The sequence below is a fragment of the Arthrobacter sp. FB24 genome, assembly GCF_000196235.1.
In the GTDB taxonomy this organism is placed as follows: domain Bacteria; phylum Actinomycetota; class Actinomycetes; order Actinomycetales; family Micrococcaceae; genus Arthrobacter.
The window spans coordinates 55608-112648 of record NC_008537.1; the positions used below are offsets into that span (position 1 = coordinate 55608).

General features: G+C 65.7%; 56 protein-coding genes (2 of these 56 cut by a window edge). 35 read left to right on the top strand and 21 right to left on the bottom strand.

Going from position 1 to position 57041, the window contains the following annotated elements; translation table 11 throughout:
* Positions 1 to 409: the 3' portion of a hypothetical protein gene (locus ARTH_RS21445; protein ID WP_156810871.1), read on the top strand. 407 nt of this gene lie to the left of the window's left edge; only the last 409 of its 816 coding nucleotides appear in the window; its start codon lies beyond the left edge, outside the window; it ends in the stop codon at positions 407 to 409.
* A 203-nt stretch (positions 410 to 612) separates the two neighbouring features.
* Here the strand turns inward: ARTH_RS21445 and ARTH_RS24005 are convergent, their stop codons facing one another.
* From ARTH_RS24005 to ARTH_RS21460, 4 genes are all read right to left on the bottom strand, one after another.
* Entirely contained in the window at positions 613 to 777 is a 165-nt protein-coding gene (locus tag ARTH_RS24005) for a hypothetical protein (protein WP_156810872.1), read from the bottom strand.
* A gap of 318 nt (positions 778 to 1095) precedes the next feature.
* Positions 1096 to 1398 carry a DUF4193 domain-containing protein gene (locus tag ARTH_RS21450; protein WP_011689613.1) on the bottom strand — a complete coding sequence of 101 codons (303 nt, stop codon included), beginning with the start codon at positions 1396 to 1398 and terminating at the stop codon, positions 1096 to 1098.
* Between the two features lie 207 nt (positions 1399 to 1605).
* Complete coding sequence (locus ARTH_RS21455) at positions 1606 to 2637, bottom strand: PDDEXK nuclease domain-containing protein (RefSeq protein ID WP_011689614.1); 1032 nt, start codon at positions 2635 to 2637, stop codon at positions 1606 to 1608.
* 286 nt (positions 2638 to 2923) lie between these two features.
* Positions 2924 to 3772 carry an SURF1 family cytochrome oxidase biogenesis protein gene (locus ARTH_RS21460; RefSeq protein ID WP_043431363.1) on the bottom strand — a complete coding sequence of 283 codons (849 nt, stop codon included), beginning with the start codon at positions 3770 to 3772 and terminating at the stop codon, positions 2924 to 2926.
* 314 nt (positions 3773 to 4086) lie between these two features.
* Between ARTH_RS21460 and ARTH_RS21465 the strand changes: the two genes are divergently transcribed.
* The 3 genes from ARTH_RS21465 (at position 4087) to ARTH_RS21475 (ending at position 7048) form a co-directional block, all read left to right on the top strand.
* Positions 4087 to 4311, top strand: coding sequence for a DUF3188 domain-containing protein (locus ARTH_RS21465; protein WP_043431366.1), 225 nt, complete (start codon positions 4087 to 4089; stop codon positions 4309 to 4311).
* Positions 4312 to 4751: 440 nt separating this feature from the next.
* Positions 4752 to 6401 carry a dolichyl-phosphate-mannose--protein mannosyltransferase gene (locus ARTH_RS21470; RefSeq protein WP_232223682.1) on the top strand — a complete coding sequence of 550 codons (1650 nt, stop codon included), beginning with the start codon at positions 4752 to 4754 and terminating at the stop codon, positions 6399 to 6401.
* A gap of 182 nt (positions 6402 to 6583) precedes the next feature.
* The gene (locus ARTH_RS21475) at positions 6584 to 7048 is read left to right on the top strand and encodes a hypothetical protein (protein ID WP_232223683.1); all 465 of its coding nucleotides are present in this window, start codon (positions 6584 to 6586) and stop codon (positions 7046 to 7048) included.
* Positions 7049 to 7118: 70 nt separating this feature from the next.
* Here the strand turns inward: ARTH_RS21475 and ARTH_RS24335 are convergent, their stop codons facing one another.
* The 5 genes from ARTH_RS24335 to ARTH_RS21505 all read right to left on the bottom strand — a co-directional run bounded on the left by ARTH_RS24335 (position 7119) and on the right by ARTH_RS21505 (position 12651).
* Positions 7119 to 8393: a copper resistance CopC family protein gene (locus tag ARTH_RS24335; protein ID WP_011689618.1), complete on the bottom strand. Its 1275-nt coding sequence runs from the start codon at positions 8391 to 8393 to the stop codon at positions 7119 to 7121.
* Between the two features lie 92 nt (positions 8394 to 8485).
* Positions 8486 to 9175 (bottom strand): DsbA family protein, encoded by a 690-nt coding sequence (locus ARTH_RS21490; protein WP_011689619.1) that lies wholly within the window; start codon positions 9173 to 9175, stop codon positions 8486 to 8488.
* Entirely contained in the window at positions 9175 to 10092 is a 918-nt protein-coding gene (locus ARTH_RS21495) for a cation diffusion facilitator family transporter (protein ID WP_011689620.1), read from the bottom strand. Before ARTH_RS21495 ends, ARTH_RS21490 begins: the two co-directional genes overlap by 1 nt.
* Positions 10089 to 10466, bottom strand: coding sequence for an ArsR/SmtB family transcription factor (locus ARTH_RS21500; protein WP_011689621.1), 378 nt, complete (start codon positions 10464 to 10466; stop codon positions 10089 to 10091). Before ARTH_RS21500 ends, ARTH_RS21495 begins: the two co-directional genes overlap by 4 nt.
* Before the next feature lie 91 nt (positions 10467 to 10557).
* Positions 10558 to 12651, bottom strand: coding sequence for a cytochrome c oxidase assembly protein (locus ARTH_RS21505; protein WP_011689622.1), 2094 nt, complete (start codon positions 12649 to 12651; stop codon positions 10558 to 10560).
* A 180-nt stretch (positions 12652 to 12831) separates the two neighbouring features.
* Between ARTH_RS21505 and ARTH_RS21510 the strand changes: the two genes are divergently transcribed.
* The gene (locus ARTH_RS21510) at positions 12832 to 13251 is read left to right on the top strand and encodes an ArsR/SmtB family transcription factor (protein WP_011689623.1); all 420 of its coding nucleotides are present in this window, start codon (positions 12832 to 12834) and stop codon (positions 13249 to 13251) included.
* 31 nt (positions 13252 to 13282) lie between these two features.
* Positions 13283 to 14251, top strand: coding sequence for a cytochrome c oxidase assembly protein (locus ARTH_RS21515; RefSeq protein WP_011689624.1), 969 nt, complete (start codon positions 13283 to 13285; stop codon positions 14249 to 14251).
* A gap of 147 nt (positions 14252 to 14398) precedes the next feature.
* On the opposite strand, the gene ARTH_RS21520 is transcribed toward ARTH_RS21515, so the two are convergent.
* From ARTH_RS21520 to ARTH_RS21535, 4 genes are all read right to left on the bottom strand, one after another.
* Entirely contained in the window at positions 14399 to 16954 is a 2556-nt protein-coding gene (locus ARTH_RS21520; protein WP_011689625.1) for a heavy metal translocating P-type ATPase, read from the bottom strand.
* A gap of 65 nt (positions 16955 to 17019) precedes the next feature.
* On the bottom strand, positions 17020 to 17334 hold the full coding sequence (locus tag ARTH_RS21525; protein ID WP_011689626.1) for a TFIIB-type zinc ribbon-containing protein: 315 nt from the start codon (positions 17332 to 17334) through the stop codon (positions 17020 to 17022).
* Entirely contained in the window at positions 17331 to 17786 is a 456-nt protein-coding gene (locus ARTH_RS21530) for an ArsR/SmtB family transcription factor (RefSeq protein ID WP_156810873.1), read from the bottom strand. Before ARTH_RS21530 ends, ARTH_RS21525 begins: the two co-directional genes overlap by 4 nt.
* Before the next feature lie 139 nt (positions 17787 to 17925).
* A complete protein-coding gene (locus tag ARTH_RS21535) occupies positions 17926 to 18660 on the bottom strand; it encodes a ZIP family metal transporter (protein WP_011689628.1) in 735 nt (244 codons plus the stop codon).
* 1095 nt (positions 18661 to 19755) lie between these two features.
* Here ARTH_RS21535 and ARTH_RS21545 point away from each other — a divergent pair.
* The 3 genes from ARTH_RS21545 to ARTH_RS21555 are packed head-to-tail and all read left to right on the top strand — an operon-like array spanning position 19756 to position 21873.
* Positions 19756 to 20520, top strand: a complete 765-nt coding sequence (locus ARTH_RS21545) for a M23 family metallopeptidase (protein ID WP_011689630.1) — start codon at positions 19756 to 19758, stop codon at positions 20518 to 20520.
* On the top strand, positions 20517 to 21206 hold the full coding sequence (locus tag ARTH_RS21550) for a DUF305 domain-containing protein (RefSeq protein WP_011689631.1): 690 nt from the start codon (positions 20517 to 20519) through the stop codon (positions 21204 to 21206). The genes ARTH_RS21545 and ARTH_RS21550 overlap by 4 nt, the downstream gene beginning before the upstream one ends.
* A 31-nt stretch (positions 21207 to 21237) precedes the next feature.
* Complete coding sequence (locus tag ARTH_RS21555; RefSeq protein WP_011689632.1) at positions 21238 to 21873, top strand: DUF3105 domain-containing protein; 636 nt, start codon at positions 21238 to 21240, stop codon at positions 21871 to 21873.
* Between the two features lie 302 nt (positions 21874 to 22175).
* Here ARTH_RS21555 and lgt (ARTH_RS21560) read toward each other — a convergent pair whose 3' ends face one another.
* The 3 genes from lgt (ARTH_RS21560) to ARTH_RS21570 form a co-directional block, all read right to left on the bottom strand.
* Positions 22176 to 23135: a prolipoprotein diacylglyceryl transferase gene (lgt, locus tag ARTH_RS21560; protein WP_011689633.1), complete on the bottom strand. Its 960-nt coding sequence runs from the start codon at positions 23133 to 23135 to the stop codon at positions 22176 to 22178.
* A 206-nt stretch (positions 23136 to 23341) separates the two neighbouring features.
* Positions 23342 to 26308, bottom strand: a complete 2967-nt coding sequence (locus tag ARTH_RS21565) for a Tn3-like element ISArsp6 family transposase (protein ID WP_011689634.1) — start codon at positions 26306 to 26308, stop codon at positions 23342 to 23344.
* 75 nt (positions 26309 to 26383) lie between these two features.
* Positions 26384 to 26956 carry a recombinase family protein gene (locus ARTH_RS21570; protein ID WP_011689635.1) on the bottom strand — a complete coding sequence of 191 codons (573 nt, stop codon included), beginning with the start codon at positions 26954 to 26956 and terminating at the stop codon, positions 26384 to 26386.
* A 575-nt stretch (positions 26957 to 27531) separates the two neighbouring features.
* Here ARTH_RS21570 and ARTH_RS21575 point away from each other — a divergent pair.
* From ARTH_RS21575 to ARTH_RS21590, 4 genes are all read left to right on the top strand, one after another.
* Positions 27532 to 28011, top strand: coding sequence for a hypothetical protein (locus tag ARTH_RS21575; RefSeq protein WP_043431415.1), 480 nt, complete (start codon positions 27532 to 27534; stop codon positions 28009 to 28011).
* A 148-nt stretch (positions 28012 to 28159) separates the two neighbouring features.
* Positions 28160 to 28801 (top strand): DUF305 domain-containing protein, encoded by a 642-nt coding sequence (locus ARTH_RS21580; RefSeq protein ID WP_011689637.1) that lies wholly within the window; start codon positions 28160 to 28162, stop codon positions 28799 to 28801.
* A gap of 82 nt (positions 28802 to 28883) precedes the next feature.
* Complete coding sequence (locus ARTH_RS21585; protein WP_011689638.1) at positions 28884 to 29774, top strand: F510_1955 family glycosylhydrolase; 891 nt, start codon at positions 28884 to 28886, stop codon at positions 29772 to 29774.
* 115 nt (positions 29775 to 29889) lie between these two features.
* Positions 29890 to 30297: a four-helix bundle copper-binding protein gene (locus tag ARTH_RS21590; protein ID WP_011689639.1), complete on the top strand. Its 408-nt coding sequence runs from the start codon at positions 29890 to 29892 to the stop codon at positions 30295 to 30297.
* A gap of 468 nt (positions 30298 to 30765) precedes the next feature.
* Here ARTH_RS21590 and ARTH_RS21595 read toward each other — a convergent pair whose 3' ends face one another.
* On the bottom strand, positions 30766 to 31158 hold the full coding sequence (locus ARTH_RS21595; RefSeq protein WP_011689640.1) for a heavy metal-responsive transcriptional regulator: 393 nt from the start codon (positions 31156 to 31158) through the stop codon (positions 30766 to 30768).
* A gap of 105 nt (positions 31159 to 31263) precedes the next feature.
* Between ARTH_RS21595 and merA the strand changes: the two genes are divergently transcribed.
* From merA to ARTH_RS21615, 4 genes are all read left to right on the top strand, one after another.
* Positions 31264 to 32694 carry a mercury(II) reductase gene (gene merA, locus ARTH_RS21600; protein ID WP_011689641.1) on the top strand — a complete coding sequence of 477 codons (1431 nt, stop codon included), beginning with the start codon at positions 31264 to 31266 and terminating at the stop codon, positions 32692 to 32694.
* A 246-nt stretch (positions 32695 to 32940) separates the two neighbouring features.
* Positions 32941 to 34440: an alkaline phosphatase gene (locus ARTH_RS21605; protein ID WP_011689642.1), complete on the top strand. Its 1500-nt coding sequence runs from the start codon at positions 32941 to 32943 to the stop codon at positions 34438 to 34440.
* 88 nt (positions 34441 to 34528) lie between these two features.
* Positions 34529 to 35062 carry a hypothetical protein gene (locus ARTH_RS21610; RefSeq protein WP_011689643.1) on the top strand — a complete coding sequence of 178 codons (534 nt, stop codon included), beginning with the start codon at positions 34529 to 34531 and terminating at the stop codon, positions 35060 to 35062.
* A 132-nt stretch (positions 35063 to 35194) separates the two neighbouring features.
* Positions 35195 to 36190, top strand: coding sequence for an arsenic resistance protein (locus ARTH_RS21615; RefSeq protein WP_011689644.1), 996 nt, complete (start codon positions 35195 to 35197; stop codon positions 36188 to 36190).
* Between the two features lie 67 nt (positions 36191 to 36257).
* Here ARTH_RS21615 and lpdA read toward each other — a convergent pair whose 3' ends face one another.
* The 4 genes from lpdA to resB form a co-directional block, all read right to left on the bottom strand.
* Entirely contained in the window at positions 36258 to 37625 is a 1368-nt protein-coding gene (gene lpdA, locus ARTH_RS21620; protein ID WP_011689645.1) for a dihydrolipoyl dehydrogenase, read from the bottom strand.
* Positions 37626 to 37886: 261 nt separating this feature from the next.
* Positions 37887 to 38768, bottom strand: coding sequence for a prolipoprotein diacylglyceryl transferase (lgt, locus tag ARTH_RS21625; RefSeq protein WP_011689646.1), 882 nt, complete (start codon positions 38766 to 38768; stop codon positions 37887 to 37889).
* Between the two features lie 116 nt (positions 38769 to 38884).
* Positions 38885 to 39985: a c-type cytochrome biogenesis protein CcsB gene (gene ccsB, locus ARTH_RS21630; protein WP_011689647.1), complete on the bottom strand. Its 1101-nt coding sequence runs from the start codon at positions 39983 to 39985 to the stop codon at positions 38885 to 38887.
* Entirely contained in the window at positions 39985 to 41637 is a 1653-nt protein-coding gene (resB, locus tag ARTH_RS21635) for a cytochrome c biogenesis protein ResB (RefSeq protein ID WP_011689648.1), read from the bottom strand. The genes ccsB and resB overlap by 1 nt, the downstream gene beginning before the upstream one ends.
* Before the next feature lie 224 nt (positions 41638 to 41861).
* Here resB and ARTH_RS21640 point away from each other — a divergent pair, with 224 nt between their 5' ends.
* The 18 genes from ARTH_RS21640 to ARTH_RS21720 all read left to right on the top strand — a co-directional run.
* On the top strand, positions 41862 to 42473 hold the full coding sequence (locus tag ARTH_RS21640) for a TlpA family protein disulfide reductase (RefSeq protein ID WP_011689649.1): 612 nt from the start codon (positions 41862 to 41864) through the stop codon (positions 42471 to 42473).
* Between the two features lie 288 nt (positions 42474 to 42761).
* Entirely contained in the window at positions 42762 to 43808 is a 1047-nt protein-coding gene (locus ARTH_RS21645) for a cytochrome P450 (RefSeq protein ID WP_011689650.1), read from the top strand.
* A gap of 118 nt (positions 43809 to 43926) precedes the next feature.
* Positions 43927 to 44301: an ArsR/SmtB family transcription factor gene (locus ARTH_RS21650; protein WP_011689651.1), complete on the top strand. Its 375-nt coding sequence runs from the start codon at positions 43927 to 43929 to the stop codon at positions 44299 to 44301.
* Positions 44298 to 46250, top strand: a complete 1953-nt coding sequence (locus ARTH_RS21655; RefSeq protein ID WP_011689652.1) for a heavy metal translocating P-type ATPase — start codon at positions 44298 to 44300, stop codon at positions 46248 to 46250. The genes ARTH_RS21650 and ARTH_RS21655 overlap by 4 nt, the downstream gene beginning before the upstream one ends.
* Positions 46247 to 46756, top strand: a complete 510-nt coding sequence (lspA, locus tag ARTH_RS21660; RefSeq protein ID WP_011689653.1) for a signal peptidase II — start codon at positions 46247 to 46249, stop codon at positions 46754 to 46756. Before ARTH_RS21655 ends, lspA begins: the two co-directional genes overlap by 4 nt.
* Positions 46753 to 47502, top strand: coding sequence for a cytochrome c biogenesis CcdA family protein (locus ARTH_RS21665; protein ID WP_011689654.1), 750 nt, complete (start codon positions 46753 to 46755; stop codon positions 47500 to 47502). Before lspA ends, ARTH_RS21665 begins: the two co-directional genes overlap by 4 nt.
* Positions 47503 to 47557: 55 nt before the next feature.
* Positions 47558 to 48157 carry a cadmium resistance transporter gene (locus ARTH_RS21670; RefSeq protein ID WP_011689655.1) on the top strand — a complete coding sequence of 200 codons (600 nt, stop codon included), beginning with the start codon at positions 47558 to 47560 and terminating at the stop codon, positions 48155 to 48157.
* 48 nt (positions 48158 to 48205) lie between these two features.
* Positions 48206 to 49570 (top strand): coenzyme F390 synthetase, encoded by a 1365-nt coding sequence (locus ARTH_RS21675; protein WP_011689656.1) that lies wholly within the window; start codon positions 48206 to 48208, stop codon positions 49568 to 49570.
* Between the two features lie 141 nt (positions 49571 to 49711).
* On the top strand, positions 49712 to 49987 hold the full coding sequence (locus ARTH_RS24565; RefSeq protein WP_011689815.1) for a hypothetical protein: 276 nt from the start codon (positions 49712 to 49714) through the stop codon (positions 49985 to 49987).
* 448 nt (positions 49988 to 50435) lie between these two features.
* The gene (locus ARTH_RS21685; protein WP_011689657.1) at positions 50436 to 52214 is read left to right on the top strand and encodes an E2/UBC family protein; all 1779 of its coding nucleotides are present in this window, start codon (positions 50436 to 50438) and stop codon (positions 52212 to 52214) included.
* On the top strand, positions 52196 to 52702 hold the full coding sequence (locus ARTH_RS24570; RefSeq protein WP_011689658.1) for a Mov34/MPN/PAD-1 family protein: 507 nt from the start codon (positions 52196 to 52198) through the stop codon (positions 52700 to 52702). Before ARTH_RS21685 ends, ARTH_RS24570 begins: the two co-directional genes overlap by 19 nt.
* A gap of 496 nt (positions 52703 to 53198) precedes the next feature.
* Positions 53199 to 53453, top strand: coding sequence for a hypothetical protein (locus ARTH_RS21690; protein ID WP_011689659.1), 255 nt, complete (start codon positions 53199 to 53201; stop codon positions 53451 to 53453).
* The gene (locus ARTH_RS21695; RefSeq protein WP_156810876.1) at positions 53450 to 54019 is read left to right on the top strand and encodes a sulfocyanin-like copper-binding protein; all 570 of its coding nucleotides are present in this window, start codon (positions 53450 to 53452) and stop codon (positions 54017 to 54019) included. The genes ARTH_RS21690 and ARTH_RS21695 overlap by 4 nt, the downstream gene beginning before the upstream one ends.
* 68 nt (positions 54020 to 54087) lie before the next feature.
* Entirely contained in the window at positions 54088 to 54579 is a 492-nt protein-coding gene (locus tag ARTH_RS21700) for a hypothetical protein (RefSeq protein ID WP_011689661.1), read from the top strand.
* A 128-nt stretch (positions 54580 to 54707) separates the two neighbouring features.
* Entirely contained in the window at positions 54708 to 55337 is a 630-nt protein-coding gene (locus ARTH_RS21705) for a DUF305 domain-containing protein (RefSeq protein WP_011689662.1), read from the top strand.
* 134 nt (positions 55338 to 55471) lie between these two features.
* Positions 55472 to 56383, top strand: coding sequence for a F510_1955 family glycosylhydrolase (locus ARTH_RS21710; RefSeq protein WP_011689663.1), 912 nt, complete (start codon positions 55472 to 55474; stop codon positions 56381 to 56383).
* Positions 56380 to 56682, top strand: a complete 303-nt coding sequence (locus ARTH_RS21715) for a hypothetical protein (protein ID WP_011689664.1) — start codon at positions 56380 to 56382, stop codon at positions 56680 to 56682. The genes ARTH_RS21710 and ARTH_RS21715 overlap by 4 nt, the downstream gene beginning before the upstream one ends.
* Before the next feature lie 94 nt (positions 56683 to 56776).
* Positions 56777 to 57041, top strand: partial view of a multicopper oxidase family protein gene (locus ARTH_RS21720; protein ID WP_043431369.1) — the beginning only. The gene runs 1301 nt beyond the window's last position; the window shows 265 of its 1566 coding nt (coding positions 1-265); it begins with the start codon at positions 56777 to 56779; the stop codon falls past the right edge of the window.

Genomic DNA, 57041 nt, shown 5'->3' on the forward strand with positions numbered 1-57041 from the left:
GGGACGCAAGCCGTTCCAGGTCGCCGGCGGCACTCAGGCCCTGCAGCGGACCGTGAACTGCCGGATGACAGCCGACGATGACGGGCCGGTGCTCATCAGCATCCCGAATGCCCTCGGCGCGCTGGTCCTCAAAGGGGCCGCCTACCGCGAAGACTCCCGCGACAAGGACCGGCACCTCGATGACGCCGTCGTCCTGTGTGCCACCATCAAGTCCCCTCTGGCCGCGGCGGCCCTGATGAAGGGCAGCGACAAGTCACGCATCCTGACGCTGCACAAGGAGCTCGCCGATCCCGGGCACCGGTCCTGGCAACTGCTGGATTCAGCGGACCGGACTACCGCGATGGATGCGCTCCGGATTTTGGCCGCCAACCACAGCCTCCCGCCGGCCAACCGGCTCAAGCTCGGCTGAGACACGCCGTCGCGGCGGAGGCGGCCACGGCGGCCGGGGCCATCCCGACGACGACGACCACGGCGGCGGCGGCGGCCGTTGTGTGGTAGGTCCTGTTCAAAGGAACCAGGAGATCGCTTTCAGTTATCCCCCAGCATTGACTCGTGCAGTGGCAGGAGGTCGGACAAGTACCTGGGCCCGCAACGATTCGAGAGCGGAAGGAATCAGATGCCGACAACCCCCACATTGAAGACCCGTCTCGGCGTGGGAGCAGCAGCGGTTCTGGCCGCCGGCGCCATGGCCGCCGCGGCCTTCAGTGCCGCCTCAGCATCCACGACGTCCCCCACCCCGTCGGCAGCTTCGACAGCTGCCCCCTCTGCCCGAGCCAAGACGAGCGCCCACGCCGGCCTCCACGGCCTCGGCTCTTTCCTGCAGATCAAGGCCTACAGCCAACAGGCAGCCGGTGACCGCGCCACGAGGACAGTAACCGCCCTGCAGAAAAGTTCTGGACGATTTCACCGTATGCCTGGTGCAGCTCTAAGTGAGAATTGCCCCTCATATGCCGGACCTAACCAAGGGAACCCAACGAAGAAAGGCACGTGTCCCCGTACGCCCGCTGATCCACTCCCCCCGGTCGGAAGGCCTGGCTTAACCGGCTATTTCCCCTGAGGAGGTTGCCGCTGGAGCGGGTACCGGGAGGGGCTGGGCTAGCTTTCACACTCGATGCAGTACGGGTGGCCGTTCTTTTCGCGTGTGAACTGGGAACGGTGCCGGACCAGGAAGCATGAGTAGCAGGTGAACTCGTCCTCGGCCTGGGGAATCACCTGAACGATCAGTTCCTCGGCGACGAACTCTCCGCCGGGGGTTATGGCGTCATCCAGCGCGTCGGCTTCGTCGAGATCGCGGACGACGCTTCTGGCATCCGGGGCGTTGGCGGATTGCAGCGCCTCGAGGGAGCGCTCCTGTGATTCCTTGACGTCGGAACGTACTTCGTCGTAATCGGTTGCCACTGCGGTGATTCTCTTCTCTAACGTTCTTACCGGACGGAAATGCAACCTACACCATCGGACCGGGATTCCCCTCGCGAGGACCGGCGGGCGCCGTCCGAGAGCCCGACACCTCGACCCGGGTCCTGGCCGGGATGCCCGAGGACCGTGCGTCAGAGCGCTGTTCGGGAGGCCCTGCTGGGCTGCGCGCCGGGCAAACCGCCAGGTCACCTAGTCCTCGGTCCAGTCCAGCGCCGCGGTGAGCCGGTCGGCGTCGGGCAGCTCATCGCGAACGTCTGCGGGCAGGGCGTCGTAGGTGTAGGAGGCCACGGCCATGGGTGAGGTCGCGCGGCCGAGGCTGTAGCGGACGGTGTGGTCGTTCTTGCTGCCGCAGATCAGGATCCCCACTGTGTCTGCGTGGGTTTCGCGGCGGAGCCTGTCGTCGACGAGGGCAATGTAGGAGTTGAGTTTTCCCGCATATTCGGGCTGGAATTTGCCGGTTTTCAGTTCTACTACGTAGTACCGGAGCTGCTCGACGTGAAAGAAGAGGAGGTCGATGTAGAAGTCGTCGCCGCCGACGTCGAAGTGGACTTGCCGCCCGACGAACGCGAACCCGGGGCCCATTTCCCTAAGAGTTTCGGTGATGCGGTCCATGAGAGCCTGCTCGAGGTCCCGTTCTGCGACTTCTCCGGACAGACCAAGGAACTCAAAAGAGTAGGGGTCCTTGGCCGCCTGCTGGGCTAGCTCCGAGTCTTGCGCAACAAGGTGTTGCGCAAAGTTCGACGGCGCTGACCCCGTGCGCTCGAGAGATTTGTTCATGATCATGTTCATCAGGACGTTGCGGGACCAGCCGTATTCGACGGCTTCTGAGGCGTACCAGTCGCGCTTTTCTTGGTCGGCAAGCTTGTCCAGCAGCACGGTGACGTGGCCCCAGGGCAATTGCGCAACAGGCTGTTGCGCAATTGCACCGCCGTTCCAGGCCCGGGCAAATGTCGTCATGTATTGAACGTTCCGGGCGGAGAATCCCTTCATCTCCGGGAACTCCGCCCGAAGGTCGTCGGCCAGTCTTTTGATGACGCCACTCCCCCACCCCTGGTGCTCCTGCTGGGCACTGACATCTTGTCCGATGGACCAGTACAACTCGATCAACTGGGTGTTGACGGTCCGCAGCGCTCTCGTGCGTGCGGCCCGGACCCGGTTCTTGAGCTCTCCGAGCAGGTCGATGTAGCCCGTGGGGAGGGTGAGGTCACGGGCATCAGTCATAGGTTCGATCCTATCGAGCCGGCCAGGTTGGAAGGGCATCTCCAGCTGGAGCTGCGGTCCTTAGTGGCTGGACCGTTTTTCGGTTTGTTGGCGCTTTGGTTTCCCGTCGCTGCTTGCCACTGACGGCGAACGGATCCCGAGGCAGCGGCAGGGTTAGGCATTCAGCACGTGAATGGCTTGTCTCGGCGGCGACGGGCACCGGTCTGACCAGTGACAGCCCCGGGGGAAGCCACATGTGAGTCATGCAGGTCGACGCGCGAAATGGCAAGAAACGGGCTGCTGCGCTTCAGAGGCCGAGAGCGTCAAGCATTGCGTCCTCTTCGTCGTCCGACCCGGCGCGCCGCCGCGTGCGGGACGGGTGAAGCGGCCTGTTGGCCGTGACCGGGGCATCCTGTTCAAGTTCCTCGCGCCGCATCCGGGCGTGTTGCTTGGCCGTGTACCCGAAGCCCACGAAGGCGAGCACGCCGAAGGTGATCCACTGCAGGGCGTAGGAAAGGTTGGACCCCTCCTGCACGGATGGTGGGGTCAATTGCAGCGGCGTTTCATCCGGTCCGGGAGACTCGGAAGCCATCAGACCATAGCTGCCCGTCATCAGCGGATACGCCAGCTGGCGCGTGTATGCCACCAGTTCGATGCTGGCCAACTGACCCTCGGGCGCGGCGCGGTCCAATCCGGGCTCCGCGGGCTTCAGCCGCACGACGGCGTCGATGATTCCTTCCGGAGGAGCAGGTACAGCATCGGGATAACCGGGCCTGAGATTCCCGATGGGCAGCCACCCCCGGTTGATCACGATCGTCTCACCGGAAGCCAGCCGAAAGGGAACCAGGACCTCATACCCGGGCGCGGCATTGTTCGGCCGGTTTCTGACGATCCGCTGATCGGACGCCAGGTAATGGCCGCGCACCGATACGGGCGTCCACTTGGCTTCGGGCTCAGCTACTTCGAAGTACCTACGGGCAGATTCGAACGGGACGGGTTCTTTTTCATAGTTCTGTTGGACACGCTGGATCTCGGCCACGGCCTGATTCCGGCGGTCCAATTGCCAGTTTCCCAATCCGACGCAGGCCGCGGCGAAGAGCGCGGCGAGCCCCAGGATCCCCAGCCACTGCCGGGTCAGAAGGAACGAGTACGTCACTGGCCGGACCGAAGGAGCGCCCCCGGCACCAGCGCGCCGCGCCTGGCTCCGGCAAGGCACGGCCCGCCCGCACCTCGCGCCCGGGAGGATTTTCTGGACCGGGATTTTTCTTCAGTAATGTCGCAGTGCACACCACCACCCTAGCCGCGGGCCCACCCCTCCCCATCCGCAAGCCAGTTCTGAGAGCCCGAACTGCCCGTGCTCCGATACCGCTGGGAAGGAGCAGCGGTCATCCCCCGCACACCAGCCGCGAGGAACCGGCCGCGACCGGTATCCGCCGGCCGGTCCGGAGAGCCAGCCGCTAAACTGCCAGGGTGCTAAATGAATTTTGGAACACCTCGACCGGCTCATACAAAGCGCTCGTATTTGGCGCCATGGGCCTGATCGCGGCCGGGATACTCCTGAACATCGCGGGAAACCTGTCCCGGATCGATGGCCTGACGGCCGCGTCCCTTCCGGTCATCGGAGTGGGCCTTGTGCTTCACAGCACAGGCGTCGTCATCCGCGGTCAAGGGGTCCGAAGCCGCCTCCAAAAGTAGCCCGGAGGCGGGCGGGCGCCGGGAGCGCCTTCCTGGCCGCCGGGGCCTCCATCCCATCCGGTGCGTGGCCTGGCGTCGGCATTCCCGCAGGCTGGACGTCTTGGGCCTTTCCATCGAACAGCCTTTCCCGACGCATAGCCGGGACACCCCCGCGGCAAGCGATTCGCAACAGGACAATGCGGGCCATGGCCAATATCTTCATTGACGGGGCGCATTCCCAGCGAACCGTAAGGTTCAGGCAGGCATAATAGAGCGGAGCTTCGGTCAACCGCTATTTGACCGGAGCTTCGCCAATTGAGCGGCGCCAGGGCCCGCGCCCGCCTGTCGCAGTGCTCCACGGGACCGAATGTAGAGGGACTGAAAAAATCGTCTCAGGTGATACCCGCGCGCAGACCCCTGTACCTCCTGTCGAGGCCAGCCCGGCCCCTCTGAAACAGCCGGTGTCAGGGACGAGGGGACGGAACCTTGAGGGCTACCGGTGGATCCGCCGGCCTCAGGAAGCATTCACGGAAAGCGCCCTGCAGGAACGTCTGCTTGGTGGCATCCGTTCATGGCGCGACTATCCGCCTTCGCTGCGGCTGTGGTTCTGGCTGATTCCGGCCATCACCGCCGCGATCGGCGGCGTCCTCCGCTTCGTCCGCCTCGACACTCCGCACAGCCTGGTGTTCGACGAAAACTATTACGTCAAGGACGCGTACTCGCTGCTGGTGAGCGGGTACGAACGCAGCTGGCCGGACGAGGCCAATGTCTCCTTCAATGCCGGTAACCCCGCCGTGGTGTTGGACACCCCCCAGTACGTGGTCCACCCGCCGGTCGGCAAGTGGATGATCGCGGCAGGAATGTGGCTGTTCGGGCCCGACAACCCCCTCGGCTGGCGGTTCGGCGCCGCCTTGACCGGAACGCTGTCCATCCTCATGATCACTCTGATCGCGCAGAAACTCTTCCACTCGCTGACGTTAGGGGCCGTCGCCGGCCTTCTGCTGGCAGTGGACGGGCACCATCTGGTGATGTCCAGGACCTCCCTGCTGGACATCTTCCTGATGTTCTGGCTCCTCGCTGCTTTCGGGGCGCTCGTGATGGACCGCGACGACGGCAGACGCCGGCTCGCCGCCAGGCTGGGGCGCCAGTCCGCCGCTGCCACGGATGGCCGGCCGTCCGTGCTTCAGCTGGTTTCCGGACCGTGGCTTGGCATCCGCTGGTGGCGCGTCGCGGCGGGAGTCTGCCTGGGCCTGGCCGTGGGCACCAAGTGGTCCGCGTTGTTCTTCCTGGCCGGCTTCGGGCTCCTGACCGTCTTCTGGGACCTGAGCGCGCGCCGGATCGCGGGCGTCCGCGGCTGGATCACCGGCGGCATCATCAAGGACGGAATTCCTGCTTTCCTGGGCATCGTCCCGGTCGCCGTCCTCGTATATGTGTCCACGTGGACCGGCTGGTTCCAGTCGAAGGATGCGTATTTCCGCCAGTGGGCCGACACCAACCCCTCAGCCCAGTGGGGGTGGATCCCGGGCCCGCTGCGGTCCCTGGCCCACTACCACCTGGAAGCGTACAAGTTCCATCAGGGACTTAGCTCCGACCACCCCTACGAGGCCAGCGCCTGGAGCTGGCTGGTGATGGGCCGGCCCACGTCGTTTTTCTACGAGTCCCCCAAGCAGGGAAGCCCCGGCTGCGACGTTGCCAGCTGCAGTTCGGCCATCCTCTCGGTGGGCAATCCCCTGATCTGGTGGAGCGCCACGGTTTCGCTGGTCATCCTGCTGTTCTGGTGGGCCGGGCGCCGCGACTGGCGGGCCGGCGCTATCCTGGCCGGGGTTGGTGCGGGCTACCTCCCGTGGTTCCTGTACCCGGAACGCACCATGTTCACTTTCTACGCCGTGTCCTTTGAACCATTTCTGATACTTGCCCTGACCTACTGCCTGGGACTGGTGCTCGGACGGCGGCACGACCCGCTGTGGCGCCGGCGTTCCGGGCTCTACCTCGTGGCATTGTTTGTGGCCGGAGCAGTGCTGCTCTCGGCGTTCTTCTATCCCGTCTGGACCGGGGAAATCATCCCGTACCAGGACTGGCGCTTCCGGATGTGGATGCCGTCCTGGATCTAGGGCACAAGGCCGGCGACCCCCTAAACCGCAGCAACGCGGCCGGCAGGGGACTTCGCCAACTTGGTAATCTGTTCAGGCGTTCCTGTAACGTCGCTGGAGGAGGTTAACGCTGCGTGTGCCTCCAGCTTTGCGCCCTGCCGCTTTCGGCGCGGTTGCATCAGCCCCGACTCTCCCAAGGATCCATGAAAACGATGACTTCAGCCGACGAGGAACGCCAGAACCCCCCGCACCCCGGACCCGGCACGGGCCCGGACGCAGGGATGCCGCTGGGCGCCCGGCGCCTGGTGCTCATTGGCGGGCTTTGCGTCCCGGTCGGACTGGTCGCCGGGCCCTACCTGCTTGGTCTTCAGCTGCTGGCTGTCGGCGGTGTCGTGGTCGTGGCCGTGGCATTGTCATACGGCCCTGGCCGGGCATGGTTCTGGAGGTGGTCCTGGCTTACGGCGGCCGCGGGCGCTCTCTGGATGGCAGCCACCATCGCATACTGGGGGACCATCGTCGCCGCGGCAGATGCGTCCGCGCCACTGTCGGGCTGGTCCCCGGTGTTATTTAACATCGGTGCCGGAGGTCTTGTCATCATGGCCGCCGCCGCCGCCGGTGGGGCGCTGGCGCGGTACCGTTCCCGCCGGGCGGCGGCCGCGGCGGCCTGACGCCCGGGCCCGACCCCGGTACCGGATAGTCCGGTCGCCGGGGTCAGGCCGGGGAGTGCGTGCCGGGGCTTTAGGAGTTCCTGTTCCTGTCCCGCCTGCGGCGGCCCAGGAAGAGGATACCGGCCAGCGCGGCGATAACGGCGGCCGCTATGCCCAGCGTCATCAGCGCATTGTCGTTGTTGGGTGGTGCGGCCCGTTCAAACTCCGTGGTGCCTGGCGCGGCGGATGCCGGAGTCGGTACCGGCGAAGGTGCCGCCGATGCCGGCGAAGGTGCCGCCGATGCGGTTCGGGCAGGGTCCTGAACCGTGTAGGAGTAACTTCCGTCAATCGGGTGTCCGTCGGAGGAAACGGCCCGCCACAGCACTTTGTGAGGCCCGTTGGCCCCGGGGACGACCGTGGTGGAAATCGTTGCGCCGGCGACGGTCACTTTCCCGTCGCTGAGCGTTTTTCCCTCGCCGTCGGTAACGGTGATCACGCTGAGGTTCAAGCTTTTCGAATCGGTCGGCGGCTCCGAGAGGGTGAGCGAGACCGTCCCCGGCGCGGAGGTCACGGTAGCGTCCGCGGCCGGGGACGTGGACTGAAGGGCGTCGTGGGCCAGTGCCGGTCCTGCGGCAACCGCAGGGATAAGCAGCCCGGCGGCCAGTGCCAGGCCTAGACGGACGCGTTGTTTTTGGATCAGGTTCATGGTGGGGTCTTCAATTCTGGATCGTCGGAGAATGGCTGGCAAGGCCGCATGGCGGCCGACCTCCAGCGGCGGTCCCCGGGCCGGAACCTCCCCGAGTGCACTCCCCCGCCGCGCGGGCCGCCTGCCGCCGATGACGGCCAGGCGCAACACCGGCAGCATGCCCCCCGGAACCGGTGGCTCAATCAGGATCCGCAGCCACGCCGCCAATGCCCACAACGATGCCTCTGTCCGGGCGAGCACGAGAGCGGTGGCAAGCGTGGCCAGAACGTGCAGGCCAAGCATGGCAGCGGCGGGATCTGCGGCCGGCGTGACCTGAATGAAGGTCTCAGGTCCGGGCACGGGAAGGATCGGCCCGCCGTGCACGTGGGCCGCAGGCCGCGCGGCCGATACCGCCGGACCGGACAAGGCAGAGAAGACCTGGTGAACAGCGAACTGTCCCGCAAGGAGATACCCGGCAAGCGCCGGGGCGGTCATTTTGGCCCCGGTCAGCGGTGCTGCGGCCAAAGTCGCCAGCGCTGCCAGCGCTGCCAGCGCTGCGAGGACCTGCGGTGCCGGCAGTTCCCCGCCGGCGGAAACATGCGCAGCCGCCGCGAGGGAGAGAACCGTCCCGGCGACGGCAAGGGCCCGCGGGATCCGCAACGGGGCACGCGGAACATTCACTGTGCCGGGATCCTTCCTTGAACATCAGCTTTGCGTTGCCCAGGAAATTTGGGCCGAACGCGTCCGCCGACCGCCGTGCCCGGTCGGGGGACCTATTTGGTGGCGTCGGTGAGTTTCTGGCGAAACTGTTCTTCGGTGTTAAGGACGAGTTTTTCGCCGTTGAGGAAGAACGTTGGCGTGCCGGTCACTCCCAGCGCTTTGCCGTCGGCGACGTCTTTACGGATCCGGTCAATGGTTTTTTCGTCCGCTACGGCGGCGTCGTACGTGGCCAGGTCCAGGCCCATTTCCTGCGCATAGGTCCTGAACAGGGGTGCCTGGGAGTCCTGCTTTTCGCCCCATTGCGGCTGGGTGTCGAACATTTTGGTGTACATCTGCTCGTATTTGCCCTGCTGCGCGGCGGCTTCCACGGCCAGGGCCGCGGTGCCGGAGTTCCGGTGCCCGGGAAGGGGGAAGTAGCGGTTGACGAAGGTGATCCGGTCGCCGAATTCCTTTTTCAGGTCTTCCACGAGCGGCTGCGCCGCGCGGCAGGATTCGCATTCGAAATCCAGGAACTCGACCAGCTGGGCTTTCTCTGTGGTGGGTGTGGTGACGCGGTGGCTGTCCTCGCGGACGAGTTGGGCTTCGGCTACCGGCTGCGGTGCTGGTGGTGCCTGCTTGGCGGCGGTGAAGACCGCGTACCAGATCACGCCGGCGGTGACGATGACGCCCAGGAGGATCCAGAGGACCAGGCGGACCTTTTTCGCGGGGTCCGGCGGGGCGGGGGCTGTCGTGGTGTGTGTCATCAGTGGTGGATGCTTTCCTGGTCGCGGTGGGCGGCGGGTTCGATTTGAAAGGTGGAGTGTTCGACGCTGACGTCGAAGTGTTCGGCCACGCAGCTCTGCAGGTCCGCCAGGATGGTCGCGGCGTGCCCGTCCGTCATGCAGCCGTCCTCGACCGTGACGTGCGCCGACAAGACGGGTGTCCCGGAGGCGACGAGGGAGGCGTGCAGGTCGTGGACGTCGATCACGTGCGGCAGGGCCAGGATGTGCTCGCGGACCAGGGCCATGTCCAGGCCCTGCGGGGCGTTTTCCATCAGCACGTTAACGGTGTCCCGGAGCAGCTTGAGCGTACGGGGAATGATCAGGACACCGATCAGCAGGGACACGACGGCGTCGGCCTGGACCCAGCCGGTGACGGCAATGATGATCGCCGCGACAATCACGGCCACCGACCCCAGCGCATCGTTGAGCACTTCCAGGAACGCGGCCTTCATGTTGAAGTTGTGGTTCCGGCCCGAGGCCAGAACAATGAGCCCCACGGCGTTGCCGGCAAGGCCGATGACGCCGAACCACAACATCGTTCCGCCTCCGATTTCGGGTGGCTCGATGAGGCGGCGGATGCCCTCAACGATGACAAACCCGCCGACGCCCAGCAGCAAGGCAGCCTGCCCGGCCGCGGCGATGATTTCTGCGCGCTTGTACCCCCAGGTCCGTTTGGCCGTGGCCGGCTTCAGTGCCAGCGAGGCGGCGATCAGGGCGATGAGCAGCCCGGTCGAGTCGGTGAACATGTGGCCCGCGTCGGCCAGGAGCGCCAGGCTGCCGGTGAGGACCGAGCCGATGATCTCCGCGATCATCACGGTGAACGTGATGACGAAGACGAGAATGAGTTTGCTGCGGTTACCCGCGGCGGCCGCGCCATGGTCGTGATCGTGCCCGCTCATGGGCCTACCTTCGTCATGCGTTCCTGGCCGGTCAGCGGGGACGGCTTGTCCTGGGGACAATCGGGCTCGGCACAGCTGCAGATCGGGTCGACGGTCAGGATTGTGCCGAGCAGGTCATCCAGGGCGTGCACCAGTCGCGGGTCCGAGAGTCGGTATTGGACCCGTCGTCCTGCGGGGTCCCCGGCCACCAACCCGCAGTCGCGCAGACAGGCCAGGTGGTTGGAGAGGATCTGGCGGCTGACTCCGATCCGGTCGGCAAGTTCCGAGGGGCACGCCGGGCCGGATTTGAGTTCGAGCAGGATGGCTGCCCGGGTCGGGTCGGCCAGTGCCTTGCCGAAGCGTGCCAGAACATCGGGCGTGGACAGTATGCGCATTTCCCGGATAATACAGTGATTTCTGGATTCGGAGCATTTCGTGTTCTGTCCGGCTGGCAGTTGGGTGCCGGGGCGGAGGGGTCGCAGTGCGCTAGTTGGCCCGGTCATGGGTCCGGTCCGTTGCGGTGCTGCGTTCCTCGAGGCGGGCGAGCATGGCGTTGTAGGCGGTGAGGTCGGCGTCGTTGTTCCGGGCTGCGGCACGGTCGGTGCGCCGGGTTTCGCGGGCATCGGACCGTGACCACATGACCGCCACGCCGAGGGCAATCAGCACGGTGGGGATCTCGCCGATACCCCAAGTGATCGCACCGGCCATCTGCTGATCCTCCAGCGCCGGCAGCCCCCAGTCCCGCCCCAGACCGGTGAACCAGTCCGACTGGATCAGGGTGGTTGAGCCCATCAGGGTCACGCCGAAGAAGGCGTGGAAAGCCATGGTGGCCAGTAGCAGCAGCAGCCGCAGCGGGTAGGGCGCACGGCGCGGAACAGGGTCGGTGCCGATCATGGATAGAACAAAGAGGTAGCCGGTGATAACGAAATGGACCGTCATTAGTTCATGCCCGACGTGTTCACGGAGGGCGAAGCCGAACGCGTCGGAGTAGTAAAAGAGAACGATGGATCCGGCGAAGTTGGCGGCAACGAACAAAGGGTGGGTCACGATGGCGGCCACCCGTGAATGGACCAGAACCATGATCCATTCCCTGGGGCCGCGGGAACTGTCATGCCGTGGGGCCAGTGTTCGAAGCGCGAGGGTGACCGGGGACCCGAGGACGAGGAACACCGGGACGACCATGGTTAGAGCCATGTGGTCCAGCATGTGGGCGCTGAACAGGACCCTGCCGTAGACAGACGGACCGCCTGAGGTGAAGAACACCAGTGCGGCCAGGCCGGTCAGCCACAGCAGCGACCGGGCCCAGGGCCAGGTGTCACCGCGGACCCGGAGGCGCCGCGCGGCCCGCAGATACAGATAAGCGCCGGTCACGGCCACGGCGATCCAGAGCCAGTCCGGCCGCCAGACGGTGAACCACCGCTCTGCAGTCAGCTCCGGGGGCAGCAGGTAGCCGGTGAGGATCTCTGCCGGCGTCAGGGCCGGCCGGATGTCCTCTCCCCCGGGCGGAGGCGTCCGGCTCAGGGCCGCGGCCAGGCCGCTGGCCGCGCCCATTATCAAAAGCTCCACGACGATGAAGCGCCACAGCAACCGGGTGTGCGTCCCGGGTCCGGGCTTCAGGGACAGCTGCGGGAGGATTCGTCGGCGGTGCAGTAAGCCGATGGCGCCCAAAACGAGGGCGGCAGCTGTCTTGCCCAGAAGGAGGACGCCGTAAGGCGAGGCCAGCCCCGCGGGGAGGTCGATGCGGATGGCGGCGTTGATGATGCCGGAGGCGACCACGAGGATGAAAGCGAAACCGGCCAGGGTAGAAAACCGTTCCAGGACCGCCGCGGTGTCCTTGCCAAAGGCAGTCCCTCCGACCGTCAGCGCAATCAGCCCACCCAGCCACAAGCACACCCCCACCAGATGAAGGCCCAGGGAGTTGATGGCCTGCTCGTGGTCGCTGCCGCCGGCAGCGTGCCCGATGAGGATCATTGGAAGGAGCCCGGCCAGGGACAGCAACGCCGCAGCGGCGAGTCCGCCGCGGGACCGGAGACCGAACGTGAGCGTCGATACCGACGCGGAAATGATGACCACCCACAGCCACGCTGTCCCTGTCGGCAACTCGGTGATGTAGGAGGCCAGCTGGGAGGCGTATTCGCTGCTGCCGGAGATGGGGATGCCGGTGATGTCGGAGAAACTGAAGACCAGGACGGCCATGGCGGACAGCGTCCAGAGCACGCTGGCCGTGGACGCCAGCACCATGATGCGGGTGAACGCGGGGTGCTCCACCGCCGCAGAGACCGGTCCCCTTCGGCCGGGGTTCCCGCGCCCCGGACCCCGCAGCGCCGGCGGGATGATGCAGGCAGCGAAAACGAGGGCGCCGATGGTTGCGGCGGCGGCGGTGTTCTGGAGAGTCTGGGCGATCCCGTAGCCCCAGCGCACCAGAGCTCCCGGGTCCCGGGTTTCCGGAGGCAGGGCGGCGCTGCCGTATGCACTGGCCGCCAGGACCGCCACCACCGCAATGACACCGGCAACGGCGAGCCACACCAACCGCGGCGAAACCGTCGGCGTGTTGGCAGAGGCGGGGGCTTTCAACGCCACAATGCATCCTCAAAGTCGTGGGTCCGGACTCGCTGCCGTGTACAGCCGCAGGCGGTGCCGGCGCACTGCCGGTCTCAACCAGATTATCTGTAGAGTTGTTCACACGTTAAACGGACGCCCGGGGTAGTCCCCCGCCGCGGAGTAAATGCGAAGCATTAGCATTAGAGGTAATCTTGACAAATGACCACAAGCTCACGGCCCCCGACACCTGCCGGCCAGGTCAGCGAATGCTCCCTCCGCCTGGTGGATGCCGACAAAGTCAAACAGGTCCGCTCCCGGATGCCCGCGGAGGCCGAGGTCGCGGACCTTGCCGTCATCTTCGGCTTGCTCTCGGATCCGGGACGGGTCCGGATCCTCATCGCCCTGCTCGAAGGCGAAATGTGCGTCTGCGATCTGGCCGCCACCACGGGCCTGAGCGAATCCGGCGTCTCACATGCCCTGAGGCTGCTGCGCGGACCACGCGTGGTGACCGTCCGGCGCGCCGGCAGGATGGCCTATTACTCGCTGGCGGACGCCCACGTCCGCATGCTCCTGGACCTGGGCCTGACACATGTCGGGCACACCGGGCAGGACAGACTGAAAATGGTCGCCGGACGCTAACGCACCCGGCACGCCGGATCCGGGTGCCGTGATGACGGAACCGGAAATCGACGGGCCCGTCTGGATCCCGACGCTGCCCCCTTCGCTGGCCGAATACTTGGCTCCCAACCTGCAGCCCATACCATTGATACCGGCTCTGGCCGCTCTCGGCGCGCTGCTGTATCTCGCCGGTGCCATAAGTCTCTGGCGGCAGGGTCGGCGCTGGTCGCCGGTCCGCACCGCATCCTTCCTAACCGGCTCCCTGGCCATCATCGTGGTCATGGGCGCCGGGATCGAAGGCTACGGGCTGCGGATGTTCTCAATCTTCATGTTCCAGCAGTTGACGCTGATGATGGCCGTGCCGCCGCTGCTGGTAATCGGCTCCCCCGGGACGCTGCTGTTGCGGGCTACACCTCACTTCGGGCCGGGCCGGGTGGTCCTGCGCGCCGCCATTTGGGGTCTCCGCTCCCGCTGGGGCCGGCTGGCGATCCACCCGGCCTTCATGGTGCCGCTGTTTCTGCTCAGCTTCTACGGCGTGTACTTCTCCGGTACTGCGGATCTCCTCCTGCCCAGCTGGTACGGGCACGTCGGACTCGAGTTGCTGTTCCTGGCCGCCGGTATATTGTTCACGGTTCCGCTGATCTCAGCGGACCCGCTGCCGACGCGCCAAAGCCATTTCGGCCGGATGATCGATATGTTCGCCGAAATGCCCCTGCACGCGTTCTTCGGCGTCGTCCTCATGATGGCCACCGCGCCGATGATCGACTTCTTCTCCACACCTCCCCCGCAATGGAACGTCAACCCCATGACGGACCAGGGAGTCGCCGGCGGCCTGGCCTGGTCCTACGGGGAACTGCCCGGGGTCCTGATGCTCATGTTCATCCTGGTCCGCTGGCAGCGGGATGAGGCCAAAGGCTGGGTCCGCTCAGACCGGGCCGCCACGACGGAGGGCACTCCGGAGCTGGACGCGTATAACGACTACCTTCAGCAGCTGGCCCGCCGGCCGGAACGCCGCCGGTGATCCTCACCGCCCCTGCCCCGGTCTTGCCGGTTGCTCCGGACGAGATGAGTGGTCTATGGGCTTCCCGTGCGACTTATCCGGCCGCGTCTCCAGCCTGCGCGCAGGAATTCACTCGCCGGGACGGGTAGGGCGCGGCGTTCTTCGTTCTTAGTCAGGACGCCGTGCCATCACCGGCTCTACGGGTGCGCCCGAGGGCCTGACGGATTCCTCCTCCGTTGCCGGTTCGCGGTAGGCGAGGAGGCGGAGGGCGTTGGCGACGACGAGCAGGGTGGATCCTTCGTGGATCAGGACGGCGAGGCCGATGCCGATGGTCCCGGTGATAGTTGCCGGGATCAGGACAGCAACGACCCCCAGGCTTGCCCAGAGGTTCTGGCGGATGATCCGGCTGGAGCGCCGGCTGAGGTTCACGGCGAAGGGGAGCCGCTCGAGGTCATCTCCCATGAGCGCGACGTCGGCGGTTTCCATGGCCACGTCCGAGCCGGCGGCGCCCATGGCGATCCCGACGGTGGCATTCGCCATCGCGGGTGCGTCGTTGACGCCGTCGCCGACCATGGCGACCTTGTGTTCCCTGGTGCGCAGCTCGATCACTGCCTTGACTTTGTCTTCAGGCATCAGGTCACCGCGGGCCTCGTCGAGTCCGAGTTGTCCGGCGACGGCGTCCGCTACGGTCTGGTTGTCTCCGGAGAGCATGATCATGTGACGGATGCCGGCCTGGCGCAGCCGGGAAACGACCTGTTGCGCGGAGGCGCGGGGGGTGTCCATGAGGCCGAGGACGCCGAGGTACCGGGTCCCCCGGCGGATGACCATGGTGGTCCGCCCGGATGCCTCGAGCCGGGCTGTCGATTCCGTGATTTCCGCAGGTAACGGTGCGCCGCCGATCTCGCTGAAGAGCCGTTGCTTGCCGATATGGATCTCTTCACCGTCGATCAGGGCGCTGACGCCGCGGCCGGTAATGCTGGCGGCCGCACCGGCCTTGAGCAGCGGCGTCCCGTCGAGCCGGGCGCGCGCGGCCTGCACGATGGCGGCGGCCAGCGGGTGATCGCTCTGTGATTCGACGGCGAGGGCGACGCTGAGCAGTTCGGATTCCGTGACCCCGTCGACGGGTTCGACGTCGGTCATTTCCGGTTTGCCCTCGGTGAGGGTTCCGGTTTTGTCGAAGGCTATCGCGCGCAGGGTACCGAGGTTCTCCAGCGCGCCGCCGCCCTTGATGAGCAGGCCGCCGCGCGCGGCCCGGGCGAGCCCGCTCAGGACAGCACTCGGGGTCGAGATTGCCAGAGCGCAGGGACTGGCGGCGACGAGAACCGCCATGGCGCGGTACAGGGTGGCGGAGAACGGTTCGTCAATGACGAGGCCGGCGAACAGCAGCACGACGACCAAGGTCAGGACCGCGGGTACGAACACCCGCTGGAACCGGTCGGTGAAGCGCTGGGTGGGTGAGGTCTGGGCCTGGGCTTCGCTGACCATCCGCACGACCCGGGCGAGCGTGGAATCCTTGGACAGCCGGGTGACCTCGATTTCCAGGACGCCGGGCCCGTTGACGGTGCCGGCGTAGATCCGGCTTTCCGCGGGGATGTCCTGGCCGCTGCGGGGCGTTCCCGGGTTGATCGGGGTCTTGTCCACCGGGATGCTCTCGCCGGTCACGGCGGCCTGATCGACGCTGCTGTGGCCGACAGTGACGAAACCGTCGGAGGGGATGCGGGTGTTCGGTTTGATGATGACCGTGTCGCCGAGCCGGAGCTGTCCGACCGGGATTTCCTGCTCAGTTCCGTCGCGCTTCACGACCGCGGTGGCGGGGGCGAGTTCGGCCAGTGCCTGGATCGCCCGCCGTGCCCGGCCCATGGCATAGCTTTCCAGGGCGTGTCCGATGCTGAACAAGGCCAGCAGCAGGGCGCCCTCGGCCAGGTCCCCGAGCACGGCCGCGCCGGCGGCCGCGACCAGCATCAAAAAGTCGATTTCGAACCGTTTGGCCATCACCGTCTGGATGGCTTCCTTGAGCGTGTAGTAGCCGCCAAAGAAATACGCCGCGATGTACAGGGCCGTCGAGACGGCGTCCGGCACCGCAGGGCTCAGCCCGAGGAAGAAGCCCGTCGCGAGCGTCAGGGCGCACAGCACGGCGAAGATCAGTTCGCTGCGCTCCCCGAAGATCCCGCCGTGCTTATGGTCATGATCTTGATGCTTTTCATGCGCTTGGGCCTCCGGAACGGCAGCTGCGGCGCCGCCGGGCTCAGCGGCCTCAGGGCCTTCTGCGGCGCGGGGCCGGCTGGTGCGCGGTGGTGTCCCGAAGCGCTCCAGCAGGTCCACGATCGCCGGATCCGAGGTTTGGTCGGCGAAGTATTCGACCGCGACGGAACCTGTCGGAGAGACGTGGGCTTCGGCGATCCCGGCAGTGTTGCGCAGCCGCTGTTCCAGCAGCTGGGCCCGGGCGGGCCGTGACACGCCGTCCACGTCGAGGCTGAGGTGTCCGAAGTCGCTGTCGACCCGGGCACCCAGGGACAGGGCGAGTTCCCGGATGCGTTGCAGGCTGATGATGTCGGGTTCGAAATGCACGCACAGCTGCGCCGCGGCTTCCCCTTCTTTGACGTGGGCGCTGATGACGCCCTCACGGGCCTGCAGGCCGACGGTGAGGCGCCGGACGCAGGCATCCTTTTCGTCCAGCGCCTCGGGAAGCACTGTGTTCAGGTCAAGTTGTGTGTCGGTGGCCATGGGTGCCGTTCTTGGATTCGGGACACGAGGTCCGCTGCGGATGGAAAACCGGGGCGTGTCAGGTCTTACCCGAAGAGGTCCCCGAGGAATCCGCCGCGCTTGCGGCCATCGTGCCTGTCCCCGTGGCCGGAACCGCGGCCGTCGTGGCCACCGTGATGGCCCTCCCTGCGGTCAGAACCTTGCGGCTGGCCGAATCCCGGGCCGGGGGCCGGTGGTGCGTAGAAGGAGCTTTCGGCATCTATCAGGGACTCCAGTTCGCCGCGGTCCAGGAAAATGCCGCGGCACCCGGTGCATTGATCGATGACGATGCCGTTGCGTTCGTAGGGGCGCATTTCTGCCCCGCATTTGGGGCAGGTCAGAGCGGCGGGTAAAACGTTCATGAGGGCTCCTGATGGATAGGGTGCATGGCTGGTTCGGAACCGGCCGGGACGGCTGAGCTGGTGGCCGGAGAGTGGCCGACGTGAGTGATGGCCAAATCAAGAAGCATCCTGACGTGGCTGTCATCGAGCCGGTAGAAAACGTGTCGGCCCGCGCGGCGGCCCGCAACGACGCGCTGCGCCCGCATGAGCCGAAGTGCCTGGCTCACCGAGGATTCACTGAGCCCGCTCACCGAAGCCAGATCATGGACACAGACCTCACCTGCTTCAAGCAAAGCGGCCAGAATCCGGATACGGCCGGGGTCGGCCATCAGCCGGAACACCTCTGCGAGGCGCACCACGTCGGCCGCGGACGGCAAGGAATTACGGAGGGCATCGACACTCGCTACTTCGCCGGCCAACCGGGGCCCGGACACCCCGTGGGGGCTTCGAAGAGGCCGAACATGAGTGTTCATATGAACACATTATCATTTGTTCAGATATTAGCCATGGGACAGGATCTATCAACGACCGGGTAAGAGTGGGGCGTGGCGGACCAGGCGGTTGAAGATCGCGTGGTCGGGGGATGCAGAGGTGCCCGGATCCCTAGGCAGCCTAGAGGCCGGCCATGACATAGATGGTGAGGAAGCCGAGGAAAAACATGGCGCCCAGGAAGGCGGTTTCGGCGTGCTCGTGGGCCTCAGTCAGTAGTTCCTCGACGACCAGGTACAGGAGTGCGGCGGCACCGAAGGCAAGTACCAGAGCCAGGGTTTGGTTGCTGGTACCGCCGAGGGCAGCCGCTCCACCAACGGCTCCGACGCCCGTGAGCAGGCCCAGACTGCTGGTCGTGGCTACCGCCCGGGTCTGCGACAGGCCGTTCCGGGTCAGGTTGATCGTGACGGACAGGCCTATGAAGAGTATTTCGATGGTCAGAGCAATCGTCAGGATCAGGCCCTGTCGCGCACCGAGCGACGCCCCCAGGCCGACGAGGATGCCGTCCAGGAGCAGGTCGATTCCCACGGCCGCGAGCAAGCCCACCGGCAGCCCGGACCCGGGCGTTTCCTGCTTCTTCTCGAGCCGCCGGCCGAGCGCGCCAAGAGTCAGCATGACCGCCGTGCCAGCAACGAACCCGGTGATGGCCCAGGGCAGGCTTCCTTCGTTCCGCAGGTCTGGAAGCACCTCACCGGCCAGTGCTGCCATCACGACCCCCGCGGCGAAATGCTGGACAGCGCTGGTGGTCTTCGGGCCCGGGGGACGCAGAACGGCGACGACGGAGCCGATGATGGCCGCCGCCACGGGGAAGGCCACAAAAACTGCGGCATCGGCAACGGCCGCTGATGTTCCTGTCATGATGTCATCTCCCGAAGCTTGTGCCATGTGACCGAGGCGTGGGTTTGATGATGGAGCGGCTGGCCCGAGAGGGCCTCCATCCGAGGTACGGCGCGCACGGTGGCATCACCACCAGCGAGACCAGTCCACGATGGCAGGGTACCTTCCCCTTTCGCCGGCAGGGGCCCATTCCGCGGTCTTTTGAGCAATATCGGACAATCATGATTTGGCTCGCCCCTCAGAGGGGTCGTCCAGGCTTCGGCTGCTGCGGTGATTGGCGCTTTCAGGGTGCTTTCGACGAAATGCCCAGAATTCGGGCGATGACCTGACCCTGCTTGTCCAAAACGCGGGTCGCAGGGACAGCCCGCGGGAGGACGAACCGGGTCATCGACGGCAGGATGCCGCCAACATTGTCATCAAAGCTGAGGGAAGCCCGCGGAGAAGGTCCGTTCGAAGGCCACTGCGGTCGGGCGTCGTCGCGGGCATTGACCCCGTAGAACTGAACGCCCTCGTCTTTGGAATCCTTATGGATGCGGACAGGTCCGGCGGCTCGGCACGGCCGGGACTGCAGGCTACATGCCGGACGTTCAGCAAAACGACCTTGCCGGCCCGGGCCTCGGGGAGATTGCTTCCCGCTGAATAGCCGGCAGCCGAGGGAAATGTTGGCGCCCCTGGATTCCTGCGGGTATTCGCTGACGGAGCCGACTCCGGCGATGTACTTCTTGTTGTGACCCCGCCCGCGCCCGATCGGGAAGGTCATCCTGTGCTCCGCAGCCTGCCAGTGCGATTGCGGCTGTCCCGGCCCGGGGCCGGCCCTGCGGTGAGCAATTTGACCGGGTCAACTGATCGTATGAAGATATTCACAGTCCTTTAATTCTACCGGCCGTAGAACAACTCGCACCAGCCCGGGTACTCACGGGGCCAGATTGTCACAGAATTGTAACGGAAGGCCTTTGGTTGTAACGTTGATTCAGAATTTCCTGTACTAAAACTTCCGATACCGCTTCCCGGGCGGGCCGCCTGCCACGGGTCACGCATGAGCGTGCGCGATTCGCCGGGCCCGGGGCAGCTTTACTTGCCGCGGCCGTCGATCGCAGGCGACCCGAAAGGATCCCCGTGCCAGTTCCTTCCCGCCGCGGACGCCGCATGGCGACACCGAACGACCGCCGGCGCCACCGGGCCGCCCCTGCCGCGGCAGGACGCCACTTCACACGCGGCGCCGAAGCCAGGCCCGTTGTCCGCGGGTGGATCCCCGGCGCGTCAGCGATGGCGGCAGCGGTGCTGCTCGCTGCCGGCCTCCCTGCCGCCCACGCCCAGCTCGGACATGAAATATCCGGACCGGCAGCTGCGCAGGAGGCACCCGAGACAGCAGGCCCTGGCGTCGAAGCATCCGCTGCGGCCACCCTCACCTTCCCCAGGACAGACGTCACCACCATCGCCGCGCCCGCCCAAGTAGCGGCAGTTGTTTCCTCGGCCCCGGCTTCCAAGGGCCTGGGCGCTCCCTTGGCCGCCATGTCGGTCACCTCTCCCTTCGGGCTCCGCACCAGCCCCATCACAGGCGGACCCGGGGAATTGCACACCGGCCTGGACCTGCAGGCAGCCTGCCGGACGGCCGTCTTCGCCGCCGGAGCGGGCACTGTCGTGGAGGCCGGCTGGTCCCCCAACGGCGGCGGCAACCGGATCGTAGTAGATCATGGCAACGGCATGAAAAGCACCTATAACCACCTCTCCTCCATCGAGACAACCATCGGGGCTGACGTGGCCCGGGGTCAGAGGCTCGCCGGAGCCGGAACGACAGGCAACTCCACCGGCTGCCACCTCCACTTCGAAGTCGTGCGCAACGGGCTCACCGTCGACCCCCGAGGCTGGATACAACCATGACCGACAATTGGTCCGAACCACGCGCCGGGACGCCGCGAAGACACCCGGCAGGAACATCGGAGCGTCTCCACCAACGCCTCTGGATCATCTTCGTGGCCGTCACGCTCCTCACCGCCGCAGCCTTCTTCGCCATCGGCCGGCTGTCCGCCGGACCCAAGGCCGTGCCGGACACCGGTGCGGACGCCGGGTTTGCCCGCGACATGCAGGCACACCACGCCCAGGCGGTGGAGATGGCGCTGTTGATCCGGGACAAATCGGGCAACGAGGAAATCCGGGCAATCGCCTACGATATCGCCACCACGCAGCAGCACCAGAACGGCCAAATGTTTGCCTGGCTCCAGGACTGGGGTCTATCCCCGTCAGGACCGACGCCGCCGATGGCGTGGATGCGGGCAGGAGGCGGCACCCATCAGGGTGCCACGCACACCGGGCAGGGTACCGCCGAAGGAACCATGGAAGGGATGGCCACGCCCGACCAGATGCAGGCACTGCGCAACGCGGCCGGGCCCGAGGCCGACCGGCTCTTCGCGGACCTGATGATCCGGCACCATCAGGGCGGGGTCGCCATGGCCGGAGCCGCCGTCGGACTTGCCGAGACCGCCCGGGTCAGGGACTTCGCCGCCCGGATCCTGGAAGCCCAGACCACGGAAATCACTGCCCTTCAAGAGCTGCGCGCCACACTGTAACCACTGACTCCGAAGAAAGCGAGAAAGCCCCATGGCTGCACCGAGGAAGGCGTCCGAGGAACGCACGGCGATTCTCAAGGCGCTGCAGGCCAAGCAGCGCGCTGCCCGGAGACGGCGGGCCTGGCTGATCTACGGCACCGGCGCGGTGCTGGTCGGCTCCATCATCGCGGCGGTGACCTTCGTGGTCGTCGGCGAGGTCCGGCAGCGCGAAGAGACCAAGGCAGCGGATTCCCGTCCGGTGGAAGGCGAGCAGGACTACCCCGACCAGTCCAGGAACCACACCCGCGAACCCGTCAACTACCCGCGGACACCGGCCACGGGCGGGGACCACGCCCCGGTGTGGACGAACTGCGGCATCTATACGGCCCCTGTTAAGCAGACCCAGGCCGTGCACTCCCTCGAGCACGGCGCCGTGTGGCTCTCCTACCGGCCGGATCTGGCAAAAGACCAGATCGCAGAGCTAACCGACCTCGCCGGCACGCAGGACTACCTCTTGCTCAGCCCGGTCACCGATCAGGCCTCCCCGGTGACCGCCACCGCATGGGGAAAACAGCTCTCCACAGACAACGCGGCAGACGAGCGCCTGGCGGCCTTCATCACGAAGTACCGGCAAGGCCCCCAAACCCCTGAGCCCGGCGCAGTTTGCACCGGCGGCGTCCAGGGCTGACCCGAAACGCTCCACCCAGCTAACTGCGCCGTCGGGGCAAGCAGCCGCGACCAGAGCCATCGAAGGGCAGCGACCGCGCGCCGAGCGCCTACGACGGCGTAGTCAACGCCCTGGCAGACGAGATGGATACCCGGAACCTTATCGCGTCGTCGGCATGCTTATCGGCGCTGCAGCGCCAATCCATCGTCCTTGCCGATTCCGGATCTTTGACCCATCGGTGATTGCGGAAACTTGGTTGACCGGGCTTCAATTGCCGTATTTAAATGCTCAGGTGTTGCGACGATGGTTCGAATGCACCCTTATCATCGCAATCGGTGGCGATCGTTTCTGCCGTCCGGCGTATCCCGGCGCGGCTCGGGAGGGCGCCCGTCAGTGTGGGTTTCAACGGCGCCGACTTTGCCGGTTGTTCCGGGGATCGCTTCGGACCGTGGCCGGGATCTCAGGACCAGGAAGAGCCCGAGGCCGGCAAGAAAGAGCAGACCGGAAACCCAGGTGTTCACGCGCAGCCCCATGATCGTGTTGGCATAGTCAGAGCGCATCAGCTCGAAGGCAAAGCGGCCGGCTGTGTAGAAGACGATGTAGAGGGCGAACACCGATCCGGCGCCGAGCTTGTACCTGCGATCCAGGAGCATCAGCAGCGACGCGGCGGCCACGCACCACAAGGACTCGTAGAGAAACGTCGGCTGGAAGTATCCAAGGACCTCCGGGGTGCCATCGGCAGCGGTCACCGCCTGGCCGGTGGCCGGGTTCATTGCGTGGATCTGGAGTTTCCACGGCAGAGCCGTCGGCTCCCCGTAAAGCTCATTGTTGAACCAGTTACCCCAGCGGCCCAGTCCCTGTGCCAGGAGCAGCCCCGGGGCGGCAGCGTCCGCGAATGTTGCCAAGCGGACGCCGGCCCGTCGTGCCCCGATGGCGGCGCCGACAAGGCCGAAGGCGACGGCGCCCCAGATTCCGAGCCCGCCTTCCCAGATTCGGAAAGCCCCCCACGGATCCTTCCCCGGCCCGAAATACAGCTGGTTATCTGTAATGACGTGATAGATCCTGCCACCGATGATGCCGAACGGAACGGCCCACACGATGATGTCCAGGGCCTGCGCAGTTGTACCGCCCCGGGCCCGGAGACGGCGGGCACTGAGCCAGGTCCCCAGAACGATGCCTCCCAGGATGCAGAGCGCGTAGAAGCGTATGGTCAGCGGCCCGAGTTCGAAAGCGCTGACCGTCGGCGACGGTATGAAGAAGTCCGGCAGTGCTGAAGCTCGCAAGGAACCCGTCCCTTAGATAGGAGAAGCGGGCCATGATGCCCTTCTAGATGGTATGCGCTACCACATTGGATGAATGGTCGCCAGGCATGGATCCGTCAGTCCACCGCGAGTGCCCCCCGCCAGCCTGTCTGCGTCCCGCCTCGGCCCTCACACTTCGCGCTGAGGACCTTTCAGGGGTGGCTTGTGAAAAAGTGAAATATCCGACGTTAAGGTTTTGCCGGGCGGCGTAGTGGCCTGTATTTGCCGGGTTTGATCTGGTTGGCGCGGGGCCAGGTGTAGTCGCCGGTGAGGTTGATGTGTTCCCAGCCCAGGGGTGAGAGGAACCGCAGCAGGTCAGGGTCCGTGGCGTTCCCGTCCTTATTGAGGGTGGTGATGGTGCGGTCGAGGTAGACGGTGTTCCAGAGAATAATGGCCGCGGTGAGAAGGTTCAGTCCGCTGGCGCGGTAGCGTTGCTGTTCGAAGGAGCGGTCGCGGATTTCGCCGAGGCGGTTGAAGAAGACGGCCCGGGCGAGGGTGTTCCGGGCCTCGCCCTTGTTCAGGCCGGCCGTGACTTTGCGGCGCAGGCCGGGGTTCTGGAGCCAGTCCAGCAGGAAGAGGGTCCGCTCCAGTCTGCCCAGCTCCCGCAGCGCGAGTGCGAGCCCGTTCTGGCGCGGGTAGGCGCCGAGTTTTCGCATCATCAGGGACGCGGTCACGGTGCCGGTCTTGATGGACGCGGCGAGGCGGAGGATTTCATCCCAATGCAGGGCAATCATTTTCGTGTTGATGGTCCCGCCGATCAGCGGCGCCAACGTGGCAAGTCCCGGATCGGTGGTAGGTGTGTAGAGACGGGTGTCGCCGATGTTGCGGATCCGTGGGGCGAACCGGTACCCGAGCAGGTGCATAAGAGCGAAGAGGTGATCGGTGAATCCGGCCGTATCCGTGTAGTGCTCCTGGATCGCCAGGTCGGACTCGTGGTAGAGCAGCCCGTCCAGGACGTAGGTCGCGTCGCGGTCGCCGACGTTGACGAGCTTGCTGTGGAAGGGCGAGTACTGGTCCGAGATGTGTGTGTAGATCAGCCGGCCGGGCTCGGCACCGTACTTGGGGTTCACATGCCCGGTGGATTCGGCTTTGCTGCTGGCACGGAACCGCTGCCCGTCCGATGAGGAGGTGGTCCCGTCGCCCCACTGTGCGGCGAAGGGGTGTCCGTGCTGGGTGTTCACCAGTTCCGCCAGAGCGGCGCTGTAGGTTTCGTCCCGGATGTAGGAGGCCTGGTGGCGGTCCAGCTGGGCGTAGCTGACGCCGGTGCATGACTCGGCCATCTTCGTCAGGCCCAGGTTGATTCCGTCCGCGAGGATGGCGGTGAGAAGAAGTTGCTTGTCTTTGGAGGGCTGGCCGGATTTCAGGCTGGTGAAATGGCGGGTGAACCCGGTCCAGCCATCAACTTCCATCAACAGATCGGTGATCCGGATCCGCGGAAACATTGCGCTTGCCTGATCGATCAGTGGCTGCGCGTGTTTTGGCACGATTGTCTCCAGCGGGGTGATTTTCACGCCCTTGTCCGTGACCATCACCCCGGGCAGTTCATCGCGGGAGGCGAGGTCGTTGACATGGTGCAGCCGTTCGTTGAGCAGGGCCAGCCGGTTCTGGAGATAGCTTTCGCCGCCGTCGGTCGTGACCAGAGGCAGCTTCCCGGTGGTTTTCATAACCGTGTAGTCAGGACCGGCAAGAAGGTAGTCATCGAAGTCACGGAATTGACGGGATCCGGTGACCCACAAGTCTCCGGAACGAAGCGCATTCTTTAGTTCCGCGAGGGCACAGAACTCGTAGAAGCCCCGGTCTATGCCGTTTTCCGTGAAGACCAGCGGCTTCCACCGGGGCCGGACGAACGAGGTGGGCGCATCGTCGGGGATTTTTCGGGCTCCGGCGGTGTTCAGGGTGCGGACGAGGTTGATTGCTGCCAGCAGGTCCTGTGCCGCCGGGGCCGCGTTGAGGTCAAGGACGGCAAGAAATGCCGGGGTGTAGCGGCGCAGGGTGGTGAAGTGGGCGCTGACGAGGGCGAGGGGGTCCTCGAGGGCCGGGCGGGTCAGTTCCTTGGCGTGGGCGATGCTTTCGGCCAGGGATTCCCAGCCGATGGCCGTTTCGATGGCGGCGAAGGGATCTTCGCCGTTTTCCTTGGCCTCAAAGAGGGCATCACCGAGCCTGGAATGGATGCGCATCATGGCGGCGACGGTGGAGCGGGATGCCAGGGTGGCCTGGTTTTGCTTGTTCTGTGCGGTCCGGATGAGCCGGCCGATGATCCGGTCGTGCAGATCGATGATTTCGTCGGTGACGGTGGCCATGCTTTCGGTGGCCATGGCGAAGAGGGTCGCGTACCGGCGTGCCGGTTCAAATCTGGCCAGATCCGCCGCGGTCATCGAGGCACCCTCCCGGGCAAGCTTCAGCAACCTGTTCCGATGAACCAGCCGTCCCGCAGCCCAGGGCAGCTCCAGCGCACGCCAGGTGGTGAGCCGGTCGATGTGCTCATTCATCGCCCGCGCGTTGGGTCGCAGCGGCGCCTGCCGCAGCCAACCGATTTCCGTCAGAGAACTATCGCGGCGGCGGCGCAGCAGCCCGTCGAGGCGTTGCCGGTGACCCACGGTCAGCTGCTCACCCAAAGTGAGGTAAATCCGCCTATTGGCCCTGGTCAGCGCCTGCGCACAGGCCTTTTCAATGACCCCGATCCCGGGCAACGCGACCTTCCTTGCCTGCAGGAAATCCCTCGCGCTTTCGACCAGGACCAGGCCCTTGTCCGTGTGCGCAGCCACAACACCCACATGCTCCACGAGCCAGCGGTAGTCCGCGATGCCGAACGCTGACATGCCCAGATACCCGCGGATCTCCCGTCCATGCTCCTGCCGCGTTTCCTCACGTGTTCCATACTCGTCCCAGGCATCAATGGAAACGCCCAGGCTGGAGGCCAGCCAGGCAATGAGTTCCGGCGGCACGTCGGTGTCGTCGGCCAGCCCGATGCCCGGGTGGCGCAGCAGACACAGCTGGACCGCAAAGCCCAGCCTGTTCGCGTCCCCGCGGCGTTGCCGGATCAACGACATATCCGCATCACTGAGCGTGTAGTGGGCTGCAAGGTCCTCTGTTTCAGCGGGCATTGCCAGGATTTGGCCGCGCTCGGCAGCCGTGAGCAAAGAACGCAGAGCCAACTCATGTCTCCTTTGCCGCTACGTTGCCGCCCCACGGGGTCAGCATCTGTACCTGCAGCAGCGGACGGCCACCGCTCATGGCTTCGCCAAGTGCCGGTAGATGGTGGGCCGGGTGACGCCGAATTCCTGGGCGATGTGCTCGACGGTGTGGGCCCGTTTCCCGTCGGCGTTTTTCTCCTCGTACATTTCCCGGGCAAGCCTGACCTGGCGGGGGCCGAGTTTTGGTTTCTGTCCGCCGGTCCTGCCCCGCGCACGTGCGGCGGCCAGCCCGTCCCGGGTTCGTTCGGACATGAGGGCGTGTTCGAACTCGGCGATCGATCCGAGGATCTGGAAGAACATCCGGCCGATGGCGGTGGATGTGTCGATGCCCTGGTCCAGGACGATCAGGTCCACACCGCGTTCCTGCAGCGTCTTGGACAGGTCGATGAGGTGCTCCAGGGACCGCCCGAGCCGGTCGAGTTTGGTGACGACGAGCTGGTCGCCTTCCCTGTTTGCGGAGAGCAGGGCCTTGTCGAGTTCGGGTCTGCGGGAGAGCTTTCCGGAGGCTGTGTCGATGTAGACCTGATCGCAGCCGGCCGCTGTCAGGGCGTCGTGTTGGGCTTCGGGGTGCTGGTCACGGGTGGAGACCCGACCGTATCCGATTCGCATGACCAAAACGTATCACTAACCCTGCTGTACGTTACACAGCCGCGTACACGGCAAGCGTTACAAAGCTGACCGCGTGGTTCCGCGGTTCCGAAAAACCGGTCCGAAGTGTCTTGTGAACGATCGTTACCGGACATGGTGGCGCCGGGCGGATATGGACGAATTCACAAGCCGCCCGAGCTGTGACTGTTAACCGCAAATGGCCGCCTTTTTTCACAGCTGGGTTCGCGGTTTTCGCACAGATGGCCTCGAATGAGCTGCGGTGCGTGAGGCGGTCACCTCTGCCGGGTACACGTTTAGCGGCAACTAACTCTTCGACGCGGTACACAGCCTCTGCCAGGGAAAGCGGCCGTCCCCGCCGACGGCGAGGCCGCGCGCATCACTCAGGCCAGGCACAAGGGCCCGCGTAACCCGATACCTTACTCCTGACTCCGGTCAAGGACAGTCGTAGAGCACCGGCACCGGATGGTGAAACTGAACCCCTCCCTGGCACGTTGAAACCTATGGTCGTGACCTGCGAGGAAACCCCCGGCCGGTACCCTTGGATTATCGAACCGGCACGGAAGGAAGGAAACGTTGTGACCGCAGTATCGCGCGGCCCCGTCACCGCTTTCCTCCTCCGTGCAGGATTTCTGACCGCGGCCCTGGCCATCATCGCCGGAATCTTCGGCATGCACATCATGACCGATGCGCAGAACATGACCGCGGAGCATGGCATCTCCGTGACAGCTGCGGCCCCGGCCATGGCGCAGATGGAAGGCATGCCGACCGGTGCCAACGCCGGCCACGGGCCAGGGTTGTCACCGGCTGCGGCACCAGTGGTCGGTGCGGCTACCGGGTTGTCGTCTTCCTGTTCCGCTGCAGGGTCGTGCCCCGAGATGTCCGCCACGGGCAATGCCTGCGTGCTGTCACAGGGAAACACGCCTCAGACAGCTCCCATGCCGGGAACGGCACCGTCCGCGCTGCCGGATTTCGCTGGCGCGGCCGTCGTCGGCACCAACTATTCCTACTCACCGGGCAGCCCTTCCCCGGGCGAGCTCTGTATCAGCCGGACGTAAGCCGGCACGCTTGCGCCGTGTCCTTCCCCGGCGCATAGTCCAGCCACCAGCACGCGTGAAACAGTCCGGTCTCCGGCCGGGCCGGCCACTGCGCGCAATGTCCAAGGCGCCCTGAGCGCCGCTGATACTTTTGAGGACCCTGATTTTCATGAAGAAGACCCTGACCCTTTCCGCTGCCGCCATCGCCGCAGCAATCGCCCTCGCCGGCTGCTCCGCCGGTTCGGGGACCGGCAGTCCGGAGGCAAGCACCACGTCCGGCATGAACCACGGCAGCTCCGGCACGGCTTCAAGCTCAGCCCCGGCAGCTTCGGCAGCAGCTTCGGCGGAGTTCAACGACGCGGACACCATGTTCGCGCAGATGATGATCCCGCACCACACCCAGGCCGTGGCCATGAGCGACATCATGCTCAAGAAAGAAGGCATTCCCGCCGCGGTGACAGACCTTGCCACCAAGATCAAAGCGGCCCAAGGCCCCGAGATCGAGAAAATGACCGGCTGGCTGGAAAGCTGGGGCCAGCCCACAATGATGCCCACGAACATGCCTTCGACCCACAGCATGTCCGGGATGATGGGCCAGGACGACATGGCCAAACTCGAGGCCGCGCAGGGCACCGAGGCCGCCAGGCTGTTCCTGACCCAGATGATCGCCCACCATGAGGGCGCCGTCATGATGGCCAAGACCGAAACCACCGACGGCAAGAACGCCGACGCCGTCCAGCTCAGCAAGGAGATCGTGAGCTCCCAGGAAGCCGAAATCCAGGAAATGAAAGACCTCCTGGCCACCCTGTAGCCAGCCCACATCCGGCACCGGCCCCCTTCCCGGGGGCCGGTGCCCTCCCACAGACATTCCCGTTGAGCCTTTGGAGTTCCCCGTGCCCCTGCACTCTTTGACCCGTCCCCGTCCAGCGGCTGCCCTCGCCGCAGCCGCCGCCCTCCTGCTGACCCTGACCGCCTGCACCCCCGGCTCCACCACCGATACGCCGGAGGCCGGCACCGCACCGACCACTGCGGCCCCGGGCCTTCCCAGCTCCCACGTCCATGGACTCACCGTGAACGGCACAACCGGCCAGGTGCTGCTGGCCACCCACGACGGCCTCTTCGACGTCACCAAGTCCCCGGCCACCAAAATCGGTGACACCAACGACCTGATGGGCTTCACCACAGCCGGTGACAAGGGCCCGTTTTACGCCTCCGGCCACCCTGGGCCCGGATCGGACCTGCCCAACCCGATGGGTTTGCTGAAGTCCACTGATGGCGGCAAAACCTGGGAACAGCTCTCCCGGCAGGGCGAATCCGACTTCCACGCCATGACCACCACCAAATCCGGCATCATTGCCTCCGATGGGACGCTGCGCACCAGCCCCGACGGGAAGACCTGGAAAACCGTGTCAGCCGGGTTTACCCCGGCAGTCCTGGCCGGGCATCCCGGCAGTGACACCGTTCTGGCCACCACCCAGGAAGGAATCCAGCGCTCCACCGACGCCGGCACCACATGGAAGCCGCTGGAAGGCGGCCCCGTGATCCAGTTCGCCGCCTTCGCGAACCCGACCGAGGCCGTAGGTGCTGAACCCAACGGTACCGTGCACTACTCCGCTGACACCGGACAGACCTGGACGAAGAAGGGCCGCATCGAGGCCCAGGTGCTGGCCATCGCCGCAGTCAAGGGCGACGACGGCAGTCCACGGATCTGGGCTGCCACCCCGGACGGGATCGTTGCCTCCACGGACGGAGGAATGACGTTCCAGCCAGCCGGCGCCGAATAGCCCCGTGATTCCGGGTTGTCCCTGACCTGTCGGGCGTACCGCCGGCGGGTCTAGGGTGAGGGGGACGGCCGGGAACGGCCCGGCCGCCCCCTCGCCCAGCGACAGGAGCCACCCCATGAGCCACCACGTCAGCGCCATGCTCAACGCCCACCCCCAGGCAGACCCTGCCATGAGCCGGGACAGCCTGGCCGGATGTATTGCCGCCTGCTTCGAGTGCGCCCAGACATGCACGGCCTGCGCGGACGCGTGTCTGGGCGAGGACATGGTCGCCGAGCTCACCACCTGTATCCGGACAGATTTGGACTGCGCCGATGTCTGCGCGGCCACAGGGAACCTCCTGTCCCGGCAGACCGGAGGGCAGAGTCCCATCACGCTTGCGGCGTTGGAGGCCTGCCGGGCAGCGTGCGCCGCCTGCGCCGAAGAGTGCCAAAAGCACGCGGGGATGCACGAGCACTGCCGGATCTGTGCCGAAGCCTGCCGCCGCTGCGAAGCCGCGTGCGGTGTCCTGCTGGCCGCAGGCTAGGACCTTTCGGTAGCTGCGCGTTCTTAGGGCACGGGGGCCGGGGCCGGGCACAAGGCGTTCAGGACGACGACGTTAACCAGCCGGAGTACACCGTCAAGAACACGCCCGTGGTCTGCACCCCGTTCAATGAGCCCTACCAGGAAGCCTGGAGGTTGTGCCGGCGCGGCCGCACGGGTGCAGCCGTGACCTCGACGGCTGCGCAGACGAAAAATTCGTGCGGACGACTTCTGAACTGACAGCGACGTTCCAGAACAAGTGCAGACGAGTGTGAAATTCCGTGCAGATGGCTCCTGAGAATGTCAATCTGATTCGGTCCCACTTTGAGCGGAAATCGCAGTTTGAGGGGGCCCACTGGGGGGGCGTGATGCGGCCGGGCCGCTTGCACTTTCGTCGCAATTCCAACACGAAAGTGACAGCCTGGTACTCGTTGTCTTTGAGTGCGGGTAGCCTCGGCGGGACGGTGACGGGTCAGAGGTAGCGGCAGATCTCGTCTGGGGGGCAGGCCTCGGGTTGTTTGGGTTCGGCTGCCTGGGCGTAAAGCTGGGAGATCGTTTCCCTAAGGGCCAGGAGCTCAGTGGTCTGGGCATCAAGCTCTGTCAAGCGCTGCCCGAGCAATTCCCGGACGTGCGAGCACGGCGTCTGGCCTCGGTCGCGGATGTTCAGGATCTGCCTGATCTGGGCGAGGGTGAGCCCTGCGGCCTGGCCGCGGTGGATGAAACCGATCCGGCCCACGACGTCTTCTGAGTAATCGCGGTAGCCGGAGGCGGTGCGTTCGGCGGGAGGAAGCAGCCCTTCTGCTTCGTAGAACCGCAGGGTCTTGGTCGTGGTCCCGGTTGTTTCTGCGACCTGCCCGATCTTCATCTTCGCCGCTCTCCCTCATGCAATGCATCGACTTGACCTTCCACTGTACTGGAAGGTTGATGATGGTTCCAAAGGGCTTTTTGATGCATTGGGAAGGACAGCGGTATGGGAAACGAACGGTTCGATCTGGCGATCATCGGTTCCGGTGGCGCGGCGTTTGCGGCCGCGATCCGGGCCAGGGGGCTGGGCAAGCGGGTAGTGATGATTGAGCGTGGCACCTTGGGCGGGACATGCGTGAACACCGGGTGCGTGCCGTCGAAGGCGCTCCTGGCTGCCGCGGACGCCCGGCACGTGGCGTTGGACTCGGCCCGCTTCCCCGGCGTGATGGCCTCGGCCGGGGCCGTGGACATTTCGGCCCTCATCGAGGGCAAGGCTGCACTTGTTGAAAGCATGCGGACAGAGAAGTACGTCGACCTTGCCGCGGACTATGGCTGGGCCATGCTCCAGGGAGACGCGGTATTCACCGGGACCCAGGACACACCTCTGCTCCAGGTCACCTCACCGGGCGGTGCCGTTGAGACGATCGAGGCCGCACACTACCTTGTGGCCACCGGCTCCACACCATGGGCGCCGCCCGTTCCCGGACTGGCCGAGACCGGCTACCTGACCTCGACCACGGCGATGGAACTGGACGAAGTGCCCGAATCGTTGCTGGTCCTTGGCGGCGGCTATGTCGCCCTAGAGCAGGCGCAGCTGTTCTCCCGGCTCGGCTCCCGCGTGACTATGCTCGTCCGCTCCAGGCTCACCTCGCACGAGGAGCCGGAAGTATCCAAGGCGCTGGCCGGGGTCTTCGCGGATGAGGGGATCCGGGTGGTCCGGCGGGCCACCGTGGACTCAGTGAGCCTCGATGAGGCCACCGGCGGGGTCAGCGCCACCGCTTCGGTGGCCGGTGGACAGGAAGTGTTCCGGGCCTCCCGGCTGCTCGTGGCCCTGGGGCGCCGGCCCGTCACCGAGGGGCTGAACCTCGACGCCGTCGGGGTGAAGACCGGCACGTCCGGTGAGATCGTGGTCGATTCCCGTCTGGCCAGCTCGAACCCCAGGATCTGGGCTGCAGGGGATGTCACCGGCCACCGTGAGTTCGTCTACGTCGCCGCGGCCCACGGCGCCCTTGCCGTGGAGAACGCGTTTACCGACGCCGTGGATGAGGTCGACTACCGGCATCTGCCGCGGGTGACCTTCACCAGCCCGGCTGTGGGTGCCGTCGGGATGACTGAGCAGGACGCGGTCGCTGCCGGTATCCGCTGCGACTGCCGGGTGCTGCCCCTGAACTACGTCCCCAGGGCCCTGGTCAACCGCGATACCCGGGGATTCATCAAAGTCGTTGCCGACCGTGACACCGGCCGGATCGTGGGCCTCACCGCCGTGGCCAAGGACGCGGGCGAGCTGGCCGCCGCGGGCGTCTACCTGCTCGAGGCGGGGATGACCACCGGGCAGGTCGCCGGCATGTGGAGCCCCTACCTGACCATGGCCGAGGGCATCAGGATCGCCTGCAAGGCCTTCACCACAGACGTCTCCAAACTCTCCTGCTGCGCCTAAAACGCGGCCCCCTCCGCCTGAAGAAAGGAAACGCCATACCACCACGTGAGAATTGGTGAAGATATCCGGCCTTCGGCGGTGATTCGTGTCGCACCGTTGATCTTGTTCTCAGAATCGATGTTCACCTCCCGGCTACCGGCCGGACACAGGGAAGTCCGGACATGTGAAGGTTTCGCTCTTAGGGTTTCAACCCGGGCACCAACCCCTTCATTCACTCGTTCGCAGTTTTTCCTTGGGAGATCCCTGATGCGCCGCACCCTATCCATGCTTACTTCAACGGCGGCGGTTGCCGCCGTGCTAACAGCCGTCGCTGTCAGCGCCCCCGCCACCGCCGCCCCGGAGGGGAACAACGGCCGGACCAAGAACGTCATTTACCTGCTCGGCGACGGCATGGGCCGTACCCACGTCACCGCCGGCCGTGAACGCTTCTACGGAGCCGCAGGCAAACTGGCCATGGAAACCCTTCCGGCCCAGGGCTACGTCAGCACTTACGCCGTGGAAAAGAACTCCGGCCAGCCCGGTCAGACTGACTTCAAACCGAACCTCGTCACCGATTCCGCCTCCGCCGCCACCGCCTGGGCCTCCGGGGTGAAGACCTACAACGCCGCCCTCGGCGTGGACGCCAAGGGCGCAGTGGTCCCGACAATGATGGAACTGGCCAAGAAGGCCGGCTACCGCACAGGCAACGTCTCCACCGCCGAGATTACGGACGCTACCCCGGCCTCGCAGATGAGCCACTCCCTCGCCCGCGGCTGCCAGGGTCCTGTCTACTCAGCCGCCGCGTGCCAGGACACCAGCATCACCGGCACCCCGCTGCCGACCAGTGACGTCCGCGTCACCCCGATTGCGGACCAGATCGCCCGCAACGGCACAGCAGACGTCATCTTTGGTGGCGGCTTAAGCCGTTTCGACGCCACGGACGAAACCGCGTTGAAGGAGCAGGGCTATTCGGTCCTGGGCTCGGTCTCGAGCCAGATCCCCGCCACCCGCGCGGACCTGAACGGGGCCGCCGGTGAGAAGGTCTTCGGCTTGTTCAACAAGGGCAACCTGACCGTCGAGAAAGCCAAGCAGGACAACCCCGCCGCGCCTCAGGCGCAGGAGCCCTCCCTGCCGGAGATGACCAAGAAGGCCATCGAACTGCTCGATAAGAAAAAGGAAAAAGACTCCAAGGGCGACGGGTTCTACCTGCAGATTGAGGGGGCTTTGATTGACAAGCGCTCCCACGCCAACGACGCGGCCCAGGCCCTTGAGGAAATCAAGGCCTTCGACGACTCGGTCGCCGCTGCCCTGGATTTCGCCAAGAAGGACGGCAACACCTTGGTCATCGTGACTGCAGACCATGAAACAGGCGGCTTCAGCGTCATCGAAAAGGGCTCCTTCACCAACGCCGAAGCAGCCGGGCCCCCGGCCAACGTCGATTCCGGCAACACCGCCAATAGCTCCACCCCGACCCGGCCTGGCGGAAACGTCAAGGACCCGACCCGCTCGAGCGGCATCATCAACGGCGCCGGCGCTGCAGACCCGAAGAACTTCGGCCCGGCCACCTTCCGGACCCCGAATGACCCAGCCGAGGTCAAGGACGGCTCCAAGGAGGCCAGTCTCTGGCTGAACTACCTTTCGGGCAACCACACCGGTGCCGACGTGCCTGTTTACGCTTACGGCTCAGGATCAGAACAGTTGCAGGGCAGCGTGGACAACACCGATCTGTTCGACATCGTGGGCAACGCCTTGCGCGTCCTGCGCTGACCTTCGCGGAGAACTAAAACTGCAAGACTGGCCGTGGCCCGGGGGGACAAGAACGAACCCCGGGCCACGGCACATCCAAAGGAACACCATGAACCGCAAATCCCGGATTCTCCTGATGGCAACCCTCGTTGCTGCATCCCTCGCAGTACTTGCATTCGTCGTACTGGGCAGACAGGGCTCTACCTCTCCGGCCGGCGACAAGGTCCCGCTGGCCGCCGCGAAAACATCTTTCCCTGGCCTTGCCGCTGCCGAGGGTGAACCGGACCTGCCCGGACTCCAGACGACCCGGCCGGCCCCCGGCCAGGTCCTCCATGTCCGGGGCCCCTTTGATGACAGGCTGGTCTTTGAAGGCCTGACCTTCGACGGTCAGGCAGCCACAGGAGCGGTCAGGATCACCGGTGATGTCAGCAAACTGCTCGATCTCCAGATACTCGCCGGGTTCTACGATGACCGGGGCACCATGGTCGGAACCGCCCGTTTCGTCCACCACCTCGGCAGCCAAGGACACAGCCACTCCGGAGCGCCGGAAGAACGTGAAGAGTTCAGCATTCCCGTACCGGCCGAGATTAAGGCCAAAGCCGTTTCAACGGCAGTAGGCGTACCCGTCCTCGTCAATGAATAATTTGTCCCGAAGACCCAGGGACCAGCTGTCTTGCCCGCGGATGCCACCACCCGGCTGAACGAGCCTGCCGCCTTCGCTCAGCTGCTGCAGGGTTCCTCGCCACCGGGAGACGCAGGAAGCGCATCATCTAGCATGGGTACGGTGAAAACCCGCAATCTCCCCGCGTGGGTGGAGCGTCATCAGATCGGCCTGTACCTTGCGGCCATCGCTGTCGGCGTTGCCCTCGGCTTTCTTGCTCCCGGCTCGGTGGGGGCGCTGGAGCGCTCGATTTACCCGGCCCTCGGACTGCTGCTCTATGCGACTTTTCTCGGGGTTCCCTTTGCCTCCATCGGCGCGGCAGTCAGGGATCTGCGGTTCCTGGCGACAGTGCTGGTCCTGAACTTCGTCGTCGTTCCCGCTGTGGTGTTTGGTCTGACTCGGTTTGTCGCCGGAGATCCGGCGCTGGTGGTCGGCGTCATGCTCGTACTCCTGACGCCGTGCATCGACTACGTCATTGTCTTCACCGGTTTGGCCGGAGGGGCCAGTGACCGGCTCCTGGCCGCCGCTCCGGTATTGATGTTCGTGCAGATGCTCCTGCTACCGGTGTTCCTGTGGGTTTTCATCGGCCCCGACGTGGCTGGGGCTATTGACCCGGCACCGTTTGTCGAGGCCCTGATCGTTCTGATCATCATTCCCCTGGCCGCAGCGGCCCTGACCCAGGCGCTGGCCCGCCGGACAAACCTGGGCCGGACCGTCATGGCGGCCATGCAGGCTTCGATGGTTCCCCTCATGATGGTCACGCTGACCGTGGTAGTCGGTTCACAGATCACAGGAGTGAGCAGGGAACTTGGCTCGCTGCTTGTGGTGGTTCCGGTCTATGTGGCTTTCCTGCTGGTGATGGTTCCGCTGGGACTGTTGGCGGCCAAAGGCGCCCGCCTCGATCCTGCGTCCACCCGTGCCGTTGTCTTCAGTGGCGCTACCCGAAATTCGCTGGTTGTGCTGCCGCTGGCGCTGGCGCTTCCCGGGCCGCTGGCCTTGGCCGCGCTGGTCGTCGTCACCCAAACTCTCGTCGAACTGATCGGCATGGTCCTCTACGTCCAGTTCCTTCCCCTGATCGTGCCCAAGGAACCCAACCGGCAGCCCGCCTAAGCACAGGCGCGCCGTCCCGGGCTCCGCTTCAATCAACCACCTTGAACGCCCAGCCAGGAAGCGCCGGTCAGCCGTGGGCGTGCAGGGGCTTGCCGGCCAGGGCGAGGGCCGCTTCGCCGATGGCGTCGTTCTGGGTGGGGTGGGCGTGGAGGAGGCTGGCGACGTCCTCGGGATAGGCTTCCCAGTTGACCATGAGCTGGCCTTCGCCGATGAGCTCGCTGACCCGGGCGCCGAGCATGTGGACGCCGATGATCGGGCCCTCCTTTTGGCGGATGAGTTTGATGAAGCCCGCGGTCTGCAGCATCTGGCTTTTGGCGTTCCCGCCGAGGTTGTACTCGACCGTCTCGATGCCGTCGGCACTGAACTGTTCCTTCGCCTGGGCCTCGGTGAGGCCGACAGAGCCGGCCTGGGGCTCGGAGTAGGTCACGCGCGGGATGCCGGATTCGATGATGGGTGCCGGGCTCAGACCGGCGATTTCTTCGGCGACGAAGATGCCTTGCTGGAAGCCGCGGTGGGCCAGCTGAAGGCCGGGCACGATGTCCCCGATGGCGTAGACGTTGCCGACACCGGTGTGCAGCCGGTCGTTGGTGGGCACGAAGCCGCGTTCCATGGGGATGCCGGCGTCCTCGTAGCCTAGCTTCGCTGTCACGGGGCCGCGGCCCACGGCCACGAGCAGTACTTCGGCCTCCAGGGTTTTGTCGTCCTGGGTGGTGACGGTGACGCCGTCATCGTTCTGGGAGACACCGGCGAACATGGTGTTGGTGAGGAACTTAATGCCGCGTTTCGTGAAGGCCCGCTGGAGGCCTTTGGACAGGGATTCGTCCTCGTTGGCGATGAGGCGCGGAAGGGCTTCGATGATGGTTACTTCGGTACCGAAGGAAGCCCAGACCGAGGCGAATTCCACACCGATCACGCCGCCGCCGAGGATGAGTGCGCTCTTGGGGACGAAATCCATTTCGAGTGCCTGTTCGGAGGTGATCACCCGTCCGCTGATGTCCAGGCCGGGCAGGGATTTCGAATAGGACCCGGTGGCCAGCACAATGTTTTTGCCCCGGTAGCTGGTGCCGTCGACTTCTACCGTGTCTGCGGCGGCCAGCGTACCCCAGCCCTGGATCAGGTCGACGCTGCGGGAAGAAACGAGGCCTTGGAGTCCTTTATAGAGGCGGTCAACGACGCTCGCCTTGAACTTTGTCACCCCGGCCATGTCGACGCGGCCGAAGGCGCTCTCCACGCCAAATGCTTCGCTCTCCCGGATGGTGTCGGCCACTTCTGCTGAATGCAACAGCGCCTTGGTCGGGATGCATCCACGGTGCAGGCAGGTCCCGCCAAGCTTGTCGCCCTCAATCAGGGCCACCGTCATGCCCAGCTGCGCCCCGCGCAGCGCGGCGGCGTAGCCGGCGCTGCCGCCGCCGAGGATTACGAGGTCATAGGTCATGGTTTTCCTCCCGATGGAGCGAATTGAGGGGCGAGTCCGTGATTGAGGGAGCGGCGTTGCCCGCACCTAGGGGGAGCACAGGAGCCCCGAAGGTCGCCGTGGTGGCCAGTGTGCCTTGCCCATGAAGCCCCCGCATCTACACGGCTCCCGGATGTGAGTCCTGTCCCGATATTATGCCTGATACGGATCCTCAGGGGTCTTTCCCAGACGGGTGGTTGTTCCGTTGGCATGATGTGCGGAGCGATTGCGGCCTCCGGGTCTTTAGCGGGCCGGGTCCGGCAGCGTGCCGTTCGTTTCCACCTTTGACCGGGTACGGGATCTGAGCTGTTGGAAGAAGGCCAGCCCGGCGATGAAGACAACTCCGGCGACCCAGGTGTTGACGCGCGCACCCAGAATCGTGTTCGCTTCATCGGAGCGCATCAGTTCGAAGGCAAACCGGCCGGCCGTGTAGAAAACAATGTAGAGGGAGAAGACCGCTCCGGCTCCGAGCGTATATTTGCGGTCCAGGAATATCAGCAGTGCCGCCGCGGCCAGGCACCAGAGGGACTCGTAGAGGAAGGTCGGCTGGAAGTACCCGATGACCTCAGGGGTCCCTTCTGGAGTGGTCACTGCCTGTCCTGTGGTTGGGTCCATGGTGTGGATTTGCAGTTTCCATGGCAGGTCCGTGGGTGCGCCGTAGATTTCGTTGTTGAACCAGTTTCCCCACCTGCCCAGGGCCTGCGCCAGGAGCAGTCCGGGAGCGGCGGCGTCAGCGAACGCGGCGAAGGGGACTCCGGCGCGGCGGGCACCGATAGCTGCCCCGACCAGCCCGAGGGCAACCGCACCCCAGATGCCAAGGCCGCCTTCCCAGATCCGCAGGGCACCCCAGGGGTCCTTACCGGGCCCGAAGTAGAGCTGGTTGTCGGTGATCACATGGTAGAGCCGGCCGCCGACGATGCCGAAGGGGACGGCCCACATCACAATGTCCAGTGCCTGTGACGAGGTCCCGCCCCTGGCCTTGAGACGGCGGACGGTCAGCCAGGTGCCGACAGCGATGCCCGCGAGGATGCAGAGCGCGTAGAAGCGGATCGTCAGGGGGCCGAGCGCGACGGCGCTCAGCGTTGGTGAAGGCAGGAAGATCTCCTGCGTGGAGAACGATTGCATGGTTCGAGCTCACTGAAAGTAGGTGTCAGGAAGCGGCCACAGGACGGCGGCCGCCGAAAGCAGCATGCCCTGGTCCCGCCGCGGCAGGTTGGTACGCCCGGGCAGCTGTGAGGACGTCACAGGCCGGAGTAGGAGTGCAGGCCGTTGAAGAACTGGTTCACGATGGTGAAGTTGAACACCACGCACAGGTAGCCGACGATGGACAGCCAGGCGGCGCGGGTGCCGGTCCAGCCGCGCGTGGCGCGGGCATGGAGGTAGCCGGCGTAGACCACCCAGATGACGAAGGTCCAGACTTCCTTGGTGTCCCAGCCCCAGAAGCGGCCCCAGGCCTTTTCGGCCCAGATGGCCCCGAACATCAGGGTGAAGGTCCAGCCGATGAACCCGAGCGCGTTGATGCGGTAGGAGAGGTTCTCCAGGCTGAGCGCCGAGGGAACCAGACGCATGAACCCGAGCCTGTCCGCGCCTCCGGCAGCTACGGTTTTCTGGCGGTGGGACTGGACCAGCTGCAGGGCGGACATCGCGAAGGTCAGGGTGAACAGTGCCGAGGACAGTACGGCGATGGAGACATGGATGATCAGCCAGTAGCTCTGCAGCGCCGGAACGAGGTGCCCCACGGGCGTCCAGTAGGCGATCGAGGCGGCCACCTGCATGATGATGGCCAGACCGATCACGAAGGTGCCCAGGAAGCGCAGGTCGCGCCGGGTCAGCGCGAGCAGGAATACCGCCACGGCCACGAAGGCGCCGGTGGTAAGGAACTCGTACATGTTGCCCCATGGCACCCGGCCCGCGCCGAACGCACGGGTGACCACACCGGCGCCGTGGATCAGGGCGCCGAGTATCGTGAGGGCCACCGCCACCCGGGCCGGGACGCGCCGCCCGGGGGCGTAGCGCATGCCGGGTTCGGCAGTTTGGCCTGCGCCGGCCGCATCCGTTCCCGCTCGGCGGGCGGTTGAGCTCGGGCGTTCGGCTATGCCGGCCGGGCCGCCGACGTGGGAGGCCAGACGGTCACCGGAAGCGGCGGCGCTGATTCCGGCGCTGACCGGAACGCCGGCACGTGCAGGGGCCGCCTCTGCGGCTTTGAGGTCCACCGCGCGCAGGACCTTGCTGCTGCGGGCCAGGTCCCAGGCGAAGGCGATGAACGCCACGGTGTAGGTGCCTGCGGCCAGGAGCATGAACAGCTCGCTGTATTGGCCCATGGTTTCGTTGATGTCCGGCATTAGTGCTCCTTCGGTGAGCGGGCAGGGACGTTGGCGGCGTCGGTCGCGTGGGGCTCGGCGAGGTTCCAGCGGGCCATGAGCCGGGCGCGGATGGCCGCGGCCTCGGGTGCGAGCCGGTGGTCTTCGCCGCGGGCCAGCAGCCCGTATTCGATCATGGTGCGGCCGTCCTCGTGGGAGCCGGCGCGGAGCCAGACGCGGCGGCGGTTCACGTACAGGGACACGATCAGCCCGGCGACGGCAATCAGGGAGAAGATCAGGACCCCGTCCTGGCCCGGGACTGTGCGGATGTCCACCCCGATGTAGCGTTTGAGCCCGTCAAAGCTGATCGAGCCTTTGCCCTCCGGGAGGGTGTAGCTCTGCCCGGCGTCCAGGACAATCCCGCCGGCCGGCAGATCCCGGCCGTTGAGCTGGGTCAAGGTCTTTACGTCCAGGTTGTAGACGTTCTGGGGTTTGCCTGTATCGAGCCCGAGATCACCGTAGTAGGAGTTCAGGTTCAGTTGCGGGTTCAGCGGGTCCGGGTCGAAGCTGTAGGACACACCATCCTGGTTCTTGATGGCCGAGGGCAGGAAGAACCCGACGAAACCCAGCTGGGAGGGCGAGGCGTCCGGGACCTTGAGGACAATGGTGGAGGTGTACACGGCGTCGTTGGGGACGGATACGACAGGGCCGCTGAACGCGGTGTTCCCGTCCCCGTCTTTGACGGTGACGATGGGTGCGTAACCGTTGCCGACGAGGAAGATGCCGGTTCCGCCGAAGTAGACCGGTTCGTTGACTTTCAGGACCTGCTGCTGCGGGGCCGCGTCCGGGCTGTTCCGGGTCGTCAGGGAGGCTTTGAAATCGATGGGCTGGCCGAACTGCCGGGTGGATTCGCGGTCGAAACGGACGTCGAACTTGTCCAGGGTGACGGCGAAGGGATCCAGCCAGGAGGTCTGGAAGTTGGTGCCGGGGGTGAAGTTGTCGTAGCCGACGAGGGTGTTGACGAACGTGTCGCCTTCGATGATGATTTTTTGGCCCCGGTAGCCGAACAACCCGCCGACCGCGACGCTGACCAGCACGCCGATCAGGGCGGTGTGGAAGAGGAGGTTGCCGACTTCCCGCAGCAGCCCCCGTTCGGCTCCGAGGGAGGGCATCGCGCCGTCGGCGTCGCGGATGTCGACGCGGTAGCCGCGTTTCTTCAGTACTGCGGCTGCGTCCCGGACGGCGTCGCCCGGGCCGACAGCGGCGTCTGCCGGCAGCACGAGCGTGCCGTATTCGGGCAGACGCGACAGCCGCCGGGGGGTCCGCGGCGGGGCTGAACGCAGGGCCTTCCAGTGTGCCCGGGCCCGGGGTATCACGCAGCCGATCAGGGAGATGAACAACAGGATGTAAATCGCGGAGAACCACGCCGAGGAATAGACATCGAAGAGCTGAAGGGAGTCAAGGATTTTCCCGTACTCCGGACGGTCCTTGATGTACTGGGTCACCACGGCAGGGTTAGCCGGGCGCTGCGGGAACAACGAGCCCGGCACCGCGACCACGGCCAGCAAAAGCAGCAGAAAAAGTGCCGTCCGCATGCTCGTCAGCTGGGTCCACGCCCAGCGCAGCGTCCCGGCGGGGCCCAGCGGCGGGAGGACCGGCGCTGCCTTAGCATCCGGGGCGTCAGGTAGGGACATCGCTGCCTTCCAGTCGGGGTGTCAAGGGCGGGTGAGGTCTGCAACCCCGCAGTTCTACCTTACGTAGAATTAGTACAAGTGGGTGGCCGGCGCTTCGCCACGCCCCTTCCTGATAATATCGTCTGAAGACGATTGAACCGATTCCGGTTGAAACCTGAGCCTGGGCGTGGCGTGAAAACGGCACGTCCAGGACCACCATCCACGTCATAGGAGGAAGCCATTTGATGAACACTCCATCCGGCGGCGGCAGCCTGACCCGGCGCAGCATCTTTACGGGCCTGGCGGCTGTGGCCTCCCTTGGCTTGGCCGCCTGCGCCGGACCCGATCCGCTCGTCCAGCAGGCGGCGGCGGGGGATAACAAGAACTACATTGCCGGTGACGGATCGGTGCAGGAATACGCCGAGGGGTCCCGCGGCGCTCCGGTGGCCTTGAACGCGAACCTTTATGACGGCACGCCCGTCAGTTCCGGTGACTGGGCGGGCGCGGTCACAGTGCTCAATTTCTGGTACGCAGCCTGCGCCCCGTGCCGTGTCGAGGCCCCGCACCTGGAATCGCTGTACCAGGAGTTCTCCCCGCAGGGAGTGAAGTTCCTCGGGATTAACGTCCGGGATGAGAAGCCGACGGCGGAAGCCTTTGAGCGGACCTTCGGCGTGACGTATCCGAGCGTGCAGGACAAGGACGGGAAGGTACTGCTCGCCATGAGCCGCTTCGTCCCGCCCCAGGCGGTCCCGACCACCCTCGTCCTGGACAAGGAAGGGCGAGTTGCGGCGAGAATCCTGGGTGGACTGGACAAGAGCACCCTCAAAGCCCTGATCACTTCCGCACTCGAGGCCTAGGAAAAGCCGGGACGCGGGGGTTCCCGGACGCTCCGGCCGCATGCGAACACCCGGAATTCCGGCCATGCCGGAGCGGAACGAGAGAAGGCTGGTCCGTCATGACAGTGCAGTTGCCTGAGGGTTCCTTGGCTCTTCTGCGTGAGGGGTACACGTTCATATCGAGCCGGTGTGACCGGTTCGGCACCGATGCGTTCCGCACCCGGCTGATGCTGCGCCCGGTGATCTGCCTTCGCGGGGCGGAGGCGGCCGAGTTCTTCTACGGCGGTGGCCGGTTCGGCCGCAAGGGCCATGCCCCGCTCTGCCCAGCACCTGCTGCAGGACGCCGGCAGCGTGCAGTCCCTCGAAGGGCCCGCCCACCGGCACCGGAAACAGCTGTTTCGTGACCTGATGACCAAGGAATCGGTGGACCGTCTCGGCCAGGCTTTCGACACCGAATGGCGCTCCGCGGCGGAGCGGTGGCGTGGCGCGGGCGCGGTGGTACTCCATGACGAGCTGCGCCGGATCCTCACCGCAGCCGCCTGCGAATGGGCCGGAGTGCCGGCAGACCAGGCTACAGTGGGCCGCCGCGCCCGGGAACTGAGCCTGATGATCGAAAAGGCCGGCGCGGTCGGGCCGGCGAACTGGTATGCGCGGTGGCGCCGCCGCGGAACCGAAAAATGGGCCGCCGACTGCCTCGACACCATCCGCCGGTCCGGCCCGGACGCGGCCAGGGACACGCCGGCCGCGTCGATCGCCTTTCACACCGACGAACACGGCAACGCACTCCCGGTTGACACCGCGGCGGTGGAACTTCTCAACCTGCTCCGGCCCATCGAGGCCGTCAGCCGCTTCATGGTCTTCGCAGCCGTCGCCCTGCAGCAGCACCCCGAATGGAAAGACATCCTGAACGCAGGCCAGGACGCAGACCTGGACTGCTTCGCACAGGAAGTCCGCCGGTATTACCCGTTCTTCCCCTTCGTCGGCGGCACGGCCCGCCAACCACTGCAATGGAAGGGCCAGACATTCAAAGAGGGTCAATGGGTGCTGCTGGATCTGTACGGCACGAACCACGACGGCCGGATCTGGAAGGATCCGGAGAGCTTCGACCCTGCCCGGTTCCGCGCCTGGCGGCCGGACCCCCACACCCTGGTTCCCCAGGGCGCCGGCGACCCTGCCGCGGGGCATCGCTGCCCCGGTGAGGACATCACCGTTGACCTGATGCGGCGGGCCGTCCGGGCACTGGCCGCGGAGACCGGCATGAGCGTACCCGCCCAGGACCTGAGCATCGACCTTACCCGGATGCCCGCGCTGCCTCGAAGCGGTTTCATCCTCTCAGGACGCCCCGGACCGCACTGACACGGCTCCGCACATACCCCTGCCGCGGCGCCATAAGCGCGCTGGCCCCGGACCTGCACGCGGAACGCCATGAAGGTTGCGGCTGGCACATATCACCGACTTTGGATATCATCGGTGTATGACGATTGATACGAGAAGTGGCACCCGGCTGGAACCGGCCGCCGCGTTGTTCCATTCCCTGGCCGACCCCGCCCGGCTTGCCATCGTAAAGCGTATCGCCCGGGGCGAGGCCCGTGTCGGTGACCTGACCCAGGTACTGGGTCTGGCGCAGTCCACTGTCTCCGCGCACGTGGCCTGCCTGCGGGACTGCGGCCTGGTCACGGGCCGGACGGAAGGCCGGAAGGTGTTCTATTCCCTGACCCGTCCGGAACTGATCGATGTCCTGGCCCAGGCCGAGATCCTTTTGGCCGCCACCGGCAACGCAGTGAGCCTGTGCCCGACCTACGGCGACGCATCCCGCGACGCCGAAACCACCAAAGAGGAGCAACTGTGAGCGACGCGTGCGGATGCGGCGATGATAAGCCGGAAACAGAAGAAGGCCAGGAAGAAGCCGAGGGCTTCTGGCAGGTGACCGAGGTCCGCGCGGCCGCGGTCTCCGGAGTCCTGCTGCTGGTGGCGTGGATTGCTTCGCTGCTCGACGCATCCGAGTGGGTCACCCTGCCGCTGGAGGCCGCGGCGCTGCTGGTCGCAGCGTGGACGTTCGTTCCCTCCACCCTGCGCCGGCTGGTCAAGGGCAAGATCGGTGTCGGCACGCTGATGACGATCGCGGCCGTGGGCGCCGTCATCCTGGGCCAGATCGAGGAAGCGGCGATGCTGGCCTTCCTCTATGCCATCTCCGAGGGCCTGGAAGAATACTCGGTGGCACGCACCCGGCGCGGGCTGCGGGCGCTGCTGGACCTGGTCCCGTCCGAGGCCAGGGTGCTGCGCAACGGAACCGAAGTTACCGTCTCCCCGTCCGAGCTGGTGCTGGGTGAGACCATGGTCGTTCGCCCGGGCGAGCGTCTTGCCACCGACGGACGCGTCCTGACCGGGCGCACCTCCCTGGACACCTCAGCCCTGACCGGCGAATCAGTCCCTGTCGAGGCCGGACCCGGCAGCGAAGTCTACGCGGGGTCGATCAACGGCACCGGTCCGCTCGAGGTCCAGGTCACCAGCACCGCGGAGAACAACTCCCTGGCCCGGATCGTGCACATAGTTGAGGCCGAGCAGTCCCGCAAGGGCCCCGGCCAGCGCCTGGCCGACTCCATCGCCAAAAAGCTTGTCCCCGGGATCCTGATCGCCGCCGCGCTCATTGCCGTCTTCGGTTTCATCGTGGGCGAACCGGTCCTGTGGATCGAACGCGCCCTCGTTGTCCTGGTGGCAGCCTCGCCGTGTGCCCTTGCCATCTCCGTGCCCGTGACCGTGGTCGCCGCCGTCGGCGCGGCCAGCCGGATGGGCGTCCTGATCAAGGGCGGCGGCGCGCTGGAAACCCTGGGCAAAATCCGCACCATCGCCCTGGACAAGACGGGGACCCTGACCCGGAACAAACCCGCCGTGATCGAGGTCGCGGCCACCGCCTCCTCCACCCGGGAACGGGTGCTGGCCGTCGCCGCCGGCCTGGAAGAACGCAGCGAACACCCGCTCGCCCGGGCCATCCTCGCCGCCACCACGGACCGGGTCACCGTCACCGACCTGAACACGGTTCCCGGTGCGGGGCTCGAAGGGACCATTGACGGGCACAGTGCCCGGCTCGGCAGGCCCGGATGGATCGCCCCCGGGGAGCTGAAGGAAGCCGTCCGGCGGATGCAGGCCGGCGGCGCGACAGCGGTCCTGGTCGAGGAGCAATCTGTCCTCATCGGTGCCGTCGCCGTACGGGACGAACTCCGCCCCGAAGCCAGGGCCGTCATTGAACGCCTGAACCGCGCCGGCTACACCACCGCCATGCTCACCGGGGATAACCGGCTCACCGCAGAGGCCCTGGGCAAGGCAGCGGGCATCACCGAAGTCCACGCCGACCTGCGCCCCGAAGACAAGGCGGACATCATCCGCACCCTGAAGGAGCGGCAGCCGACCGCCATGGTCGGGGACGGCGTGAACGACGCCCCGGCCCTGGCGACCGCCGACACCGGCATCGCGATGGGCGCGATGGGCACCGACGTGGCCATCGAAACCGCCGACATCGCCCTGATGGGCGAGGACCTGCACCACCTGCCCCAGGTACTGGAGCACGCCCGCCGTACCCGCCGGATCATGTTCCAGAACGTGGGCCTGTCCCTGGCCCTGATCGCGGTGCTGATCCCGCTGGCCCTGTTCGGCATCCTGGGGCTGGCAGCCGTGGTCCTGATTCATGAATTGGCCGAAATCGTTGTCATCGCCAACGGCGTTCGCGCCGGCAAGGTCAGCAAGTACGCCACCATCCCGGTTTCCCGGGACGCCGTCCCCAACCTGGAACCGGCCCGGTGAGCCAAGCGGCACCGGTCCGGGACAGTGCCCCGTCCCGGCCGTGGATACGGCGGGGCGGGCTGCTGCTCGGCGCGCTACTGCTCGCCGGAGCCGACTTGCTGATCAAGGCCCAGGCCGAGGCAGGCCTCTCCCGGGGAGAGGTAATCGAAACCCCGCTGCTGACAATCAAGCTCCTGTACAACACCGGGGTTGCCTTCAGCCTCGGCGCGACCCTGCCCACCGGTTTTGTCGTGGCCGGTACCGGGGTCATCATCGCCGCGCTGCTGTCCTGGCTGACGGTCAGCGCCCCGAAGATGTCCAGGACCTCCTTTGCGGGTGGAATCCTTGTTGCCGGCGGCGCCGTCGGGAACTTCATCGACCGGCTTGACGGGCGCGGGGTCGTGGATTATCTGCACAGCGGATGGTTCCCGACGTTCAACCTCGCCGACGTCTTCGTCACGCTCGGCGTCGCCGTCCTGGTGCTGGGCATGTTGCGGCCCGGTAAGGACCCGGAGAACGGGACGTGAGTCTGGGCGGGTTCTTCGCCGAGGGTGTGCAGTCAGGAGCCCTGCTCCTGGCGGTGCCACTGGCGGTCATCGCCGGTCTCGTCTCGTTCATCTCGCCCTGTGTCCTACCCCTGCTCCCGGGCTATCTGGGCTACGTCTCCGGTCTGGCCGGAACGGATGAGAAGGCCGCACGCCGGCGGACCACCGCCGGCGTCGGGCTGTTCATCCTCGGTTTCGCCGCGGTTTTCACCCTGTATGGTGCGGCATTCGGGACCATCGGGCTCTGGCTGGTGAGCTGGAGCGATGTGATCACCCGTGTCCTGGGTGTGGTCGTCATCGTCATGGGTGTGGCCCTGTCCGGGAAGATCCCGTTCCTGCAGAGCACGGCGAAACTGTCCTGGAAACCGAACACCGGCCTGGCCGGGGCCCCGTTGCTGGGCATCGGATTCGGGCTCGGCTGGACCCCCTGCATCGGCCCGACCCTCAGTGCCGTCCTGGCGCTGAGCACCACCACCGGCTCGGCCTGGCGCGGGGCGCTGCTCGGTTTCGCCTACTGCATCGGCCTGGGCATCCCCTTCCTCCTCGTCGCCCGGGGCTTTGGCTGGGTCACCGGCACCCTGGGCTTCGTCCGCCGGAACATCAGGACCTTCAATCTCGCAGGAGCCGCGACCCTGATCCTGGTCGGGATCCTGATGGTCTCCGGTGTCTGGACCACCTGGATCCTGAGCCTGCAGAACCTGATCGGAACCTTCACTACTCCCATCTGACCCACCCTGCGGGTATGCAACCCGCGGCCGGACACACTGAGAGGTACACGGGCCCATGCTTGGCATCATCGCAGCCGCGGCAGCCATGTTCGCCGCCACGAATATCGACGACATCGTCGTTTTGACCGTCCTGTTCCTGGCCTCCGCTAAAGGCCGGCCCCGGCCCTGGGAGATCGTCGGCGGGCAATACCTGGGATTCATCACCCTGGTCGGCATCAGCGTCCTGGCCGCCCTTGGGCTGACGCTTGTCCCGGACGAATGGGTCGGCTGGCTCGGCATGGTCCCGCTGGCCATCGGGGTTATCGGCCTGATCCGTTTCCTGCGCAAACGCGGGGAAGAGGACGAAGAAGGTGCCATCAGTGCGATCGGCCTGCTCAGCGTCGCCGGCATCACCATCGCCAACGGCGCGGACAACATCGCCATCTACACCCCGATCTTCCGCACCATGGCGCCTCAGGACACCGTGGTCACCATCGTTGTATTCCTCATCCTGGTCGCCGTCTGGTGCGCGCTGGGACGTGTTGTAGGCACCCACCCGAAAGTCACCGAGACCCTGGAAAAGATCGAACACTGGCTGGTCCCTGCGGTGTTCATCGGGCTGGGCCTGTTCATCCTCATCAGCTCCGGGGTCGTGCCCCGGCTGTTCGGCGCCTGACCGTCATAAATCTTTTGGGACGAACACAGACCAGGGTCAGGAGGAATCATGAGGGAAACACCGTTCCGGTTGTTGCTCGATGCCCGCGCCTGCCGGAAAAAGGGCAGCGCTGCGATCCTGCAGCGCCAACGCGAGCGGCTGGTGGAGATGGTGACATACGCACGGACGTGCTCCCCGTACTACCGCCAGCTCTATCAGGGCCTGCCGGCACGGATCACGGACCCGCGTCTGCTGCCCGTGACGACAAAGGCCGCACTGATGGCACATTTCGATGACTGGGTCACAGACCCTGCGGTGACCCTGGAGGGAACGCAGTCGTTCGTCGCGGACCCGTCGCTGCTCGGTGAGAAGTTCCTCAACCGCTACACGGCCGCTACGACATCCGGGACGACCGGCACCCGCGGACTGTTCCTGCTCGACACCCGAACCCTGGCCGTATCCAAGGCCCTGACGTTCCGCATGCTCAGTTCCTGGCTCACCCCGGCAGACCTCATGGGGATCATCCGCGGGCGCGGGCGGATAGCCATGGTCGTCGCCACCGGCGGCCACTTCGCCTCAGCAGCAGCCGCAGCCGCGCTACGAAAGGGACCAGCCCGGCACAGCGTGCGCGTGTTCCCGGTCCAGACGCCGATACCGGACCTCGTCGCTCAGCTGAACAGCTTCCGCCCGGCCCTCCTCGCCCCCTACGCCTCCACTGGCCGGTTGCTGGCATCCGAGCAGGAAGCAGGACGTCTGACCATCCAGCCCGTTGCTGTTATTCTCTCGGCCGAGGGACTGCCTGCGGGAGAGTACGCCAGGATCAGCGGAGCGTTTGGGGCGAAGGTCCGGCAGGGCTACGCAGCGACTGAATGCCCCTTCCTGAGCTACAGCTGCCAGGAAGGCTGGCTGCACGTCAACAGCGACTGGGCCATCCTGGAACCGGTGGATGCAAACCATGAACCCGTCCCGCCCGGGCAGCCCTCGCACACCGTGCTGCTGAGCAACCTGGCCAACCGCATCCAACCCATCCTGCGCTACGACCTCGGCGACAGCGTCACCGCAAGGACTGACCCCTGCCGGTGCGGGGACCCGACGCCGGCCATCCACGTGCAGGGACGGAACGCCGAGCTGCTGACCCTCCAAGGCAACCGGCTCGCCGTCGCAGTGACACCCCTTACGCTGAGTACCGCCCTCGACAGGGTGCAGGGCCTGAGTAAGGGCCAGATCATCCAGACAGGACCCCAGAGCCTCAGCCTCCGGCTGCAGCCCGCCGCCGGTGCGGATCCTGAGAACGTATGGGAATCCGCCCGGTCCGAAATCACCCGCGCGTTGACCAGTCATGGGCTGGGCAACGTCACCATCACCAGGGACGCCGGGCCACCGCTACTCACTCCAGGCGGCAAGCACCGCACAGTCGTCCCGCTGCCCCCGTAAGAGCCATCCCATCTTGTCGGCGAATACATTGGTGATGCCGACGGCCACTAGAGCATCCAGTCGCCGGGCCCAGGTCCGGCTTGGCCGTTGAGACCCGCGCATATCCAATATCCATCCCCGCACCGTACCGGAATTTGCCCCGTGACGCTCGGAAATGAGTTCGCGTTCAAACTCGGCCAGGAGCCCGAAGACAAGCTTCCCGGAGGCCCTAGTGGTATCGGATGGCGGCGCCCTTCCGATGAGGACCTTCAGACCGATCCCACGCCCGGTCAGGTCATGGACGATGTTGACCAGGTTGGGCTACACCGCGGCACACCGATGGGCTGGGAACAGCTCACCGGCGACTACACGTGGCCCCGCCCCAACCAGATCAAACCCGGCAAATACGGGCCACTACCCCGCCCGGCCATACCCTAGCGTCGGATATTTCACTTTTTCACACGTCACCCCTCATTGACGATGTCAGTTTTTGAATTCCAGCGCCCTAGTTAAACGGCTTTAGGATCCCGCCTAGTCAGGTCGTGAGCAGATCACGTCCGTCGCGGGCGGAACCTATTCAACTCGCGAATTGTTGGCGTCTCGTCGAAATTCTGAGTTGACAGCGCGACGGCTTTGCCGTGGGCTGAAAGTCACGAACCTTCGGATATTTTGTCGCTCCGTCGTGCCACAATCTCGGAGGACGTGAAGTTCACGTTCTCTACATAAGGAGGCACCGTGGCAGGCAAGCCAGAAAATCCGGAACACCCCCAGCACCCGGAACACCCCGAACACCCCCAGCACCCGGAACACCCCGAACACCCGGATACCCCGCAAGGTCCTCCTAACCCGCCGGTTCCCCCGGGTCCCCGCCCGGTCGGGTGAGCTAATGCCTTTCCTGCCCTGGTGGGAACGCTATGCCGGGCTCCTGCAGTCAGAAATTTCTTGGCTGCAGGACCTCGGCATTGCCTGCCGAATCGACGAAACCAAGCGTGACGATCACCAGACCTTGACCATGGAGTTGTCCGTACCGGAAACAGTGACCGGAACAGCCCCTCTGGAGCTGACGGCTGTCTTCCCGGATTTCTATCCGCTCGTTCCGCCGAAAGTCTTCGCCGTGGACCTAGGGATGCCTCATCACTGGAACCCGTTCAGCAACGAAGTGTGCCTGTTGGGAACCCCATCGGAAGAATGGGGAACGAATGGGTCACTGGCTCAGCTGCTGAAGGACCAGTTACCTGCAGCGCTTAAGGCAGGCATGTCCGGCGACGAGCATGCCGACTGGAATGAGAAGCCTCAAGCCGAACCGTTCGGGGCCTACTACAACAGCTACGCAAACTCGGCGATGGTCTTTGTCGACGGTTCGTGGACCCTACCTCGGGAAGCTGTTCAAGGGCCGATTGAAGTTCGGCTTGACGGCCCATTTCCTGGGCCTGAGCTGACGCAGCGGATGCTGGGCGGGGTCCTACGAGTAGGGTCTGATACCGGCCAGGCGCACGCGACGTTGGAAAACCAGATTCAGGAACTTCTGGGCGGCCAGTTGATACATGGCCGTTGGTCCAGGCTGTCGACGCCTGTTGCCGTTGACGATGCCCGAGCCATCTGGGAGGCTGCCGAAAAAGCCGACAGTAGCAGCACGCCCGACCAGCCCTACGGCCGGCGCAAGATCCAAATACGGGGAGTGGTTTTCCCGGAAGAGTCCGGACCAAGACAAGTCTCCGAGGGGTGGCTATTCGTGCTGAGGGTCCGCGGCGAGCAACGACAGAACTATAGTAAGAAGCCTCGTTCCGGCCGTTCCCGACCCTTGATGGTTTCTGGGGGCGCAGATGAGTACCACCTGCTCCGCGCAGGCCGTGTTGGCCGTTCCGACATCAGAGCACGTGTTCCAGACCTTGGCCCGTTGGCAACGAAGAAAGTCGCGCTTGTCGGTGCAGGTGCCATTGGAAGCGCTGTTGCAGTGCATCTGGGCCGGGCTGGTGTAGGACACCTGAGCCTCATTGATGCTGACGTTCTCGAACCCGGGAACTTGGTCAGGCACACAGCCACCCTCGAAGGCGTAGGTTTTCTCAAGGCTGTCGCCGTGGCCAGACTGGTCCGGATGGCAGCGCCGTACACCGAGGTCATGTACAACCCTGCCTATGTCGGAGGTTCACGCCCGCATGGAGAGCCGGACCCGCTACGCCAAATCAGCCAGGATCTGGAATCTTATGACCTGTTGATTGATGCCAGTGCTGATCGTGGTACACAACGAATCTTGGCCTTGGTCGCTCGTGAGGTTGACGTGCCCTACCTATCGCTCGAGGCCACGAACGGTGCCTGGGGAGGCTTGGTGGCTTACATCGGGCGGGACTCTCCATGGTGCCAGTCGTGCCTGGAGTGGTTCCGCTACGATCAGACCATCCCGGACCCGGCACATTCCCCTTCCCCCTACACGCAACCGATCGGATGTGCGCAACCGACATTCACCGGCGCCGCGTTCGACTTGGAAGAAGTGAGCCTTCAAGCTGCTCGAACTGCCTCGGCCCGACTAACTTCCGACGACCAAGGCGCAAAATCAGGTTTCGATGTCGCCGTCTTGAAACTCCGAGACGAAGCAGGTGAACGGACCTTGCCAACATGGACCGGATACAACCTTGGCCGGCACCCGCGATGCGCGGGCCACAGTTGACCGAATACATCTGGTTTCCAGTGCCGGTGCTATCGGATCTGGTAGAACAAGCCCGGCTGTATGCTCCTGCGGAGACCGGAGGGATCCTTGTGGGCCACTACACCGTAACTAAGCCCAATGGACAGCGCGATGCGGTCGTAACTGACGTCATAGGACCGGGGCCAGCAGCCACAAGGTCCCGAATTGCATTTGAACCGGACACGGAGTGGCAAACAGCCGAACTCTCCAGAGTGTATGCCTTACGGGACCGCCGCGTTTCCTATCTGGGAGACTGGCACACACACCCGACCGGGCAACCTGTACCGAGTCTTCGAGACCTGAAAACCCTCGAAACGATAGCCGCTCACACTGCGGCGCGGTGCCCCGAACCCTTCATGGCCATCCTCGGGAAAGAAGGGATGGAGCAGGATTGGAATATCGCTGTGTGCCAGCACGAGGCTTTGGGGCGGATACGGAACATCATCCCAAGGACTATCCGCGGGTTTTAGAGGGCCCTGCCGATCCCGGACTTGTGAGAAGGAAGGGCTGCGTCCTCAATGGCTGCTGGAGCGCATGCCCGGACCGAGGAAATATCTAGTTGCAAGGTCGTCACTGTGTTCGGCCGGACGTAACGATCGGATGTGCTAGTGGTCGACCCAGACCCGGAACAATCATTGGCTGCCAGTGCATAACCCACACTGAGCTCCCGTTCGTGTTCGACTCCAGCTTTACGAAAGGTCCATTATCGGTGGCCTAGATAAGAACGCCTTCAGCTCCCCCTTGAGCCGCCGTCGCTTTGCAAGTGGTGGAACACGGCGATCAAGCGTCCGTAGCCCGGCGGGGCCTCACACCCTGCGCGAGTTGATGCCTTAAGGATTCCTCAATTATCGGGCACACTCTCTTTCTGGTGGCGTTCGTGCTTCGCTCTCGGGTCAGAAGAGGGGTCAAGCAGCTCTGGCGTTCTGGCACTCCAGTCCTCAGAATTCCTAGAAGGAGGGCCGAATCATGATGAATGGCTGGTATGGAAACGGGTGGGGTCTCGGCGGCTGGATCGTCATGGCCGTGCTGATGCTGATTTTCTGGGGCGGGGTGGTCACGGTGGTGGTGCTCCTTCTGCGCCGGCCTCACCCCGGTCACGGGTTCTCCGAGCGCCCCGCCCATGATGAGGCCGAGCGGATCCTTAGCGAGCGCTTTGCCCGCGGGGAGATCGACGAGCAGGAACTAACCGCACGGCGGGCGGCCCTCAGGCGTCGGGAGTGAGCGGACTCTCACGGCGGGGCCAGAACCTCGTGGCTGCCGCCGCCGTCGTCCTCCTGACTGTGCTGTCCCTGCTGGCCGTCGGGCTCCTGGGCAATCCCGCCGGTCCGGGCGGCGGCGGGCGGCTCGTGGCCGGGTGCACCGTCCCCCGCCTGGCCGGAACCGAGGTCAACGTCACCCTGACCAACATGGGCGGACCGGTCATGCGCCCCCGGAACGGCATGATGGGCGGGGCGATGCGTCTAACGGCCGACCGCGGCGCGGTCGCGCGCGGCACCGTCTCCTTCCTGGTGACCAACGCCGGGAGCATCAGCCACGAGATGGTGATCCTGCCCTTGCCCGAAAACCAGGTTCCCGGCACCCGTCCTGTCGGGCCGGATGGCACCATCGACGAAAGCGGCAGCCTCGGGGAGGCCTCCGGGACCTGCACGGAAGGCTCCGGCGAGGGGATCCTGCCGGGCACCTCGGGCTGGGTGACTCTCACGTTGCCGCCGGGCCGGTACGAGCTGGCCTGCAACCTCCCCGGTCACTATGCGGCCGGTATGTACACCCAGCTCACCGTGACCTGAGGCTCCTCCGGCACGGCGCGCCTCCGGAGGAAAAGGTAGCCTTGTAACAGCTGTTTCCACCAGGAGGGATGATCGACGTGACCGGACAGGCCGCCAGCATGATGGTTGCCCTGCGCCTCGTGCGCCTGGTTCTGCTGTCTCTGGCCCTGATGGCCGGCATCCTCGGAATGCACATCATGTCTCTCGTACCCATGGACAGCCAGGGCGCGCCAACGGCTGCCGGCGACCACGGCGCAGTGCACATCCTGGCGCCCGCGGAGGACCCCGGACAGGTGGGCCACCCTGGGTCCAGCGCGGCCTCCGACCATGACCACACCGGATCCCAGCAGCACGGCCCTCAGCTCGACGAAACCTGCAGCGGAGACCACGGGTGCGCCGGTATGCACACCATGGACGCGTCCTGCACCCCTGCCGCGAAGTCGGCATCACTCGAAGCGCCGCTCCCCGGCATCGGATTCAGCGTGGTTAATCCCCCGACCGGTGAGCCGCTTCAGACGGCGGCCCTGTCCCGCCGCCCGGTAGGTCCCTCCCCCGGGGATCTCTGCATCAGCCGGACGTAGAGAAGAGGCCGCGCCGTGATACCTCCGGCGCACGCTCCGCTGCCCTTCCGCCTGTGGATGGGCAGCGCGCCATTGACGGCTGCCTCTTTCCCGGGCCTCTCTGCGCCCGGGACATTCCGAAGGACCCCATGAAAACCCAGAAGTACCTTGCCCTGTCTGCCACCGCCGTCGCCGCGGCCATTGCCCTCGGCGGCTGCGCATCCGTCTCCAACGGGACCTCCGCCCCGGTGAATTCCATGAACGGCATGGACCACGGGAGCGCGTCCGGCAGTGCACCCGCCAGTAGCACCCCTCCCGCCGCCGCGGACCACAACGCCGCGGACACAATGTTCACCCAGGGCATGATCCCGCACCACCAGCAGGCTGTGGAGATGAGCGACCTGATGCTGGGCAAGAAAGACGTCCCCGCGCCGGTGAAGGACCTCGCCACCAGGATCAAGGCAACCCAGGGCCCGGAGATCGCCACCATGACCGGCTGGCTCAAGACTTGGAACGAATCCGCGACCATGGCCCCCGGCCACACCATGGAGGGCATGATGGGCGACGACGACCTCACCCGCCTGAAGGCCGCCCAGGGCACGGAGGCGGCGAAGCTGTTCCTGACCCAGATGATCGCCCACCACCAGGGTGCTGTCACGATGGCCAAGACCGAGATTGCTGATGGTAAGAACGCCGACGCGGTGGCGCTGGCCAAGAGCATCGTCACGGCCCAGGAATCCGAGATCAAGGACATGCAGGCCCTGCTGCCGACCCTCTAGGCGGCCCATCCCGGCCGGGCGTGCCGCCGGTCCCGCACCGGAATCGGCGGCACGCCCGAGCTGGCCCCACGTCCGCGCCCACCGGGTGCGTCTTCCCGCAATTTCTCATTACATCCCGCTTTCAGGAGCCTCGAATGTCTGTGCTTCGCAAACCCCGGAAACGCCCGACAGCAATGGTCTCGGCGGCCGTCGCCATAACCTTCCTGCTTCCAGCCTGCAGCCCCGCTCTGCCGTCCCCGCCCATCGCGGGCTCCCCGCTGAACAATGCACTTCCCGACGCCCACGTCCATGGGCTCAGCGCTGATCCCGCCTCCGGGCAACTGCTCCTGGCTACCCATGAGGGCCTGTTCGACGTCACCAGCAGGCCGGCCGTGAAGATCGGACCAACAAATGACCTGATGGGCTACGCCACGGCCGGTGAACCGGAAGTTCTCTTTGCCTCCGGCCATCCCGGTCCCGGCACCGCGGCACCCGATCCCCTCGGCCTCATCAAGAGCACCGACGGCGGGAAGACGTGGCAACCCCTCTCACGTCAGGGTGAGTCAGACTTCCACGCACTCACCGTGACGGGATCCGGGCTCGTAGCCTTCGACGGCACCCTGCGGACCAGCACGGACGGCACCTCGTGGAAAGCCGTCGGGGTGGATTTCCACCCCGCAGCGCTGGCTGGCCACCCCGGCAGCGCGACAGTCCTCGCCACCGCCCAGGACGGGCTGCGGCGTTCAACCGATGGCGGCGCCACCTGGACGAAGGTCCCCGGCGCCCCCGTCATCCAGTTCGCCGCCTTTGCCAGCGTCCAGACCGCCGTCGGCGTCGCCCCGGACGGCACCGTCTACCGCTCGGACAACGGCGGAGCGACCTGGAAGGCCGCAGGCAAGCCGACAGGCCCTGTCCAGGCGGTCGCCGCAAACCAGAGCAGCGACGGAAAGCTCCGCATCTGGGTGGCCACAGCGCAAGGGTTGGAGACCTCGGCAGACGGCGGCCAGACTTTTTCCGCCTACGATCCCGCCGGTGCGGGCCCAGGCTCGACGGCGGTGACCCGGTGACGGGCATCCCGGAAACCGGCCGGCAGGCGGCAAACGTCCTGCTCGACGCCGTATCGCTCTGGGACGAGAAGCCGGACCCGGAGCTCATCAACCGGGCCCTGGCCAGGCTGGGCATCATCGGCGCCGTCCAGGCCCGGGGGCCTGCGGCCGCTGACCTGCAAGGCATCGACATCGACGTGACACACCTCGTGGGAGGCGCCACCGTGGCGATCAAATGGCTGGTCGCCCAGCTCGCGGCGGCCCGCGGCGTCGAGGAATCGTCCATCATCTCCGAGCTTCGGCACCACTTCGATACCTGACGCCGTGACAGCTGTCCCCCGGCACACCGGCGCCAGCCCCGGCAAGCCCGACAACCCCGACTCCTCTGAAAGATACGAAATTATGCCCACCCCAATGAATCCCCGTCTCAACCGGCGCAGTTTCCTCGGCCTCTCGGTATCGGCGGCTGCGGCCGCGGCGCTGGCTGCCTGCAGCAGCACGCCTCCCTCCGCGGACGGCCCGCGGAGGATCATGCCCGGCGATCCGGCCATTGCCGAGCTGGAGGCCGGCCGGGCCTTCACCGGCACCACCGTCAGCCAGAACCTCACCGCGGCACCGATATCGGCCTCGGTCGCCGGCAAGACCGTGTCCACCTGGGGGTACAACAACGGTCTGGTCG

Bases quoted from the DNA above. Each gene is read 5' to 3' on its own strand.
- ARTH_RS21455 (WP_011689614.1), bottom strand. From the start codon at position 2,637: ATGACTGATGCCCGTGACCTCACCCTCCCCACGGGCTACATCGACCTG.
- ARTH_RS21475 (WP_232223683.1), top strand. From the start codon at position 6,584: ATGAAAACGATGACTTCAGCCGACGAGGAACGCCAGAACCCCCCGCAC.
- ARTH_RS21490 (WP_011689619.1), bottom strand. From the start codon at position 9,175: ATGACACACACCACGACAGCCCCCGCCCCGCCGGACCCCGCGAAAAAG.
- ARTH_RS21495 (WP_011689620.1), bottom strand. From the start codon at position 10,092: ATGAGCGGGCACGATCACGACCATGGCGCGGCCGCCGCGGGTAACCGC.
- ARTH_RS21500 (WP_011689621.1), bottom strand. From the start codon at position 10,466: ATGCGCATACTGTCCACGCCCGATGTTCTGGCACGCTTCGGCAAGGCA.
- ARTH_RS21510 (WP_011689623.1), top strand. From the start codon at position 12,832: ATGACCACAAGCTCACGGCCCCCGACACCTGCCGGCCAGGTCAGCGAA.
- ARTH_RS21515 (WP_011689624.1), top strand. From the start codon at position 13,283: ATGACGGAACCGGAAATCGACGGGCCCGTCTGGATCCCGACGCTGCCC.
- ARTH_RS21520 (WP_011689625.1), bottom strand. From the start codon at position 16,954: ATGGCCACCGACACACAACTTGACCTGAACACAGTGCTTCCCGAGGCG.
- ARTH_RS21525 (WP_011689626.1), bottom strand. From the start codon at position 17,334: ATGAACGTTTTACCCGCCGCTCTGACCTGCCCCAAATGCGGGGCAGAA.
- ARTH_RS21530 (WP_156810873.1), bottom strand. From the start codon at position 17,786: ATGAACACTCATGTTCGGCCTCTTCGAAGCCCCCACGGGGTGTCCGGG.
- ARTH_RS21535 (WP_011689628.1), bottom strand. From the start codon at position 18,660: ATGACAGGAACATCAGCGGCCGTTGCCGATGCCGCAGTTTTTGTGGCC.
- ARTH_RS21550 (WP_011689631.1), top strand. From the start codon at position 20,517: ATGACCGACAATTGGTCCGAACCACGCGCCGGGACGCCGCGAAGACAC.
- ARTH_RS21555 (WP_011689632.1), top strand. From the start codon at position 21,238: ATGGCTGCACCGAGGAAGGCGTCCGAGGAACGCACGGCGATTCTCAAG.
- ARTH_RS21570 (WP_011689635.1), bottom strand. From the start codon at position 26,956: ATGCGAATCGGATACGGTCGGGTCTCCACCCGTGACCAGCACCCCGAA.
- ARTH_RS21580 (WP_011689637.1), top strand. From the start codon at position 28,160: ATGAAGAAGACCCTGACCCTTTCCGCTGCCGCCATCGCCGCAGCAATC.
- ARTH_RS21590 (WP_011689639.1), top strand. From the start codon at position 29,890: ATGAGCCACCACGTCAGCGCCATGCTCAACGCCCACCCCCAGGCAGAC.
- ARTH_RS21595 (WP_011689640.1), bottom strand. From the start codon at position 31,158: ATGAAGATCGGGCAGGTCGCAGAAACAACCGGGACCACGACCAAGACC.
- merA (WP_011689641.1), top strand. From the start codon at position 31,264: ATGGGAAACGAACGGTTCGATCTGGCGATCATCGGTTCCGGTGGCGCG.
- ARTH_RS21605 (WP_011689642.1), top strand. From the start codon at position 32,941: ATGCGCCGCACCCTATCCATGCTTACTTCAACGGCGGCGGTTGCCGCC.
- ARTH_RS21610 (WP_011689643.1), top strand. From the start codon at position 34,529: ATGAACCGCAAATCCCGGATTCTCCTGATGGCAACCCTCGTTGCTGCA.
- ARTH_RS21615 (WP_011689644.1), top strand. From the start codon at position 35,195: ATGGGTACGGTGAAAACCCGCAATCTCCCCGCGTGGGTGGAGCGTCAT.
- lpdA (WP_011689645.1), bottom strand. From the start codon at position 37,625: ATGACCTATGACCTCGTAATCCTCGGCGGCGGCAGCGCCGGCTACGCC.
- lgt (WP_011689646.1), bottom strand. From the start codon at position 38,768: ATGCAATCGTTCTCCACGCAGGAGATCTTCCTGCCTTCACCAACGCTG.
- ccsB (WP_011689647.1), bottom strand. From the start codon at position 39,985: ATGCCGGACATCAACGAAACCATGGGCCAATACAGCGAGCTGTTCATG.
- resB (WP_011689648.1), bottom strand. From the start codon at position 41,637: ATGTCCCTACCTGACGCCCCGGATGCTAAGGCAGCGCCGGTCCTCCCG.
- ARTH_RS21640 (WP_011689649.1), top strand. From the start codon at position 41,862: ATGAACACTCCATCCGGCGGCGGCAGCCTGACCCGGCGCAGCATCTTT.
- ARTH_RS21645 (WP_011689650.1), top strand. From the start codon at position 42,762: ATGCCCCGCTCTGCCCAGCACCTGCTGCAGGACGCCGGCAGCGTGCAG.
- ARTH_RS21650 (WP_011689651.1), top strand. From the start codon at position 43,927: ATGACGATTGATACGAGAAGTGGCACCCGGCTGGAACCGGCCGCCGCG.
- ARTH_RS21670 (WP_011689655.1), top strand. From the start codon at position 47,558: ATGCTTGGCATCATCGCAGCCGCGGCAGCCATGTTCGCCGCCACGAAT.
- ARTH_RS21675 (WP_011689656.1), top strand. From the start codon at position 48,206: ATGAGGGAAACACCGTTCCGGTTGTTGCTCGATGCCCGCGCCTGCCGG.
- ARTH_RS21685 (WP_011689657.1), top strand. From the start codon at position 50,436: ATGCCTTTCCTGCCCTGGTGGGAACGCTATGCCGGGCTCCTGCAGTCA.
- ARTH_RS24570 (WP_011689658.1), top strand. From the start codon at position 52,196: ATGCGCGGGCCACAGTTGACCGAATACATCTGGTTTCCAGTGCCGGTG.
- ARTH_RS21690 (WP_011689659.1), top strand. From the start codon at position 53,199: ATGATGAATGGCTGGTATGGAAACGGGTGGGGTCTCGGCGGCTGGATC.
- ARTH_RS21700 (WP_011689661.1), top strand. From the start codon at position 54,088: ATGATCGACGTGACCGGACAGGCCGCCAGCATGATGGTTGCCCTGCGC.
- ARTH_RS21705 (WP_011689662.1), top strand. From the start codon at position 54,708: ATGAAAACCCAGAAGTACCTTGCCCTGTCTGCCACCGCCGTCGCCGCG.
- ARTH_RS21710 (WP_011689663.1), top strand. From the start codon at position 55,472: ATGTCTGTGCTTCGCAAACCCCGGAAACGCCCGACAGCAATGGTCTCG.